Source organism: Mesorhizobium sp. B2-7-1, from assembly GCF_006440735.1.
GTDB lineage: Bacteria > Pseudomonadota > Alphaproteobacteria > Rhizobiales > Rhizobiaceae > Mesorhizobium.
The window spans coordinates 1-53,629 of record NZ_VFUA01000030.1 but is presented as its reverse complement, the minus strand read 5'-3'; the positions used below and the strand labels follow the sequence as shown (position 1 = coordinate 53,629).

Genomic DNA, 53,629 nt, shown 5'->3' with positions numbered 1-53,629 from the left:
TGGCATTTGCCCACTGAGGGGCGATACCGTGCGCCTTGGCAGCTTTCACCCTCTGATAATCCGTGACGGCTTTTTGATATTGAGGGGAGTTTGTCAGCGTGGCCATATAGGTGATTTTCTTCCGGTGCTTCGGCGAGAATTTCTCGTAGCCGTAACACCTCTAGCACCGCAACTCATTGCCCGGCACTGGCCTGTCGGGTCGTTCAAAGTCACGCTCGTCGGCGTCGGGACGACATGCAGCACGCACCCGTTTCCATAGGTCGTATCATAGTAGGTAAACTGTCCCTGATCCCGTTCAGCTATTCCGGAAATCGAGCAGGAATGACCGTTGGAAAATTGCAGCGACGCCCGAAAATACATTGAGTCCTTGTCGTATGGAACCAATTCCAGGACGTCAGTAGCGTCGTGCTTTTCCGTCTTCCCGTTGTCAAAAAAGTCGGTCTGGAAATTATACCAGTACATCCCCTCCAGCTTGCTCAAATCCTTTGGAAGGACGGATGAGGCTGTGTGCGTTTCCGCAGCCGTAGAAGCGTTGTCAAATCCACACAACGCCAGACATACGAGCAAAGTCAGTCTCTTCATATCTGGCTCCGCCAACGCGATGAGTTGCTGACTAAGCTGACTTGAAAATCGTCGCGGCAAGATAGAGGAGCAGAACCAGGAAAATGAACAGGTCCGAGACCATGGCGATGTTTCGTTGGTGTTGCGATCGGCTTTGCGCAGGTGCAGCGCTCCCGCCAGACCATAGAACAGCCCCCGGCGATGGCCGCCGGCACCACCCATTCGCGGTTCAGCAGCGACAGGGCGCCGAGCGTGCCGATGGCGAAGTTGCCGAAGCCGAGTTCGCGCACGACGGTCTCCGCCGCCTTGTCCTTGATGCCGAAGGTGCTGTCGGCGGTGAAGGCGGGATTGGCCATCTGCCTTATGCCGGCGAGAAGCATCGAATGCCAACGCCCCAGAAGACGAACCATTTTCCGATGAGAAACCAGAGGCCGGCATCGCTGTGAAGCCCAAAGGCTTCGATCAGGATGGAGGCGACGGGAAAGACGCCCATCAAGAGCACAACAACCGCCAGATACATCAGCTACCCCCCGAGCTTCGATCCAAAGATATCTGACGGGAACTGAGATTTTGAATCAAGCGGCTGAGAGGTTGATTCGAGGATTTGCGCTAAGCGGCTGAGAAAGCTGGCTAAATATTTGCCGGTTATAGTTCGAGCCTGGCCGGAAAACCCGGCGCGCGAAGCTCAGTGCCGGCCGTATCCTCGAGCAATTTGACGATTTGCGTCGACCAGGCATCGCCGCCATAGGCGCGCTTGCCCTCCTCGAAGATTGCGTTGACGCGCGATGCCAGATCGAGCGGCGCGCCGAAATCCCTGCCCATTGCGAGCGCGAAGCCGAGGTCCTTCAGCGCCAGGTCCATGGTGAAGCCGATGTTGTAGGAGCCGTTGAGCACGAGCTGGCTTTCGGTCTCATGGACGAAGCTGTTGCCGGAAGAGGCGACGATGGCGTGATAGGCCTGGGCGAGGTCGAGGCCGCCCTGCTTGGCCAGCATCAGCGCCTCGCCGGCGGCGACAAGATGGATGAAGGCCAGCATGTTGGTGATGACCTTGATCACCGCCGCCGAGCCGACCGGCCCCATCAGGAAGGATTTTGCGCACATCGCCTCGATCGCCGGCCGATGGTGTTCGTAGAGGGCGGCGTCGCCGCCGACGAGCGCGGTGATCCTGCCCACCGCCGCCAGATGCACGCCGCCGGTGACCGGGCATTCGAGCGTCTCGATGCCCTGGGCCGAGGCGAGGGCCGCCAGCCGCAGGATCTCGTCGCGGCCATTGGTCGACATCTCGATCCAGGTGCCGCCCTTGGGCAGACCCTGAAGCAGTCCGTCGGGGCCGACGAGCACCGCTTCGCTGACCTTCGGCGAAGGCAGGCAGGTGATGGCGTTGCCGGCGCGAGAAGCGGCTTCGGCCGGGCTCGCCGCCGCAATGGCGCCGAGCGCGACGAGGCGCTCGACCGCCGCCGGGTCGCGGTCGAAGACGGTGACAGCGAAGCCGTTGCGCAGCAGGCTGGCGGCAAGGTTGCCGCCAAGATGGCCAAGGCCGATGAAGGCGTAAGCGAGGGTCACGGCATCAACGGCGTCTGCATCATCTGCAGATGCAGGTCCTTGCCGCTATAGGGATGCGCATCGCAGACCGCCTCGTCGAGCTCGACGCCGAGGCCCGGCTCCTTCGACGGGATGACGTTGCCGTCCTGCCACTCGATCTTCTTCTTGAGCAGTTTTTCGTGGAAACCGTCCCACTGCTTGAGCGATTCCAGGATGAGGAAGTTGGGCAATGTGGCGGCGAGCTGGATGTTGGCCGCACCCACGATCGGGCCGCAATAGCAGTGCGGCGCGACCTGGATATGGTAGGCCTCGGCCATGGCTGCGATCTTCTTGGTTTCAAGAATGCCGCCGGAACGGCCGAGATCCGGCTGCAGGATGGTCGCGGCGCGGTTCTCGATGACGCGGGCGAACTCGAACTTCGTCGTCAGCCGCTCGCCGGTGGCGATCGGGATCGAGGTGCCGCGAGCGACCTGTGCCATCACCTCGGGCATATCCGGCGGCACCGGCTCCTCGAACCACAGCGGATCGTAAGGCTCGATGGCGCGCGCCATGCGCAGCGCGCCCGACGCGGTGAACTGGCCGTGGGTGCCGAACAGAATGTCGGCGCGCGTTCCCACCGCCTCGCGGATCGCCTTGATCATGCGCGCCGACAGATCGATGTCGATGAGGCGCGGCTGGTGGCCGTCATAGGCGGTGTAGGGTCCGGCCGGGTCGAGTTTCACGGCGTTGAAGCCCTGTTCGACATATTCCAGCGCGCAGGCGGCGGCCATGTCGGGGTCGTTGTAGACGTTCTTGCCGCGCGCATCTTCCGAATGGACGCTGCCGGTGTGCGGATAGAGATAGGTGTAGGAGCGCAGCGTCTCATGCACCTGGCCGCCGAGCAGCTTGTAGACCGGCTTACCGGCCTCCTTGCCGACGATGTCCCAGCAGGCCATTTCCAGCGCCGAGAAGCAGCCCATGCCGGAGACGTCGGGGCGCTGGGTGAAGCCGGAGGAATAGGCGCGGCGGAAGAAATTCTCGATGTCGTGCGGATCGCGGCCGACGAGATAGCGTTCGGCCATGTCCTCGATCATCCTCGCGGTGACATGCGCCGAGAAGGTGGCGTTATAGGCCTCGCCATAGCCGACCACGCCGCCATCGGTGGTGAGCTTGACGAAGATGAAATACTTGCCCCCGATACCGGGCGGCGGGTTGCCGACAACCCAGGTCTTCACGTCGGTGATTTTCATTTGTGATCCTCCAGAACCAGCTCGGCGCCCTTCCATCCGGTCAGGATCGAGGCGGCATTGGTGTTGCCCGTGATGTTGTCGGGGAAAATCGAAGCGTCGATGACGCGCAAGCCGTCCAGCCCGTGCACCTTGAGCCGCGGATCGACGACGGCGCGCGACGCATCAGGCCCCATGCGGCAGGTCGAGACCGGGTGGTAGACGGTGCCCGAGCGCTTCCTGAAATCCTGGATCAGGTCGGCGTCCGATTGGATCGAGGGGCCGGGCAGCACCTCTTCCTCGATGATCTCGGCCATCGCCGGCATCGCGGCGATCCTGCGCACGAACTTCACCGCCGCCAGCATCTCGTCGACATCGGCATTGGTCGAATAGGCGTTGGGCGTGATCCTCGGATAGTCGCGCGGATTGTTCGAGCGGATCATGATCTCGCCGCGGCTCGAGGGCCGGCAGTTGGACAGGCCGATCGAGAAGCCCGGCCAGGGGTCGGGCGTCAGGATCGGACGCTCGCCGCTCTTCGGGATGACGGTCGAGAAGGCCTGGAAATAGAGCTGCATGTTCGGCCGCGTCATCGAGGAGTCGGTGCGGAAGAAGCCGCCGGCATTGTTCATCGACAGCGACAGCGGACCGGAGCGCAAGAGGATGTATTGCATGCCGACGAGCAGCTTGCCCCACCAAGGCCTAAGGATCTGGTTCAGCGTCGGCAGCTTGCCCTTGAAGGTGTAGTTGATGCCGACATGGTCCTGCAGATTGGCGCCGACATTGTCGTTTACGTGGACGACCAGGATGCCGAGATCGCCGAGCAAGGTCGAGGGACCGACGCCGGACAGCTGCAGCAGTTGTGGCGAGTTGATCGAGCCGCCCGACAGGATCACCTCGCGGCCGGCGCGCGCCGTCTTCCTCTCGCCACTCTGCTCATATTCGACGCCGACGGCACGCTTGCCCTCGAACAGGATTTTTGTCGCCAGGGCGTTGGTTTCGACGCGGACGTTGGCGCGTTTCATCGCCGGCCGCAGGAAGGCACGGGCGGCCGACATGCGGCGGCCGTTCTTGGTCGTGATCTGGTAGACGCCGACGCCTTCCTGGGAGGCGCCGTTGAAATCCGGATTGAACGGCAGACCGGCCTGCTGCCCGGCTGCCAGATAGCGCTTGGTCAGCGGGTGAACCGCGTTGGTGCAGTCGGTGACGTGCAGCGGTCCGCCGACGCCGCGCCACCGGTCGGCGCCGGCTGCATTGTCTTCCATCGCCTTGAAGGAGGGCAGGAGATCGTCATAGCTCCAGCCGGGATTGCCGGCGGCGGCCCAGGCGTCGAAATCCTCGGGCGCGCCGCGGATGAAGACCATGGCGTTGATCGAGCTCGATCCGCCGAGCAACTTGCCGCGCGGCCAGTGGTCGGTGTTACCGGCGAGGCCGGGATCCGGTTCCGTCTTGTAGTTCCAGTTGACGGCCGGGTCGAAGAAGGTCTTACCGTAGCCGAGCGGCATCTGGACGTAGAACCGCTGGTCGGTTCCGCCGGCCTCTAGCACCAGCACGGAGAAACGGCCGGAAGCCGACAGCCTGTCGGCAACGACCGAGCCGGCCGAGCCGGAGCCGACGATAATGAAATCATAAGTCTGCATGGTGGGCGGGCGCGCTCCGAAATTCGCGGCCTAGCCTAGACATTGCCGGCTCGCGGCGTCGCCGTGGCTTCCGGCATGGCTTGTGAAAAAAGCGACCGGCGTCTTTGCGCTCAACCGACGGTACTGTCGTTTTTGCGAAAGGCGCGGCTCGAGATCGATATCGGGTTGTCGCTTGGATCGCGGGCGTTGGCGAAGACATAGCCGTCGGCCCGGTGCAGGGCGCCGAATTCCAGCCCTTCCTTTGCGCTGCCAGCGGCAAAGGTTTCGATGTCCTCGACATCGAAGACCAATTTGACGGTCGATTGTCCTCTTTTCTGCCCCTTCGCCGCGAGATGAAGCATGAGACTTGCACAGCCGGCTGGATTGACCAGTTCGACGATCCTGTCACCTTCCTCACGATGCGCTTTGAAGCCGAAGTGCCTTTCGTAAAAAGTCACCGCCGTTTCGATGTTTCTGACGTAAAGGATGATGCGATTGAGCGGCAAAGCCAATTCCTTCCCCCAGGCCGTTCTGCGGACATAGCCTAGGATCGAAAGCTCCAGCTGTCAGCAGTGCGCGCGTTGACGGGTGAAGGGAGCGACGCTACGGGGATGAGGTGATCGCTTCAGGAGAGGATTTCGCCATGGTGCACTACGCGGACGGAAGACCTCTCGGCGATCTCACTTTGAGGACGCTCGCCATGCCCTCCGACGCCAATGCTGCCGGCGACATCTTCGGCGGCTGGGTGATGGCGCAGATGGACCTTGCCTGCGGCATCCGCGCCGCCGAGCGCGCCAAGGGCCGCGTCGTGACGGCGGCCGTGAAGGAGATGTCCTTCGCCAAGGCGATGAAGATCGGCGACACGCTCTGCATCTACACCCATGTCGAGCGCGTCGGCCGCACCTCGATGGTGCTCAAGGTCGAGGCCTGGGCGCAGCGCTACCTTTCCGACCTGATGGAAAAGGTCACTCATGCCGATTTCGTCATGGTGGCGCTCGACGGCGAAGGCAAGCCGAAGCCGGTTCCGGCCGAGAGCTGACGGGTCCCTGATTCTCCCAGGCTTGCGGTTTTGTAACAACAGCCGCGCGGGAGATGCGCTTCGCGACATCCAATGGTTGCCTTCGCGCCCCAGTTTGAGGGCGCGGGGGGAAAACAATGCGTCAACACATGCTGAACGGCTGGCTCGTGGCAGCCCTAATCGCGCTGGTCTGCCTGCTCGGTATAACGGCCTATATGGAGGTCAGGAAAGACCTTCCGCGCGTCGCCTGCATGCGGGATCAGGCAGTGGCCGGCAAGAGAGCCGCGCAATCGGAAAGCTGCTCGACGGCGTGCTGCGCCAGCACCGCTCCAAGCGCCTGATCGGCAGTCGGCTAAAGACAGTCGTCCTTGTCGAGACGGTTGCGCGGTGACGCCGGCGAGGCTGGCGGCGAGGCCGCAGCGGAGCTGATCAAAACCGGAAGGTGCGACAGGGCCGGCGCTGTGATGCACGGTTCATCCAATGGTTCATAAACCTTTGAACTACAAGGGTTTCAGGCCTGCTGGCCGTCGAATTTCGCGCGCGCTTCGCGGACCCGATTGGTGTTCTTGCGCGCCCATTCGCCGAGCGCGCCGACCGGCACGAGCAGCTCGTGGCCGAGCTCGGTCAGCTCGTAATCGACACGTGGCGGAATGGTCGGAAACACTTTGCGCGTGACGAAGCCGTCGCGCTCCAGGCCGCGCAAGGTGGTGGTCAGCATCTTCTGCGAAATGCCGCCGACGGCGGCGCGCAATTCGTTGAAGCGCATCGCCCCGTCGCCCAGCTTGCCGACGACGAGCACGGTCCATTTGTCGCCGACCCGTTGCAGGATTTCCGACACTGCACGGCAGTCCTCGGTGATGTGCGGGTGCCTCAGTAACAAAAACGTGCCTCCTTGCGCGCTGGTTTGTCAGTATCACATATAGCGCCGGTATCCAAACGATACCAGAAATTCCCGCAAGGAGAGCCCCTTATGTCCAAACCCAAAATCGCCATTGTCGTCGGTTCGACGCGCGCCGCCCGCTTCGCCGACGTGCCGACCCAGTGGATCGCCAAGATCGCCAAGTCGCACGCCGATATCGACGTCGAGATCGTCGATCTGCGCGACTGGCCGCTGCCCTTCTTCGACGAGGTCGCTTCCTCCGCCTGGGCGCCGTCGCAGAACGAAGTGGCGCAGCGCTGGCAAAAGAAGGTCGCCGAGTTCGACGGCTTCATCTTCACCGCCGCCGAATACAATCACGCTCCGACCGGTGTCCTGAAGAACGCCATCGATTACGCCGCCAATGAATGGAACAAGAAGCCGGCCGGCTTTGTCGGCTATGGCTCGGTCGGCGGCGCGCGCGCGGTCGAACAGCTCCGCCTGATCGCCGTCGAGTTGCAGATGGCGCCGGTCAAGTCGGCCGTCCATATCGCCTGGGGTGATTTCCTTGCGGTGCGCCAGGGCGAGAAGAAGCTCGATGATCTCGAACATCTGAACCAGGCCGCCGCGGCGCTGGTCAATGACGTCGCCTGGTGGGCCAAGGTGCTGAAGGCGGCGCGTGCCGCCGACGCGATCGCCGGCGAAGCCCAGGCCGCTTAAAGAGCCCGACTGTAGTCATCCTCCCGAAGGGCGGCGCTTGCGCCGCCCTTTTTAGTTTGCGGAAGCCTCGATGGCCTGCCTTGGCCTGATGATGCAATCGGCAAGATGTGCCTGCTCGTCCAGCGCGTCGGCGTGGTGCTGTCCCCACTGGCAAAGCGCCAGCAGGATGGGCTCGAGGCTGAGGCCGAGCGCCGTCGCGGAATATTCGACCCGCGCCGGGATCTCGGCGAAGATCTCGCGGTCGACCAGCCCGTGCTCCTCCATCTCGCGCAGCTGGTCGATCAGCACCTTCTGGGTGATGTCGGGCATCTGAGCCTTGAGCGCCGAAAGCCGGCGCGGACCGTCGAAGAGATAATAGAGGATCACCGCCTTCCAGCGGCCGGAGATCACCTTCAGCGCGCGTTCCGCCGGCAGCATCGGCAGGCGCTTGATCACGCGTCGTTTGGCGATGTGGGCCATGGTCACCTCCTGGTGTGCAGCGGACAAATCCGTGTGTAGCGGCGACAGCGCAGATAGTGGCAAAGGGCGGCCGACGCCATAGCGATCGGAGCCTGCCATGAAAGCCATCCAGTTCAGCCGTTTCGGCGGTCCCGACGTGCTGGAGGTCGTCGACGCGCCAACGCCCGTCGCGGGACCCGGCGAGGTCCTAGTCAAGGTTGGGGCCGCCGGCGTCAACTTCTTCGAAGTGCTGATGCGTGCGGATCGCTACGCCGTCACGCCGAGCCTGCCGGTGTTCCCCGGCGTCGAAGTCGCCGGCACGGTCGAGGCGGTCGGCGAGGGCGTTAACCGGCGACTTTTAGGAAGCCGCGTGGCGGCACCGCTGTTCGTCTCGGCCAGGCCATTCGGCGGCTATGCCCAATATGTGACGATCGACGCCGGCCTCGTCGTGCCGCTGCCGGGCGCGCTTTCCTTCGAAGATGCGACCGCCTTGATGGTGCAGGGGCTGACCGCCTTGCATCTTTTGCGGCAAAGCCCGCCGGCCGGCAGGACGGTGCTGGTTCCCGCTGCCGCCGGTGGCGTCGGTTCGCTGCTTGTCCAACTGGCCAAGGGGCAGGGCGCTCGTCGCGTCATCGCGCTGGCCGGCGGTACTTCCAGGCGCGATTTTGCCCTCGCGCTCGGTGCCGATCTGGCGATCGATACCAGCGAAGCGGATTGGCCGGCGCGGGGCCGCGAGGCGAGCGACGGCCTGGGCGTCGGAACCGTCTACGACACCGTCGGCGGCGCATTGACCAAGCAATTTCTCGACCTCCTGGCGCCCGGTGGCGAGCTGCTGTTCGCGGCGCTCGGCCGCTTTCGACTGTCGGCCTCGGACCTCGAAGCGATGATCGGCCGCAATCAGTCGCTCAAGGGCTTTGCCCTGTTGCCGCTCTTGTTTCCCGATAGCCTCAGGACGGACCTGTTGCAGCTGTTCGACCTCGCAGCGAGCGGCCGACTGAAGGTGACGATCGGCGGCCGCTTTCCGCTGCATCAGGCAGGCGAGGCGCATCGATTGCTGGAAGAGCGCCGCGCTACCGGCAAGGTCGTGCTGCTGCCCTGATCGATGACTTCGTCCGCGGCTTTCCCGACTCGCCTGCCGTGCGCCCTCACGACTTTGTGTCGGCCTGTCCCAGAACCTTGCCGCTTAGTGACTTGCATTATGCAATTGACTCGGCTATTTGTAACTTTCATCTTGATAGTGAGTCACGAAGATGGTTGCGAAGACGAGCTTCGAAACGCGTCCATGCCCTATCGCCCGCAGCCTCGACGAGGTCGGCGAGTGGTGGAGCATCCTTTTGCTGCGCGACGCATTCCAGGGCCTCACACGCTTCGACCAGTTCCAGAAGAGCCTGGATATCGCCCCGAACATCCTGACGCGGCGGCTGAACAGCCTGGTCGAGCGTGGGCTGTTCGAGAAGCGCGCCTACTGCGAGCGGCCGCTTCGGCATGAATATGTGCTGACCGCTAAGGGCCGCGATTTCCGGCCGGTGCTTCTTTCGCTGCTCGCCTGGGGCAACAAGCATCTGGCGCCCGAGGGGCCGAGCCTGGTCGTGGTGGACAAGGCGGACGGGCGCTGGGCCGAGCCGGTCCTGGTCGACCGGGAGACCGGCAGGGATCTGGACGGCGGCGGCTTCGCCATGGCGACCGCCCCGATGGCCACCGACCGAATGCGGCAGCGCTATCGTTTCAGCACCGAAGGTTCGGGCTTTCCGCTGGTCGAGAACGCTGATGGCGGCCAGGAGGAGGCGAAAAGCAGATGAACAAGGCCCTTTCCCCGGCCGAATTGCAGACCACGGTCGTTGATATCCCGAAGCCGGCCAGGAAGCGGCGCAAGCCGTTGCTGCTCGGTGCTGCGCTGATCGCGATCGCTGCCGCCGGATGGTATGGCGTCGGGTGGTGGCAGGCCAACCGCTTCCTGGTGACGACGGACGACGCCTATGTCGGCGGCAACGTCACGCCGCTGGCGCCGCGTGTCGCCGGCCATATCGATCAGGTCCTGGTCGAAGATAACCAGCATGTCACCGCCGGCCAGCCTGTCATCCGCATCGACGACAGGCCTTTCAAGGCCGCGCTGGAACGCGCGCAGGCATCGGTGCAGCAGAAGCAGTCGGCGCTCGACAATCTGCGCGCCCAGGTCTCGCTGCAGAACTCACTGATCGAACAGGCCAGCGCCGATCTCGATGCCAAGAGCGCCGCCGCCGCTTTCACCGCGCAGGACGCCAAGCGCTACGCGGTGCTTGCCAGCGCCAGGACCGGCTCGCAACAGGACGCCCAAAAGAGCGCCGCGGCCGATGGCCAGGCACAGGCATCCGTCGCCGCCGCGCGGGCGGCGCTTGCCGCGTCGAGGCAGCAGCTCGACGTCCTCAACACCCAGATTTCGGAAGCGACTGCGGAAGTCGCGGCCGCCAAGGCGGATCTCGATACGGCGCAGCTCGACCTCGGCTTCACCGAAATCCGCTCGCCGATCGACGGCATCGTCGGCAACAGGCTGGCGCAGGTGGGCACCTATGTCTCGCCGGGCAGCTACCTTTTGACCATCGTTCCTGCTTCGGGCCTGTGGGTCGACGCCAATTTCAAGGAGGACCAGCTGCGCGCCATGGCCGACGGACAGGCCGCGACCGTCTATGCCGATGTCGCTCCCGACCAGCCGCTCAAGGGCCATGTCACCAGCCTGGGGCCGGCCACCGGAGCGATCTTCAGCGTGATCCCACCGCAGAACGCGACCGGCAATTTCACCAAGATCGTGCAGCGGGTGCCGGTCAGGATCACCATCGACGCCGACCAGGCCGGCAAGGTCGCGCTCAGGCCAGGCTTGTCGACGGTGGTCACGGTCGACACAGGATCGCACTGAGAGCGCCATGTCAGCGCCGGCAGCACCTCAATCCTTCATCGCCAGCATCCTGCCGTTCATGGTGATGTGCGTGGGGATGTTCATCGCGCTGCTCGACATCCAGATCGTCGCCTCCTCGCTGCAGGATATCGGCGGCGGCCTGTCGGCGGCGCAGGACCAGATCGGCTGGGTCCAGACCTCCTATCTGGTGGCGGAGATCATCGTCATACCGCTATCGGGCTGGCTCACCCGCGTCTTCTCGACCCGGTGGCTTTTCACCATCTCGGCAGCTGGTTTCACTTTGGCCAGCATGTTGTGCGGCTTTGCCTGGAACATCGAAAGCATGATCGTGTTCCGGGCGCTGCAGGGACTGCTCGGCGCCTCGATGATCCCGACGGTTTTCACCTCGTCCTTCCATTATTTCCAGGGCCCAAGGCGGGTCTATGCGGCCGCGGTCGTCGGCAGCATCGCCTCGATCGCGCCGACGCTCGGGCCGGTCATCGGCGGCTGGATCACCGACACCTTGAACTGGCACTGGCTGTTCTACGTCAATGTCATCCCCGGCGTCGTCATCACCGTCCTCGTTGCGCTGCTGGTCAAAATCGACAAAGCCGATCCGTCTTTGCTCAAGGGCGCGGACTATATCGGCATGGCGCTGATGGCGGTCAGTCTCGGCACGGCGGAATATGTGCTCGAGGAAGGCTCGCGCTGGAACTGGTTCGACGACGCGACGATCCGCAACGGCGCCGTCGTCGCCGTGGTCACGCTCATCCTGTTCGTCGTCCGCAGCCTGACCTATGCGCAGCCAGTGGTCGACTTCCGCGCCTTCGGCAACCGCAACTTCGCCATTGGCTGCTTCCTGTCCTTCATCACCGGCATCGGCATCTTCGCGACGATCTACCTGACGCCGCTGTTTCTGGGTTACGTGCGCGGCTACAACGCGCTCGAAACCGGACTGGCGGTGTTTTCCACCGGCGTCGCATCGATGGTGGGCGTTCCCGTCTACATCTTCCTCGCCAAGCGCTTCGATACGCGCTGGCTGATGATGTTCGGCCTGGCGTCCTTCGGCGCATCGATGTGGAGTTTTTCCGCCATCACCAGCCAGTGGGGCCCGGCCGAACTCCTCATCCCGCAACTGTTCCGCGGCTTCCCGCAGGTCTTCGCCGTTGCGCCCAGCGTCAATCTCGGGCTCGGCAGCCTGCCGCCGGACCGGCTGAAATATGCCAGCGGCCTGTTCAACACCATGCGCAACCTCGGCGGCGCGGTGGGCATCGCCATCTGCGGCGCGATCCTCAACAACCGCACCAACTTCCATTTTCTGACGATCGCCTCGCACCTGACGCCGCAGAACGAGACGGCGATGCGCCTGGTCGACAATGTGGCGCAACGCTATGGTCAGCTGCCTGGCGCCATCGACGACGGTCACGCCGCCGCGCTGAAGCAACTCTGGCAGCTCGCCTATCGCGAGGCTTCCACCATGGCCTACGCAGATGCGTTCCTGGTCATCATGGCGGCTTTCGTCATCGCCACGGCGCTGGTCCCGTTCCTGCGCAACGTGACGCCGAAGGCACCGCCGCCGGATGCGCATTGAGCGCCGCCGAGTTGAAGCGGTCTATCAGCGCGCCACTGGGCGATGGCCGTCGGGCAGGCGGGTGGCGATCAGCTTGTCGATACGGCGGCCGTCGAGGTCGACCACCTCGAAACGCCAGCCTTGCGCGTCGACGCATTCGCCGGTAGTCGGCAGATGATGCAGATGCGACAGCACATAGCCTGCGACGGTCTCGTAGTCGCGGTTTTCGGGCAAGTCTATGCCAAGCACCTCGGCCATCTCGTCGGCCTGCATGTAACCGGCAAGCAGCCATGAGCCGTCATCGCGCTTGACGGCGTTCTCTTCCTCGCCGGCCTCGAGGTCGGAGCGGAACACGCCGGTGATCGCTTCGAGGATGTCGGCCGGCGTGACGATGCCTTCGAAATGGCCGTATTCGTCATGGACCAGCGCCATCGGCACGTCCGATTCCCTCAGCTTCTGCAAGACGTCGAGCGCGTCGGCCTGGTCATGCACGATGGGGGCGGCGCGCACGTGCTGGCGCGGATCCAGTACCCTGCCGGCCAGCAGGGCGGCCAGCACGTCGCGCGTCTGGATGACACCGACCATGGCGTCGACATTGCCGTCGCCGGCAGGCAGGCGCGAATGCTGGGTATCCATCAAAAGCTTTCGAACCACCGGTTCGTCGGATTGCAGGTTGAGCCAGTCGACCTCGGTGCGCGGCGTCATCACGGCGCGCACGGCGCGGTCGCCGAGGCGCATGACGCCGGCAATCATGCGGCGCTCGTCGGATTCGATGGTGCCGTGATGCTCGGCCTCGGCGACCAGCATCTTGATCTCCTCGTCGGTGACCTTCTCTTCCGCCTCGCCGCTCTGGCCCAGCAGCCAGAGAATGGCGCGGCCGGAAATATCGAGCAGGAAGACAAGCGGCGCCGAGATCGTGGCAACGACGGTCATTGCGGGCGCCGCGCGGGCGGCGACGCGCTCGGGATCGCGCAAGGCGATCTGCTTCGGCACCAGCTCGCCGACGATAAGCGAGGCATAGGTGATCAAAGCGACGACTATGCCGACGCCGACGGGGTCGGCGATGTTTTCGTGGATACCGGTCGAGGCCAGATATTGCGCCAGCCGTTCGCCGAGCGTGGCGCCCGAGAACGCGCCCGAGAGAACGCCGACCAGGGTGATGCCGATCTGCACCGATGACAGGAACTTGCCGGGATTGGAGCCGAGCGCCAGCGCGCGGCCGGCGCCCTTGACGTTGCGGTCGATCATCGCCTTGAGGCGGGCCGGCCGCGACGAGACGATGGCGAGCTCCGACATCGACAAGAGGCCGTTCACCAGAATGAGGACGGCCACGACGGCGATTTCAACATAAAGCATGGGCGGTCAATAGCATTGCTGCAGTGCATTCGAAAATAGCCTGCCGGTATTTTTGGAAGATGACAATCTGGAGCATAACGGAGCGGCCTGGAGCACGGCGTGGAGCGCCATCACATGTTGCAGGCATTTGGAGAAAGAGAAGGGTCGTTCGGCGATGTGGTCATTTTCGACGATTGCACTCGCGGCCAGATCAGCCGGCTCTTTGCGAAGGAGTGTCGTTGCCGGCGCTCTCCTCGACCATCGCCTTGACGATTGCAATCGTCGCGTCGTCGGCCGGGAAAAGCATCTCCATCGTCAACTCCGACAGGGTGATGTCGGTCGGTGTGCCGAAGATCACGTTGGTGTTGAGGAACGAGACCGTTCCCAGGCGCGTCGCGATGCGAAGCGGCGTCGCGTAATGCCGCGACGCATCCGCGGGCACCGGCTCGGCGCCTGCCAGAGGCACCGGATAGGCCATAATTTCGGCGAGCAGGGCATGAATGGCCGGGTCATGCGTGGCATCGATCTGTTGCCGCAACACCGCGACCGAATGCGCGCGCCATTCGGCGAAGTTGACGATCCGCAGCCCCATGCCGAGCGGATGCAGGATCAGGCGGATGGCGTTGATCGGCGGGCGAAGCAGCTCGGGCGAGCATCCCTCATAGAGCTGCGGCAGGGCGCCGTTCGAAAGCACGACATTCCAATGCCGGTCGATCGCGAAGGCAGGATAGGGCTTGTGCGCCTGGAGAACCTGGTCGATCGCCTGGCGCGCCGACGCAAGCTCGGCCAGCGATCGCTCCTCGAACGATGGCGCGAAGCCGCCGCGAGCAGCAACGCGTTTTGCTCCCGCAACGGGACATCGAGATGCTGCGCGAGCAGAAGCACCATCTCCCGGCTCGGCTGCGATCGCCCGGTCTCCAGGCAGGAGAGGTGGCGCGTCGAACTGCCGGCGCTGAGCGCGAGGTCCGCCTGGGTCATGCGGCGCCTCTCGCGCCAACGGCGAAGGAGCACCCCAAATGGCGGCTGTCGAACGGTCATGCCGGCCATCCTAGGGCAGCCGGAAAGCATGGGCCATGACCTCGTAGGTCAAATGACGCTTTGCGCGGCGGTCGCTTTTTGACCCGAGGGGTCATCGATCCCGGCTGTGGCCCGGCCGCATAGTCGGCGGGCAATCAAATCGAAGAAGGCCTCAAGCCGAAGGAGAATGTCATGGACGATGCACAGCAACTTGCCGATCGTCATGTGGCCGTTTGGAACGAAACCGATGACGAGCGCCGCCGCCAGGCAATCGCCGAGCTCTGGGTGCCCGAAGGCGAGCACTATGTCGAGTTGCGGGAGGTGCGCGGCTACGCGGGGCTCGAGAAGCGCATTATCGAATCGCATGTGAAATGGGTGCGGGACGGAGGTTTTCGCTTCCGGGCGGCGAAGGACGCTCGGGGGCTGCACGATGTCGTCACCTTCCACTGGGAAATGGTGCCGAAAGACGGCGGCGAGGTTGCCGCCAGCGGGCTCGAATTTCTGGCTGTCGACAAGCAGGACCGTATCCTCGTCGACTACCAGTTCCCGCTCTAGAACCAGGACAGGCGTGAAGCATGGCCGTCACCTATACAATTCAGTTCCAGGTCGTGCCCGGGCGGCGCGCCGATTTTCTTGCCCTCCTCGGCGATGTGCTCGATGCCATGCGCGGCGAGCCGATGTTCCACGAGGCGGTGCTTCATCGGGATCCGGCGTCGGACCACCGTTTCATGCTCTACGAGACCTGGGAGAGCCATGAGGACGTGCTGAACGTCCAGTTGCACAGGCCCTATCGCCGCGACTGGCATGAAGCTTTGGCCAGCGTGCTGGAGAAAGACAGGGAAATAGCCATCTGGGAACCCATGCGTGCGGACCGCAGCGCTGGTCCGACGAATGGTCAAGGGCAAGACTAGCCGTCACTGCTGCGTCTTCAGCACGCCGATCACGGCCATGCCGTCGGTGAAATAGGGATCGCCGCCGCCGTTGTGTCCGGCCTTGGTGGCGCCGATGCCCGGTATCTGGCTGGTCGACGCCAGCAGGCCGGCGGCTTTCAGGTCGCCGATCAGGAAGTCGCGCTCGGCGTCGATGTCGGGGCCGATATGGTGGGTGACGGCGCCGGTGTCGTGGCTGAGGCCTACGCCGCGATCGAAGCTCGCGGCGCCCAGCCAGAGCGGGCGGCCGTCGTCGCCGACCGTATCCGTCTGCCAGAAGCGGACGTGATGGCGCCGGTCGGCGCTGTCGCCGACCGGTTTCTCGAAGGCGAGATCCTGGGCGCGGCCCTCGAACAAGAGGCGGCTCATCGGCGCATCGGGGTAGGGGCGGGAAAACAACACGCTTTCGCCGATGTCGATCGCGGTCCTGAGCGTGACGGCATCGGCCGTGTCCCAGCCGGCGACGGCGAAGGCGTGGACGACTTCCTTTTCGGTGCCGACCAGGCCAACATTGATCGGATCGCCGGGAATGCCCTGCGGCGTATGCGTCACCATCTCGAAGGGCCGGGTACGAAAACCGCGCTCCCGCCATGTCCAGAATTCCGGCGCGGCGACATAGGCGAGCGCCAGATAGAAGGCGCAAACCGTCGCGAGCCACATCCCCGCACGTCGTCTCAAGCTGCGTTGGCTCATGAATGCCGCCCGATACCGTATGGCATCTGTTGCGCTACGATCATGGGAAATCAATGGCCAGCGATAAGGACAACATTTATCATCCGGTTGTCGTTCGAGCGGGGTGCGGCGAATGAAGCGGACCAAGGCTGGCCACGGGGCAATGGCGCTGACTGGCAGCCTTGTTGCCAGAGTTGAGCGCACCGAGCCAGACCCTGGGACTACCGAGCACAGCGATGCGGAATATGACGGCGTGGTCGAAAGGCTGCTGTCGCAATATCGACCCGAAACGCTTTGGGTCTTTGCCTATGGCTCGCTGATCTGGAATCCGGAATTCGACCACATCGAGCAGCGCGCAGCAACGGCGGTCGGATGGCACCGCTCGTTTTGCCTGAAGTTGACCCGCTGGCGTGGAACGCGCGAATTGCCGGCGCTTATGCTTGCCCTCGATAGGGGAGGCAGCTGCAACGGCATCGTCTACCGCCTACCAGGACATGACCATTTCGGACAGCTCGGCCAGCTGATGCGCCGGGAAATCGACGCTAACCCGCCTACCAACATGCCCCGCTGGATAAAGGTCCGCACCAGCCAAGGGCCACTTCGTGCCCTGGCCTTTGTCGCTGCCACTGAAGGCCGGGCATACGCCGGACGGCTGCCTCCGGAGCAGGTCGCGGATACGCTGGCGCGCGCCGCGGGGCATTGGGGTTCATCGGCGCAGTATCTGTTCCGAACCGTCAGCAAGCTCGAGGAAAGCGGTATACGGGACAGGAATCTGTGGCGCATCCAGGAACTGGTCGCACGGCAGATTCTGGCGGCCACCAGTTCCGAGCCCGGCGCCTGATTTTAAGTCAGCGGCAGGCGCGGTAACCGCTTTTGCGGTTCTTGATGTCGAAATGGAAATGGTTGCGGTGGTCGTAATTGTAGCCCGGGCCGAGCACCGTGGTGAAATATTCGCAGCCGTCGGCGCGCACATTGTTGAGGAAGCCGCGGGTGCGGAAGGCGAACAAGCCGGGCTTGCGGACGTCGATGTCGTCGCCGTTGTTGAGCTCGATGCTCATGACGTCGAGAGCGTTGCCCTTGCCGTGCTCGGACAACACACCTTCCCCGGCGATGTTGCGGCAGGAATAGCTGGAGCCCTGGTGGATCGCCTTGACGCCGGAGAAATAGCGCCAGCGGGCGGCCGGCTGCAGCTCGTTCTTGGTCCAGGCGGCGAAGGTGGCGGCCATGCCGCAGGTCAGCGTCGCCGCCGGCTTCATGGCGACGCTGCCGATGGCCGAGACTTTTACCGGGAAATCGATGCCGCACTGTCCCTCGTGGATCGGCTGGACGTCCTGGTAGACGACGCCCATCCGCTTCAGCTCGCTGCGGCAGTCGATCTCGCTGGCAGGCATTTGCTCGGCCGGCGACATCGGCTCGTCCATGCGCGGATAGGCGGCCTGGGTCATATAGGGGTTGGAGGGAACGAGGCGCTGCATGCCGGAATATTGCGGCGCGTCGGGCTGCGGCACCGCTGCCGTCTGGCTGCCGACATCGACGGCCGGCTGCAGCGCAAAGACGTCACCGGTCGTGCAGGCCGATATCGTCGCGATGGCAACGCCTGCGGCCAGCCCGACGAGCGTGATGCGCGCATGCTTGTTCCGTCGCGCCGCTGCCAGCACAGCGCCAAGTCTTCGAGCCATTGAAAGGCATCCTTGTCTCCGAATGGCACAAGGTTAACCCTCAACAGTAAAGGAAAGATCAGCACCGGCATTCATGCATAGGGCGGAATTGCGGCGCTGTTCTTGCCGTGACGTGGCCCGAAACTTTCGAGATCGTGCCTACTGGCAAAAAGTGCCGCCATGGCGGCGCGGTTCCAGGTCGAGGTGGAAATGCAAGGCGTGGTCGGGGTCGGCGCCTGGACCGAGCACCGTCTTGAACGGCCCGCAAGCAGCCTTGCGCACCGCGTTGAGGAACTTCGCGTCCTTCTCCGGCGGCGCCGGCCCGATTTCTATCTTCCTCCCATCCGACAAGGTGAAGCTGGCGATGTCGAGCGCATTGCCGAAAGCGTGTTCCGACAGTTTGCGCGTGCCGTGGCGCGGCCGGCAGACAAAGGCAGAGGTCTGGTTGATCGACTTCAGATCGGCGCCGAGTTCGGCCTTCGCCGTGGGCTGCACGACATCGGCCATGAAGCGCGCCGCCGCCTCGGCCATTGGGCAATTGAGCTCGGTGCCAGAGCTGATGCCGATGGATTTGCCGAGTGTCCTTATGACGACGGGGTAGGGGATCGAGCAGCCGATTTGCGCGTCGTGCTCGGCCTTGTGCTCCTCGAATTCGACGCCGAGCGCCTTCAGCCGCTCGCGGCATGCGGTTTCTTCCGGCGGCATCTTGTCGGCCGGCATGTCGGCGGAACGTGGATCGGAGAGCATCTTTTCCTCCGCCGGCTGAGCGGGTTTTTCCGGCGGTTGTGGCGCGGTTTCCGGCGGCTCCGGCTCCAGCTCGGTGGGCTTCTGCGGCGGGGTGGGCACGACATCCGGCGTCTCAGCCTCGGATTCCGTCCGCGGCTCGGATCGAGCGCCCTTCGAACGCGGCGGGTGGGCGTCCCATTTCGGATGCGACTTCTCCTGGTTGAGGAAGTCGTCATTGCTGTCGAGGCGGCTTTTGTCCTGCCCGGACTTGTCGGCGCCGTTCTCCATATCCTGCGGACGGGACCCTGGAACCGGTGTCGCCACCGGCATTTCCGGCGCCGGAGCGGCGCTCTGGCTGGCCGGCGGCAGGTGTCTTTTCTGCCGATGATGATGCTTGGCCACGGCCGGCGTAACCAGCAGCATCGCAGCCGCCACAGGCAGTGCCAGTCTGCAAAGTCGTGAAAGGCTGAGCGTTGCCATCGCCCGGAAACGGCGGTCGCGTTGCGAAGTTGCCTGCGCAGGCCCGCCTTGCCGATCACAATCGGTTACCGGCGCGTTACGCGCCGATGGCTTCAAGGCCTTCCTCCAGCCAGTCGGCGAGCATCGGCAGGCCGAGCAGGTATTTGGCCGTGCGCTTCCTGGGACGCTCCCTGGCGGCGGCCACCGCGTCCGCCCATTCGGATGCGTCGTAGTCGCCGCGCCCAACCCAGGCGAGCGCGATCAGCTCGGCCGCCTCGTCGATGTTGAGATCGTTGATCAACTCGCGGAATTCTTCTTCGGTGAGGTCTTCCGAGGCTTCCTCGACAAGGCCGTCATGGTGATGGCTGGCATGCGTGTCGCCGTCGAACTCGACCTCATGCTCGGCGCCGTCGTCATAGTCCTCGTTGACGGCGGCGCTCAATGCCTTCGCCTTGAGGATGAACAGGCGCACGGTGTCCGGATCGATCGAAAGTTCCCACTCCTTCTCGAGGCGCTGCTGCACGGTCCTTCTCCACGTGATGCGCTTGGTCCCGATGATAGCGGAATTAAAGCGCGCGTCACGTCCGCAGGTAACGGCTTCTTTCCGGCCGTTCAAAATAGTTCGGCAGCCGCCCGCATTTCGGGATGAAACCGCGCCAGAGCGGCGTTAATCTGCCATTGTCACGCTCATGGAGGCTTCGATGCGCAGACGTTTGCTTGTTCAGGTCATGGCTATCGCGGCGCTGCCGCTGTTCGTAGCGCCGGCTTATACGGCCGGTGAAGGTGGAAGTAGCGGTGGCCAGACGACCACCACCTGCAAGAAGGGTGAGGTCTGGGACAAGAAGAAGAACAAATGCGTAAAGCCGCAATATGGCATGCTGGACGACGACAGTATCTATGAGGCCGGCCATGACCTGGCGATGGCCGGGCGCTATGACGAGGCGATCTCGGTGCTGACGCTCGCCGCCAACAAGCAGGATCCGCGCATCCTCAACTATCTCGGCTACTCGCACCGCCATTCCGGCCGCGTCACGGTCGGCCTCGGCTATTACGAGGAAGCGCTTCGCATCGACCCGAACTACACGCTGGTGCGCGAATATCTCGGCGAGGCGCATCTGCAGATCGGCGATCTTGCCGGCGCCCAGCAGCAGCTCCAGGAAATCGAGAAGCGGACCGGCAAGGGCTCGCGCGAATACGGCATGCTGTCCGAGCAGATCGACCATTTCCTGAGGAGCTGAACAGGGCTTCGACGCTCCTCAAACCGGCTGTGAGCGATCACGGCCGGTTTTTTTGCTGTCCGCCGCTGGTCAACGGCCCGCGAAAGCGGTGATCATTTTGCCGAATTTCATTTTTGGGCGTGAAAATCGCGCCAAGATCGCTATATTCAGGGAAATTGTGGTGAGACGGTTCCGTTAGCCCGAGGCTGCCGGACCGTTTTCTTTTTGTACCCATTTGACAAGGCCGCTCCCGAAACCGGGGGTGGCGGCAGGAAAGGTCAGGCATATGATCAAGGTCCCGATGACAGGCGAGGGGTTCGCGTCATTGAAGGAAGAACTGCGTTGGCGCCAGCAAGAGGAGCGTCCGCGGATCATCGAGGCGATTTCCGAAGCGCGCTCGCATGGCGACCTGTCCGAAAATGCCGAATATCACGCGGCGAAAGAGTCGCAGAGCCACAATGAAGGCCGCATCAACGAACTCGAGGACCTGATCGCGCGGGCCGAAGTCATCGACGTCTCCAAGCTTTCCGGCGACAAGGTGAAGTTCGGCGCGACCGTGGTGCTCGTCGACGAGGACACCGAGGAAAAGAAGACCTATCAGATTGTCGGCGACCAGGAAGCGGACGTGAAGTCCGGCCGCATCTCGATCTCATCGCCGATCGCGCGTGCACTGATCGGCAAGGAAGTCGGCGACGCGATCGAGGTCAACGCACCGGGCGGCGCCCGCGGGTACGAGATCGTCCAGGTGCAGTTTATTTAGCTCCCAATCTCCCCCTTGTGGGGGAGAAAGCGGTTTCAAGATCTTAGCCGAAGGCTAAGTGTTAGAAATCGCAAGTGAGGGGATAGCGCCGCCTTATGAGGACGTGACGCCTGCGCCCTACGAAATCCCCTCTCTTGGATTTTCTACGACTTAGCCTCCGCGAAGTGCTCCGGCTAAGGCCGTGAAAATCCATTCTCCCCCACAAGGGGGGAGATAGCGCGCTGCGCCAGCAGGCGCTCAGCCTCCGCCATCACCTCAGCAGGCGTTACCTTGCTGTCGGCCGGCGCAAGCAGCGTCGACGCAAACGGCCCGCGCGGGCCCGTGAGGCCCGGCTCCGTCGCCAAGAAGATGGCGACCGTAGGCAGGCCGAAGGCGCTGGCGAGGTGAGTGAGGCCGGTGTCGGCGCCGATGACCAGCGTCGAGCGGCCAAGGATCGCGGCGATGTCCGCCAGCGGCGATTTCGCAACCAGCACCGTCTCGGGCACGGCCGCGGCAACGGCTTGCGCCACCTTCCTTTCCGTCTCGTTCGACCAGGTGACCACCGGCGTGAATTGCCGGTCGGCCAGTCGGCGCGCGGTTTCGATCCAGTTCTCGACCGACCATTTCTTGTCTTCGCGGCTGGTGCCGTGCAGCAGGAAGGCGGTTCTGCCTTCAACGCCAGGCAGGCCGCCCGCCGGTGGCACGATGCCTGACTCGAGCGCCGACAGGTCGGGCTGATAGCCAAGCGCCAGGCCGAACAGCCGTCTGGTTCGCTCGATGGCGTGCAGGTCGCGCGGCACGGCGTATTTGTGTTGGTAAAACAGCGTTGCCGAAGGCTCGCGGGCGCCGGCCCGATCGAAGCCGGCTATCGGCGCGCCGGCCTGGATGGCGACCAGGGCCGACTTCAACAAGCCTTGGGCGTCGATGACAAGATCGTAGCGGGAGGCGCGGAGCGCTTTGCGCAACCCGGCCATCTCGCGCCACGTGCCGCCGTCAAGCGGTCGCTTGCGCCAGCGCCGGACCGCCACCCTGTGGATGGTGCCGATCGCCGGATGCAGCGCCACGATGCCGGCAAACGGCTCCTCCACGCACCAGTCGAAATCTATGTCGGGGCGGTTGCGCACCGCGTCCTCGACGGCGGGAAAAGTGTGGATGACATCGCCCATCGACGATGTCTTGACGATCAGCACTTTCATGCGGCCGCCGGAACCTCGAGCAAGCGGTCGGCCGCGGCCGTGACGCGGGCGACATCGAGCGTCTTCAGGCAGTTGAGATGGCCGAGCGGGCAGACCTTCTTGTGGCAGGGCGAGCAGGACAGATGCAGCCAGATCAGTTCGGAGCGCTCGCTGAGCGGCGGCGTGTTTTCCGGCGAGGTCGAACCGTAGACGGCGACGATCGGCGTGCCGACGGCGGCCGCGACATGCATCAGCCCGCTGTCGTTCGAGACCGCCAGCTTCGCCGCGGCGATCAGGTCGATGGCGTCCTCGAGCCGCGTCTTGCCGGCGAGGTCGACCGCGCCCGGCGCAAGTGCGGCGATCTCAGCCGTCACGTCGGCATCGTTCTTCGAGCCGAGCAGCGCGACTCCCAGGCCCTTTGCCATCATGTCCCGGGCAAGCCCGGCATAGTGGTCGCTCGGCCAGCGTTTTGCGGGACCGAATTCGGCGCCGGGCATGAGCGCGACGAATTTCTTCCCGGTCAGCCCGAAGCGCGCCAGCAGATCGGCCTGGTTAGCCAAGTCGACGGTTAGCTTCGGCGCGCGAAAGGTGCCGCCGCGCGCGAGGCCGAAATAGGCGCGCGCCGTGCGCCGCTTCAGCGCTTCGGGCAGCGGCACGACATCCGTCAGCAGGCCGTAGCGCATCTCGCGCAGATTGCCAACGCGGTGCGGGATGCGGGCAAAGAACGGGATCAAGGCCGACTTCCAGCTTCCCGGTAGCACATAGGCCATGTCGTAGCGGCCGCGCAGCAGGCGGCCGAAGCGCCTGCGGCTGCGGAATTCCAGCGCCCCCGGCATCAGCGGAAAGTCGATCTGGCTGCGTATCTCGGGCATGCGCCTGACCAAAGGTGCTGCCCAGGCCGGCGCCAGCACGTCGATCGCCGCATTCGGATGTTTTTCCTTCAGTGCCGCAAACAGGCACTGCGCCATGACCATATCGCCCACCCAGCGTGGGCCGATCACGAGGATCGTTGGGCCTTCAGCCATTCGACATAGTCCCTGACGCCGGTTTCGACTGTGCGGAATTGGCCATTGTAGCCGGCCGCGCGCAAGCGGGACATATCAGCCTGCGTGAAACTCTGGTAGCTGCCCTTGAGATGGTCGGGGAAGGGGATGAACTCGATCTCGCCCTTGCCCAGCGTGTCGATCACCGTCTCGGCGATGGCGCGGAACGGCTGGGCGCGGCCGGTTCCGCAGTTGAAGATGCCGCTCAAGCCGCGTTTCCACAGCCACAGATTGACCTCCGCGACGTCGCCGACATGGATGAAGTCGCGGCTCTGCTCGCCGGGTCCGAAGTCGCCATAGGCGCCGAACAGCTTCGGGTTTTCGCCGCGCTCGACCTGGTTGAACAGATGGAAGGCGACGGAAGCCATGGCGCCCTTATGCGCCTCGCGCGGCCCGTAGACGTTGAAATAGCGCAGGCCGGCGACCTGCGAATGATCGGTATCGAAGACGGTGCGGCGGACGTAATCGTCGAACAGCTTTTTCGAATAGGCATAGACGTTGAGCGGGCGCTCGAAGTCGGGCTCCTCGCGAAATTCGCTGCCGCCGCCATAGACCGAAGCCGACGAGGCATAGAGGAAGGGCACCCGCAGCTTCAGGCAGGCATGCAGGAGCCGCTTCGAATAGGCGTAGTTCACCTCCATCATGAACTTGCCGTTCCATTCGGTGGTGGTCGAGCAGGCGCCCTGATGGAAGACGGCTTCGATGCGGCCGAGCCCGCCGTCCTCGAGCCGGGCGAGAAATTCGTCCTTGTCGAGATAGTCGGCGATGCGAAGGTCAGCCAGGTTGGCGATCTTGTGACCGTCGGTGAGGTCGTCGACGACGACGATGTCGTCATGGCCCCCGGCGTTGAGCGCGGCGACGATGTTGGAGCCGATCATGCCGGCGCCGCCCGTGACGATGATCATGAAGGCCTCTGCTGCTTACGATTCCGGCTCTTATAGGGGAGGTGGGCTGGGCTGTCGATAAAGCAGGCGCTGCCCGTCTCATGGTCCCTCGTTCTTGTCTATTTTGTCTTTTTTGTCTATTATGTACAAAACGGAGCGCCCATGAAACACTATCCGTCGACCGATCTGAAACAAAATCTCGGAGATGTGCTTGCGGCGGCGAGCCAGCAGCCTGTCTCCATCACTCGTCACAACAAGCCGAGATACGTCCTGATGAGCATCGAAACTTACGAGGCTCGCTTCGCCAACGATGGCCGCCGCGTCTACGCGGCGAAGGACGCTCCGGCCGAACATGTCGAGATGCTCGAGCAATACACTGCCGAGCTGGACCGTGATTAGGCCATAGCCGCCGACGTCTGGCGATATCCGGATCATGAGGGTCCAAGATGCCGTCGACCGAATTGCTGATCGCGTTTTTCGCCACCACCGCGATCTTCGCCTACATTCCCGGTCCCGCCATGCTCTACGCCGCTGCGCAGACGATAGCGCGCGGCCGTTGGTCGGGGCTGACGGCGGCACTCGGCATTCACCTTGGCGGTTATTTCCATGTCTTCGCGGCCGCCGCCGGCCTGTCGGTGCTGTTTCACGCCGTGCCGCCGCTCTATCTGGCGGTCAAGCTCGGCGGCGCGCTCTACCTGATTTGGCTCGGCGTCTCCATGTTCCGCAAACGGACGGATGGCGATACAGCTCTGCCCGCGATCGAGCGTAAATCGGCCCGTCGCGCATTTTTCGAGAGCATCACGGTCGAAGTGCTCAATCCCAAGACGGCGATCTTCTTCATGGCGTTCCTGCCGCAATTCATCGACGCCTCGGCCGCGTTTCCGGTCTGGCTGCAGTTCGTCGTGCTTGGAACCATCGTCAACCTGATGTTCTCCTCCGCCGACATCGTTTGCGTCTTCCTTGCCGGCGCGATGATTGCGCGGCTGCGGCGTTCGGGACGCGCGCAGCGGCTGATGCAGCGCGCGGGCGGCGCCGTGCTGGTCGGCCTCGGTGTCCATGTCGCCCTGCAGAGGAGCTGATCGCCCGGCTGCCTCCGGCTGGGTTCCGCGCCGGGCCTGCCGTTGCGCTCGCCCGAATTGCGGTATATCGGCATCGCCTTGAGTAGCCCACGCCACAATTCCGGCGCTGAATTCTAATCAAGTCCGGCCGTCTTCAGGCATAGCTCGAGTGAGATGATCCAGCACAATCCGCCTTCTCCGGAACCTTTGCATCGCACCATCGCCCGGTTCGGCGACGTCACCGTGCTGGTGGTGGGCGATTTCATCCTCGACCGCTTCGTCAGCGGGGTGATCGAGCGCATCTCGCCGGAAGCCCCGATCCCCGTTCTGCATGGCAAGGGCGAGACGCTGAACATGGGCGGCGCCGGCAATGTCGTCTCCAACATCGTTGCGCTCGGCGCGGCCGCGATCCCCGTGTCGGTGATCGGCACCGACCAGGCGGGCAACAATCTGATGCGCATGCTGGGCGAGATCGGCGTCGACACCGACGGGCTCCTGCAGCGCCGGGACCGCATGACATCGTCGAAAAGCCGCTTCAGCGCGCTCAACCAGCAGGTGCTGCGTTTCGACGAGGAAGAGATCAAGTCGCTCACTTCCACCGAGCGGGCGAAGCTCATCGACCATTTCCAGGCGGCGCTTGGCCGCGCCGACATCGTCATCCTCTCCGACTACGGCAAGGGCATTCTGCTCGAGGGCGTCGCGGGCGAGCTGATCGCGATCTGCCGCGATGCCGGCAAGCCGGTGCTGGTCGACCCGAAGGGGCGCGACTACGCGCGCTATGCCGGTGCCACCGCGGTGACGCCGAACCGCAAGGAGCTCGGCGAGGCGGTCGGGTGCAAGGTGTTCGGCGACGACGAGATCGTCGCCGCGGCGCGCGACCTGATCGCCGCGCATGATTTCGAGTTCATCGTCGCCACGCGCAGCGAGAAGGGCATGAGCGTGGTCTCGGCCGAGGATGCCCGCCACATCTCCACCCAGGCGCGCGAAGTGTTCGACGTTTCCGGCGCCGGCGACACGGTCATCGCCAGTTTCGCCCTGTCGCTCGCCGCCGGCGCCGATCGGGTGCATGCGGCTGTCATCGCCAATGCGGCCGGCGGCGTCGTGGTCGGAAAACGCGGCACGGCGCGGCTCAATGTCGAGGAACTGTCGGGCGCGCTGTTCCGCTCGCACGGGCCGACGGCTCATACGGATGCCATTCTCGACGCCAACGCCGCGGCCAGGATGGTCGCGGCCTGGAAGCAAGAGGGGCTGACCGTCGGTTTCACCAATGGCTGTTTCGACATCCTGCACGCCGGGCATGTCAGCCTGCTGCATGCCGCGCGCAGCCAGTGCGACCGGCTGGTGCTCGGCCTCAACAGCGATGCCTCGGTGCGCCGGCTGAAGGGGGCGGGGCGCCCGGTCAACAACCAGCACGACCGCGCCTGCGTGCTGGCCGCGCTTGCCTCGGTCGATGCTGTCGTCGTCTTCGAGGAAGACACGCCGCTGAAGCTCATCGAGGCGCTGCTGCCCGACATCCTGGTCAAGGGCGCGGACTACACGGTCGAGACCGTTGTCGGCGCCGATGTGGTGCAGAAGGCGGGCGGGCGCGTGGTGCTGGTCGATCTCGTCGCCGGCAAGAGCACGACCAACACGATCGGTAAGATGCGCGCCGCAAACTGAGGGATTTCATGTCCGAACTGAACGACTATCTGGTCCGCTCCGCGGCCGCGATCACAGCAACGGTCGAGCGCGATCTGACCAGCGAGATGGGGCGCGCCGTGGACAAGACGGTGACGGCGCTGTCGTCCGGCAAGGCCTTGCTGATCTGCGGCAATGGCGGCTCGGCCAGCGATGCCATCCACATCGCCGGCGAGCTGGTCGGCCGCTTTCTGAAGGAGCGCAAGGCCTACAACGTCATCGCGCTGCCGGCCAACGCCGCGGTGCTGACGGCCTGGGGTAACGATTACGGCTTCGATACCGTTTTCTCGCGCCAGGTCGAGGCGCATGGGTCGGAAGGGGCGGTGCTGCTTGCCATCTCGACCAGCGGCAATTCGCCGAGCATCCTTGCCGCGGCCGAGCAGGCGAGGGCGATGGGCATGACGGTGATCAGCCTGACCGGCGAGACCGGCGGCAAGCTCAAGCCGCTGACCGACATCCTGCTCAACGTGCCGTCGACCTCGACGCCGATCATCCAGCAGGGGCATCTGTGCCTCTACCATTATCTCTGCGAAGCGGTCGAAGCGCGTCTCAGCAATGGCTGAGAGCAAGCGCTTTCCGCTTGTCGAGCCCGGCCTGTGGATCGAGCGAACCAGCGCCGCGAACTTGTCTGCCGGCCGGCCGGCGCTGTTCCTCGACCGTGACGGCACGATCAATGTCGATACCGGCTATCCCGACGATCCGGCGGCCATGGTGCTGCGCGACGGCATCGCGCCGGTGATCGAGGCCGCGAACCAGCGCGGCATTCCGGTCGTTGTCGTCACCAACCAGTCCGGCATCGCGCGCGGCTATTTCGGCTGGGATGCGTTCGCCAGGGTCAACGGGCGCGTGCTCGACCTCTTGGCTGAACAAAACGCGTTTGTCGACATGGTGCTTGCCTGCGCCTACCACGAGGCCGGCAAGGGTCCGCTAGCGGCTGCCGACCATCCGATGCGCAAGCCCAATCCGGGCATGCTGCTGGAGGCGGATCGCCGCCTCGGCCTTGATCTCGAGCGATCGCTGATCGTCGGCGACAAGCCGGCCGATATCGAAGCCGGCCAGCGCGCCGGGCTCAAGCGCGGCTGGCTGGTCGATGGCGAAGGCTCGACGATGGGCGGGCTTTCGGTGTCGCCTCTGCGCGACGCGGCGGACCTCAAGGGGCTGCTTGCCGCGATAGGGTCGCTCTGATCGCGGATTGATTCAAAAGCTGGCGCTAAGCCCTTTGTTTGTGCGGGGGAATTTCCGGAAGCCGGCACATTAAGTTGGAAAGGCCACCAGCCCTTCGTCCTTGATGCGGCGGATGGTCAGGGCGGTGCGCACGGTGTCGACATTCGGGGCCGAGGCCAGTTCCTCGATGACGAAGGTCTGGAAGGTGCCGAGGTCGCTCGCCACGCAATGCAAGAGGAAATCGGATTCGCCTGAAACCATCCAGGCGTCGCGGACGATCGGCCAGCCGCGCGTGCGCTCGGCGAAGGTTTTCAGTTCGGCGTCGGCCTGATGATGCAGGCCGATCAGGCAGAAGGCGACGACATCCATGCCGAGCGCCGGCGCATTCAGGAGCGCGCGGTAGCCACGGATGATGCCGGCCTCTTCCAGCCGCCTGACACGGCGCAGGCAAGGCGGCGCCGAGATGCCGACCCGGTTGGATAGCTCGACATTGGTCATGCGGCCGTCACCCTGCAACTCGCGCAGGATCTTCCAGTCGATGGCGTCGAGATCGGCTTTCAGCGGCATGAACGGCTTTCGCGCAAGAATCTTTCGCAATTTTGTAATTTGGTTTCGCGCCGGAGGCCATAGCTTTGCGATGATTTTCTCCTTGTTTCGATGCATGCAGTGATCCCGGGGTCGGGCGCACCTCTGCGCGACATGCATTGATGACGGTCGGCCATATGGCCCGATATGCAGCGGACGAAGCTTTCCGGGGACGAAGGCCAACTTGCCTTGCTGGTCCCACGGGCAACACTTACATTATGCGCAACAAACCACGGCCGTGCGCCGCAGGGGACTTTTCAATGAACACCAAACATGCGCCCGTTCTTATCATCGGTTCCGGCCCGGCCGGCTACACGGCGGCGATCTACGCCGCCCGCGCCATGCTGAAGCCGATGCTGGTCGCCGGCCTGCAGCAGGGCGGCCAATTGATGATCACCACCGATGTCGAAAACTATCCGGGCTTCGCCGATCCGATCCAGGGCCCGTGGCTGATGAGCCAGATGCTGGCACAGGCCGAGCATGTCGGCACCGACATCGTCAACGACATCATCACCGAGGTCGATCTCAATGTGCGGCCGTTCCGCGCCACCGGCGATTCCGGCACCGTCTACACGGCGGATGCGCTGATCATCGCCACCGGCGCGCAGGCCAAGTGGCTGGGCATCCCGTCGGAACAGACTTTCATGGGCTTCGGCGTTTCGGCCTGCGCCACCTGCGACGGCTTCTTCTATCGCGGCAAGGATGTCGCGGTGGTGGGCGGCGGCAATTCCGCGGTCGAGGAAGCGCTCTATCTGTCGAACCTCGCCAAGAGCGTCACCGTCATCCACCGGCGCAGCGATTTCCGCGCCGAGCGCATCCTGCGCGAGCGGCTGCTCAAGAAGGACAATGTCCGCGTGATCTGGGACACGGTCGTGGACGAGATCACCGGACGCCCAGGCAAGGCGCCGCTGCCGCCTTCCGTCGAAGGCCTGACGCTGCGCAACGTCGTGACCGGCCAGGAATCGAAGCTGCCGGTCGACGGCGTGTTCGTCGCGATCGGTCATGCGCCGGCGGTCGAGCTTTTCGCCGGCAAGCTGAAGCAGAAGCCGAACGGCTATCTGTGGACGGCGCCCGATTCCACCCGCACCGACGTGCCCGGCGTGTTCGCCGCCGGCGATGTCACCGACGACGTCTACCGCCAGGCGGTGACGGCGGCGGGGCTTGGCTGCATGGCGGCGCTCGAGGCGGAAAAATATCTGGCGGGCATCGAGGTTCACCGCGAAGCGGCGGAATGACAGATCGGCTGAGAAAAGCCGTTTAAAAGCCTGATTTTTCATTCAGACGCCAAAGGCAATGCGAGGGGAATCATGGCGCTGGACTGGGACAAATTACGCGTATTTCACGCAGCGGCGGAGGCTGGGTCGTTCACCCATGCCGCCGAGACTCTGCACCTGTCGCAATCGGCTATTTCGCGGCAGGTCAGCGCGCTGGAGCATGACGTCGGCGTCGCGCTGTTCCACCGCCATGCGCGCGGCCTGGTGTTGACCGAGCAGGGCGAGATGCTGTTCCGCACGGCGCATGACGTGCTGATGAAGCTGGAAACCATCAAGACGCGGCTGACCGAAACCAAGGACCGGCCGTCAGGCGTGCTCAGGGTAACGACGACAGTGGGCCTCGGCGCCGGCTGGCTGACCGAACGGGTGCAGGAGTTCATCGAGCTCTATCCCGAGATCAGCCTGCAGCTGATCCTCGCCAATGAGGAGCTCGACCTCACCATGCGCCAGGCCGACTGCGCCATCCGGCTGCGCCAGCCGCAACAGCCGGATTTGATCCAGCGCCGGCTGTTCACGGTGCATTTCCACCTCTACGCGGCGCCGTCCTATATCGCCAAGTTCGGCAAGCCGGCCTCGATCGCCGAGCTCAGGAACCACCGCATCGTCACCTTCGGCGTGCCGGTGCCTTCGCATCTGTCGGAGCTGAACTGGCTGGAGACGGTCGGCGATTTCGAGGGCGCGCAACGGGTGCCGACGCTGCAGATCAACGACATCCTTTCGATCAAGCGGGCGGTGCAGGGCGGCGCCGGCATCGCCATGCTGCCCGACTACGTCATCAGCAAGGACACGAACCTGGTCCAGTTGCTGCCTGAGACCGAGGTGCCGTCCTTCGACACCTATTTCGCCTATCCCGACGCGATGAAGAACCAGGCGAAGCTGCATGTGTTTCGCGATTTCATCATCGCCAAGGCGCGCAGCTGGTCTTATTGAAACGCCCGGCCGGGAAACTACTGCCCACGCCACGGCGTCAGCCGCGGCAGCCATCCGGGGACGGCGCGGCGGTAGGTTTCGTATTCCGCGCCGTAGCGGCTGGCGAGCGTCGGCTCCTCGTAGACTTTGACGAAGGAGATCATCACGGTCGCGGCGATGAGGCCGTAGACCAGCACCGCCCAGCTCGAAAAGATCAGCACCTGGCCAAGGATGATCGCCAGCACCGCGACATACATAGGGTTGCGCACATGGCGGTAGATGCCGCCTACGACCAGTTTCTCGGTCGGCGCCACGGGAGCGGGCGTGCCCAGGCCCTCAAGGGCAAAGCGGGCGAAGGCATGAAGCAGGATGGCAGCCGCCCCGACCACAAGGATCGCGCCCGCAGGCACGAAGCCCGGCAGAGCCGACAGGGGCTTGCGATAGTGGTCGGTCAACAGCCACGGCGCCAGGCCGGCGACAATGCCGGGCGCCGCGACAAGGAACAGCGCGCTGCCGGTGATTGCTGAAAAAGTTCGCATCATCGGTCTCCTGCCGTAAAAATAAACTCGGCTTGCCGAAATCGGCATCATTTCTCCGGCTCGCATATTTCCGAGCAAAATCGGCTCGATTTCGCATTTAAGCAGTCGCTTTAGGGTCGAAAACGCACCGGAATTGGCGATTTTTCTGGTCCTATGGGTTCCAGGAATAGGTTGGACCACAGCCTGCGTCTTTTTGCATGCGTGTGTTGCAAAATAGATGCTTGTTTCTTGGGCATGATGAGCACATATATAGTCACATCTCCAGGGCGCGTTCTCCTCCCATTAGCGCCCTCGAGTGTTCCCCTCTGGAGGTTAGCCTTAATCGGCACTTCCAATCAAACTCAGCCGGATCTTTATTGATCCGGCTTTTTTGTTGCCCGCGTGCCTACAGGCCGGGAAAAAACGACTGGATCCACCACGTAACAGTGACATGTAACATCGGGTAACATGTCGCAGACGCAGTCTATGGTTTAAGTAGACCATAGGACGCGGTTGGTCGGTTCGGGAGATGGGGGCATCACTCGGAAGACCGGGCTCAGGCAAGCACCGCGTCCGAACCATTTTTCCGGATGCGGCGGACCAGCCGTTGCCTCCCAGGAAAACGGTCCGCAATAGGAACGGCGTCCGGATCATCCGGACGCCGTTTTCATTTCGCCCGCAAGTCTCAAAGCGCGATGCGCCTTAGTCCCTGCTTCGATGTATGCCGCCGAAAACCGCTGCGCGCTTTTCGGCGACATGCATCAGGCAGCGGTGCGTGTCGTTTTCCCAAAACCGCATACACTTTTGGGCGACATGCATCAGGCAGCCTTGCCGTTGGCGTTCATCGCCTCGTCGGCGAGCCGGCCGGTGAGTTCGGCCATGTGGTCGAAAGCGGCCTTGTAGCTGGCGACGCCGGCGGTGGCCGAGCGCAGCTCGATGATCAGGTCGCCGATTTCCGCCAGCGGCATGGTCGCCTCGACCACGTCCCAGCCCGGCCAGTCGGGCCGCGCGTCATAGCCGAGGATCTGGCCGCGGCGCTGCGGGATCAGGGCGATGATCTTCGAGGTCGCGTCGGAGGGCGTGACGATCTCGACTTTCATGACAGGCTCCAGCAGGACCGGCGAACAGGCCGCCATGCCTTCCTTCATGGCGAGCTTGGCCGCCATCTGGAAGGCCATGTCGGAGGAATCGACCGCATGGTAGGAGCCGTCCGACAGGTTGACGGCGACATCGACGACCGGGAAGCCGAGCGGGCCGGTCTTGAGATAGTCGCGGATGCCCGTCTCGACCGACTGGATATAGGTCTTCGGCACCACGCCGCCGGTGATGGTGTCGGAGAACTGGAAGCCGGAGCCGCGCGGCAACGGCTTGATCTCGATCACCACGTCGCCGAACTGGCCGTGGCCGCCCGACTGCTTCTTATGGCGGCCGCGTTGTTGCGCCGATTTGCGGATCGTCTCGCGGTAAGGCACCGCCGGGGCATGGCCTTCGATCGGAATCTGGTTCTTGCCCTCGAGGCGCTCGCGCACGACGCGCAGATGCATCTCGCCGTGGCCCGACAGGACGGTTTCGGCGGAGTCCTGGTTGTGACGCAGGCTGAGCGACGGATCTTCCTCGGCCAGCCGTTGGATCGCCGCCGACATCTTGACCTCGTCCTTGCGCTCCTTGGGGCGAAGCGCGAAGGCAAAGACGGGCTGGGGCGGCTCAAGCGTGGCCAATGGCCGGATGCCGCCCTTGGCCGAGCTTAGCGTCTGGCCGGTCTGGACGTTGTCGAGCTTGCCGAGCGCAACCGTGTCGCCCGCCTTGGCGGATGTCAGCTTCGACTGGTCCTTGCCGAGCATCCTGTAGATGCCGGAGACCTTCGCGGTATCGCCGTTGGAAAGGTAGAGCTCGGCCGCGTCGGCCAACTGGCCGGACAGCACGCGCGATACCGAGAGCTTGCCGCCATGCGCGGTGTGGACGGTTTTCATCACCTGCACCACCGTCTGGCCGTCCGGCGCGCCGAGACGCTTCCTCGTTGCCTCGACATCGGGCGCGTCGTGGCGAATGGCCTTCAGCAGGCGCAGCACGCCATTGCCCTTCTCGGCCGTGCCGATCAGCACCGGCGTCACCGCGCCGGCGCGCAGGTCGGCCGAGAGATCGTCGAAGATCGCATCCTTCGGCGGCTCGATCTCCTCCAGCAACTGCTCCATCAGGTGATCATCATGGTCGGCGAGCGTCTCCAGCATGGAGAACCGTGCCTCCAGCTCGCGCGCCTTGTCGTCGTTTGCGATCTCGGCGACCTGGCTTTCGGCATATTCGCGGTAGATGTAGGCGCGCTCCAGCGCCAGATCGATCGAGCCGACGACCACGCCATCCTTGCGGACCGGAATCTGGCGCAGCAGCAGTGGCACCGAACTTGCGGGCTGCAGCATCTTCAGCGTCTCGCGCACGCCCGCGATCGCCTTGTCTACCTTGTTGAGGAACAGGATGCGCGGAATGGCGAGATCGTCGAGCTTGCGCATGATCAGCTGAAGCGCCGGGATCTTCTTCTCGTCGGCCTCGGCCACGACGACCGCGAGGTCGCAGGCGGCAAGCACGGGTTCGGCCTCGAAGGCGAATTCGATGGAACCGGGGCAGTCGACGAAGGTGATCTGCTCGCCCATGAAATCGGTGGTGGCGAAGGTCGCCTCGACGCTCATGGCGTGGGCGCGGGCCTCTGGCGAATGGTCGGAAACGGTGTTGCCCGATGAAACGGGTGACTGGCGGGGAATGGCGCCCGTGCGGGCGAGGATTGCTTCGAGAAGTGTCGTCTTACCGCTTGCGAAGGGACCGATTATGGCGATGCATTTCGGTCCCGTGCGTCGTCCTCCGGCGCGAGTACCCATGGCTGACCTCCACTCAGGCGTTTCCCAAGAGAGCGATCAGCAAAAGTGAAAACCGGTTTTGCGTCCGATCGCACCCTATGCAGAGCGGCGGCCGGCCTGTTCGGCCGTCGCGGGCGGGGTTTATCCACCCCTACCCAAAGCCATCGTCACACGGGTTCGCTGGAAGGGCAAGAAAAATAGGACGTTCGCCGGCTTGGGTTCGTCAGGCCGGCATTTCCTGTTTGTCAGGCTGTGAGGGCAAGCGGTTCGCGAGCGGCGACGCACAACGCGCTTGCCTTGTCGCGCGGTGCCGGCTTGCCGAAGAAATAGCCCTGGAAGCGACTGCAGCCGGCGGTCCTGGCGAGGGCGAATTCCTCCGCCGTTTCGACGCCTTCCGCGACGATGGCGATGTCCTGGATGCGGGCGATCTGGGCAAGCGCCGAAACGAAGATCTGCGCCACCTGGTCATGGGCGAGGCTGCGGATGTAGGAGCGGTCGATCTTGACGCTGTCGATGGGCAGCGACTTCAGATAGTTGAAGCCGCAATGGCCGGTGCCGAAGTCGTCGAGGGCGATGTGGAAGCCGAGACCGCGCAGCGCCTCCAGGCGCCTCAGCACCTCGGGCGTCGCGGCCGTCGCCACTGTCTCGGTGATCTCGATGATGAATTGCGATGCGGACCGGCCGGCTTCGCGCAGGACCCGGTCGCACATCGTCACGATCTCGTCGCGCTTCAGCTGCTCGCCGGAGACGTTGATCGAGATGCGCCGCCCGGGAAAATGCCCGACATCGGCGCAGGCGCGCTTGAAGACCCATTCGCCGATCATGTCGATCAGCGTCGAGCGCTCGGCGATCGGGATGAATTCCGCCGGCGAGATCAAACCGCGCACGGGATGGCGCCAGCGGATCAATCCTTCCAGCGCGTCGACCGAGCCGTCGGGATCGACGATCGGCTGGTAGTGCAATTCCGGCTCGCCGAGATAGACCGCGGCGCGCAGCTCGCGTTCCACCAGCCGGCGATAGCGTTTGTCCGACAGCATCTCCTCGTCGAAAACGGTGATGCGGCCGCGGCCGCCCGCCTTGCTCTCGTAGAGCGCGAGATCGGCCAGCAGCATCAATTCATTCGCATTCGAAGCATGCAGCGGCGCGAGCGCGACGCCCACCGAGATCGACAGCGGAATGATCTTGCCTTCGTGCCTTTTGCCGGCCCGCATGGCATCCAGCAGCCGGCGCGCGTCCTTGTTGATGACAGCCATGTCGCCATGCGGAACCATGACGCCGAACTCGTCGCCGCCGAGCCGTCCGACGATGCCATCCTCGAAAATGCGCTGCGCTTCCGCAACCAGATGGGCCAGCGCCAGATCGCCGAACTGGTGGCCGAACGTGTCGTTGAGCTGCTTGAAATGATCGAGGTCGATCAGAAGCAGGCTTGCCTGGCGACGGTTGCGCAAGCCGCCCAGCCAGTCGCCCAGCGCTTCGATGAAATAGCGCCGGGTCATGGCGCCGGTCATGGCATCGACAGTGAGAAAGCGATGCTTCTCGGCCTCGGCATCCGCCGCCGATTGCAGCCGCTGGACGATGGTCGAGCGCATGTACATCAAGACCAGAAGCGCCATCGAGGTCGATGTCGCCGACATCGCCAGCGCGCCGGCGCGGGAGGCGTTCTCCGTCAACGCGAAAGCGGCAAGCCCGGTGGCGGCGATGCTCGCCACGAGCAAGGCCTGGATGCCGCGATAGATACGGCCGCTGTGATCCTTGATTGTCGCCAAGATACTCATGTCCGCGCCCCCACAGCACGCGACATGGCTAGGACCTCAGCCGTTAACAAACGCTGAGCTTGGCTGCTGTCCCGCTCCATTCTTTCGCGGCCGGGTGGTGGTTGCGATTTTATGGTTAAAAAGCAACGATTTATGACAGTTCTTAGACACTCTAATGCTGCAATTCGCTCGATGCCCGAACGCGGAATCGAGGCTGTCGCCCAGCAACAGTTCGAAGGCGGTTGCAACGACCTCCTTGCGGGGCGAAACTGTGGCCCGAGACGCCGTGCGCGGCGCTTTGTTCGACAATGCTTTCGAGGATCTGAACCATGAAGATCATTGCGTGCGGCAGTGTGCCGACGATCGTCGCGCCGGAGACCTATTTCACCGGGCGGGTGCTGCAGACGCCGATCATCGAGAAGGAAACGCCGGCGCGTCTGAGAGCCACGCTGGTCAGCTTCGAGCCCGGCGCACGCACCCATTGGCACACGCATCCGCTCGGGCAGACGCTCTATGTCACCGCCGGCGCCGGTCTGGCGCAGAGCTGGGGCGGCGCTGTGCAGGAGATCAGGGCAGGGGATGTCATTTCCTTCGCACCCGGCGAAAAACACTGGCATGGCGCCGGAGGGAAAACCGCCATGACCCATATCGCCATGCAGGAGGCGCTGGACGGCGTCCACGCCGACTGGCTGGAGCAGGTTTCCGACGAGCAATATGGCGGCTGAACGGGACGCTGTAAGCCAACTTCCAGCATCTCGACAGTCCGGTCTGTTGCGTCTGCCGCACTCAATCGTATCGCCCCTCCATGCAGCCCTCCGGGCGGTTACGCATCTGGAATTCATAATGCCTAAAAGCCGATTGCCGCTTGTCGCCGCCATTTATCTCGGCTCGTTCGTGGCGCTTCTCGATGTCAGCATCGTCAATGTCGCCCTGCCGACCATCCAGCAGGCCTTGCAGACCGATTTTGGCGGGCTGCAATGGGTGGTCGATGCTTACACGCTCTGCCTTTCAGCCTTCATGCTGTCGTCCGGGCTGATCGGCGACCGTTATGGCCGCAAGCGTTCCTGGCTCTGGGGCGTCGGCATCTTCGTGGCCGGCTCGCTGATCTGCGCGGTGACGCCGAATCTGACGGCATTGCTTGCCGGTCGGGTGGTGCAAGGGATCGCGGGCTCGCTGCTCATCCCGGGCGCGTTGTCGATCCTGACGCAGGCTTTTCCGGATCCCCGCGAGCGCGCCGGCGTCATCGGCGGCTGGGCCTCGTTCGCCGCCGTCTCACTGCTGGTCGGCCCGGTGCTGGGCGGCATCCTGGTGCAGACTGTCGGCTGGCAGAGCATCTTCCTGATCAACCTGCCGCTCGGCCTGGTTACGGTCGTGCTCGGCGCCGTCTCCATCAGCGAGACAGCGCATCCGGAACATGCGCATCTCGATCTCGTCGGCCTTGCGCTCAGCATCCTGTGGCTCGGCGCCTTGACCTTCGGCCTGATTTCCGCGGGCGAGAACGGCTGGAGCGATCCCTGGACCGTCGCTGCGCTCGTCGTCGGCATCGCCGGGCTGGCGATCTTCCTTGGCTTTGAGGCGCGCACGCCGCGGCCGATGCTCCCGCTCGGCCTGTTCCGCGACGTGCGCTTTGCCGTCGCCAATGTCGCCTCGTTCGCGCTCGGCTTCACCTCCTACACCAGCGTCTTCTTCTTCTCGATGTTCCTGCAGCAGGTGCAAGGCTGGTCGCCGACTCAGACCGGCCTGCGCATGGCCCCGGCCTTCATCGTCCAGATCGTCGTGTCGCCGTGGATCGGCAGGCTCAGCGCGCGCTACGGCCATTCGCTTTTGATGACGGCGGGCTACGCGCTGATCGGCCTTTCCATGCTCGGCATGTGCTGGGCCGAGCGGTCGACGCCCTACGCGATGCTCTGCCTGCTGTTCGCGATCAATGGCCTCGGCAACTCGCTGGCGATCCCGACGGGAAGTGCGGCGGCCATGTCCTACGCGCCGCGCGAGCGTTCGGGCATGGTGTCGGCGGTGATCAACGCCACCCGCCAGAGCGGCCTTGCCATCGGCATCGCGCTGCTCGGCGCGCTGATGAGCATGCGGGCGACCAATCTGCTCGCCGGCTATCTCGGCGACGCCGGCGTCGCCAATGCCGAAGCGGTGGCCCGTGCCGCCATCTCGCGGCATGATTTCACCACCGACGCGGCGATGGGCGCGAGCGGCGTGCACGCGCTTTTCACGGTTGCTTATGCAGGTGGCTTCCACGCCGCGATGCTGACCGCGGCGATCGGCGCGTTCCTCACCGCCGCCCTGCTGATTGCCGTGCTCACGCCGGCCGAGGCGCGATCGGCCAGGCAAGCCAAGCAGCAGGCATGACATCGAACGCCGCTCAATAAAAAACCCGGCCGCAGCCGGGTTTTCTCGTTCGGCTGCTTTGCGCCGATCAGGTCAGCGACGCGGTGAAGCGCTGGATGCGCGTGCAGGCTTCCTCCAGCAGCGCGTCCGACGTGGCGTAGGAGATGCGGAAGTTCGGTCCGAGGCCGAAGGCCGAGCCAAACACCACCGCAACACCCTGCGCCTCGAGCAGTTCGGAGCAGAAGGCTTCGTCATTGTCGATCACCTTGCCCGCCTTCGTCTTCTTGCCGATCAGCTGGGCGCAGGACGGATAGACGTAGAAGGCGCCTTCGGGCGAGGGGCAGGAGATGCCGCGCGCCTGGTTGAGCATCGAGACCACGAGGTCGCGCCGGCCCTGGAAGATCGCCTTGTTCTTCGCGATGAAATCCTGCGGCCCGTTGAGCGCTTCGACGGAAGCCCATTGCGCGATGGTGCAGGCGCCGGAAGTCTGCTGGCCCTGGATCATGTCCATCGCCTTGATCAGCGGCACCGGGCCGGCGGCATAGCCGATGCGCCAGCCGGTCATGGCATAGGCTTTCGACACGCCGTTCATGGTCAGCGTGCGCTCGTAGAGGTTCGGCTCGACCTCGGCGATGGTCTTGAAGACGAAGTCGCCATAGGTCAGGTGCTCATACATGTCGTCGGTCAGCGTCCAGACATGCGGATGCTTGAGCAGCACATCGGCCAGCGCCCGCAGCTCGGCCTCCGTGTAGGCGGCGCCCGACGGGTTCGACGGCGAGTTCATCAGCAGCCATTTGGTTTTCGGCGTGATCGCCTTTTCCAGCACTTGCGGCGTCAGCTTGAAGCCGTTGTCGATCGAGGTGTCGGCGAAGACCGACGTGCCGCCGCAGATCGCCACCATCTCGGGATAGCTCACCCAGTAGGGGCGCGGGATGACGACCTCGTCGCCGGGGTTCAGCGTCGCCATGAAGGCGTTGAACAGGATCTGCTTGCCGCCGGTGCCGACGATGGTCTGCTCCGGCCGGTAGTCGAGATTGTTCTCGCGCTTGAATTTCTTCGCGATCGCCTCGCGCAGCGGCACGATGCCCGAAACCGGCGGATATTTGGTCTCGCCGCGGCGGATCGCCTCGATCGCCGCGTTCTTGATGTTGTCGGGCGTATCGAAGTCCGGCTCGCCGGCGCCGAGGCCGATCACGTCACGGCCGGCATTTTTCAGCTCGCGCGCTTTCTGCGTCACCGCGATGGTCGCGGAAGGCTTAACGCGGGAAAGGGCGTCGGCGAGAAAGGCCATGACAAAATGTCTCCTAGGAAAGGCGGCCAGGAGCGGCCGCGGCGCCTCTCATGTCGCATCATCGCGCGGAGCGCAAGCATTGTGCGATGAGCCAGAGGTCAAGGAGGCGTGACCAAAGTCAGCCTGCGTGAGCGGCAACGCTAAATTCATCAACGGCCGGTAAACCCTTGGCTGGCAGGATCGCAGATCGGATTGCGCCTATTCGCGGAGCGAGAGACCTTGTCGCGCAGCATCGGGCTTGCCCACATCGTCCGTCATGACGACGGCACCTCGACGGGTGTCTGGGGCATCTATACGCTGCAGAGCGCGTTCCAGCCGATCTTCGCCTTCAAGGAGGGCAAGCTCTCGGTCGCCGCTTTCGAGGGGCTGATCCGGCCGTTTCGCGACGGCGAGCCGCAGTCGCCGGGGGCATTTTTCGGTACCTGCCCGGCGGCCGACCGGCTGCATATCGAGGCGCTGACGCGCACGCTGCATCTCCTGAACGCCGGCGCCTGCCTGCCGGAAGAGGCATCCATCTTCGTCAATTTCGATCCGTCGGTCTTCACCGATCGCAGCATCGTCGACAAGGCGTTGCGCGACATGCGGCTGGTGCTGCACGAAGTCGGCATCGATCCGCGCCGCATCGTCTGCGAGGTCACCGAGCAGAAATCCGCTTCGCAGGAAACGCTCTACGGCTTCGTCGAGGCGCTGAGGGCCAATGGCTTCCGCATCGCGGTGGACGACTATGGCGCCGATGATTCCGACATCAACCGGATCAAGGAACTCAAGCCCGACATCGTCAAATTCGATGCGCATTGGATCACCCACCTGATGGAGTCCGGCGCCGGCTTCGCGTTGCTGACGGCGATGGTGCAGAGTTTCGAGAACCAAGGCATCCGCACCGTCTTCGAAGGTATCGAGGAAGGCTGGCAGCTGGAGCTTGCCGAGAGGTCCGGCGCCTCGATGGTGCAGGGCTATGTGCTTGCCCGGCCGGAACTTGCCCCCACCAGCTTTCGCGTTTTCAGCAAGATCGCGCCACAGGCCGCGACCGAAGCGAGCAAGCCACAGGCCGCCGCAAGCCCGGCGGCACCGATCCGGCAGCCGCGGCCGGCAAGAGTGTTCGGGCGCAAGGTCGCGCCATGAGCCAACAACCGGACAGGCGGCGCAACGTCGCCGAGGCGATCTTCGTCGACGAGATCGGCCTTCAGTTCGGCGTCTATGGCGAGTTCCGGCTGTGGAGCGGCTATCAGCCGATCTTCGCGCCGGAGGGCAAAGCACTCAGGGCGGTTGCCGTCGAGGGGCTGATCGAGCCGCGGCGCATCGCGGAGCCTATGGCCCCGTCGATGTTCTTCGACGGCGTTCCCGCGTCCGACCGGCTATTTGTCGAAACGATGTGCCGGATGCTGCATCTGGGCAACTACCGCAACATCGGCGTCGAGGGACTGACGCTGTTCTTCAACTATAATCCGAACGTCAACGACCATCTCGGACGGGCGCTTGCCGAGATCCGGCTGATGACCAGGCATCTCGGCGATTTCGAACTCGAGCCCGGCCTGCTGGTTTGCGAGATCACCGAACAGGCTGCCGACGACCGCGTTCTTGCCAGCCTGGTGCGCGAAATGCGGCGCGACGGGATCCGCATCGCCATCGACGATTTCGGCACGGGGCATTCGACCTAGGCGCGCATCAATCTGCTTGCGCCCGACATCGTCAAGATCGATGGCGCCTGGTTTGGCGAGCTCTGCCGCCATGCCGCCGCCGAGCGTTTCTTCCGGCCATTGGTGGCTACGCTGCACGAACGCGGCGCCAAAGTGCTGGTCGAGGGCATCGAGAACGCACAGCACCTGCGCGTCGCGCTCGAGGGCGGCGTCGACCTGCTGCAAGGTTTCCATCTCGCCCGCCCCGCGACCGCCGGCACGATCTTCAGGGAAGGCCCGCTTTCCGTCGACGCTCTGCTCGACGCCGGCAACAAGGTCGTGCCCCTGCATCAGCGTCGCTGATGCCCGACCTCCAGGAACGCATCAGCGCCGCTGATGGTTCTTCGCAAAAACAAATCACTGGATGGGACCTAGCCGTGCGCGTTAGAGCGTTCCCAGGAGACCGTGAGAGGGCAAGAGCATGATCCTTTACGACATGGCCGACAGCGGCAATTGCTACAAGCCGCGGCTGTTGATGGCCAAGCTCGGCATCCCCTTCGACCGCATAGAGGTGAGCTCGCACACCGGCGAGACGCGCAGGCCCGACTACGTCGCCAAGAATCCGAACGCGATGGTGCCGATGCTGGAGCTCGACGACGGCAGGTGCATCGCCGAGAGCAACGCCATCCTGCTCTACCTCGCCGAAGGCACGCGCTTCCTGCCGGCCGAGAAATACGAACGCGCCTTGGCGTACCAATGGCTGTTCTTCGAGCAATACAGCCATGAGCCCTATATCGCGGTGCGCAAGGCGCTGCTGACCTTCCCGGAACGGGCGAAGGACGCGACGCCGGAACGCTTGGCGCAGACCTTGGAGCGCGGCAACAAGGCGCTTGGCGTGATGAACAGACACCTGGAACAGAACGCATTCTTCGCGGGCAATTCCTACAGCGTCGCCGACATCGCTCTATACGCTTACACCCACACCGCTGGGATGGGCGGCTTTCAGCTCGACGCTTATCCGGCCGTCGCCGCCTGGCTGAAGCGGGTCGAGGCCGACAAGGGGCATGTGCCGATCGGGCGGAAAGAATGATCTAGCCGTCTGCTAGCCGCTTTCGCTGGAGCATCAGCGCGAGGGGCTATTTGATAAGTCGATCGTATTCGGCATGGGTGCCGATCCAGATCCAGTCAAAGCCATCACCGCTTTCGAGGGCCAAGGCCCGATAATTGTCGTCTATCCTCGCCGACCAAAGCTCTCCCACTTTTTTGAAATGCAGGGACGGGTGCCGGGGATTGGTCTTCATTAACGTGAAGCTCTTGTCGGTCGCGCGACGAACAGCCTTCGGCAAGGAGTTATATTTTTCCAAAGCTCGCTGTAGCGCGATGCCTCACAGGTCGCGCAACTTGCCGGCAGCTATTTCGGCGCGGGCTTCGGCCACCAATTTGTCCAGCCGGCCCGCCTTCGCATCGGCTTCGATTTGTCTATCCCATAAATCAGCCTGCAGGGCCTCGAACCAAGCGGCAAAGGCCTTCAGCTCTTCGGGGCTCAGTTCGGCGACGGATTTCTCGATCTGTTCAAGCTTGGTCATAGGTTAATAGTAGCACACGCAGGGCCAAAAGTATCGCCAAGTGATACTGTTGGACCCTGGCGGCAAATTACCGGAAATCAGGCAACAAAAAAGGCGGGCAATGCCCGCCTTCCTCTGTCGGTAGCCTGATCGGGAGCGTCCGGTCCGGGCTGGCAGCTATCTGCTGTTCCAGCTTGTCGGGTCTTTCCGCTCCGGCGCGCTTCTCGCGCGACCGTCAGTACATCCGTGACTTGCCGCGTGCCCCGAACCTTCGTCCGGCGCGCGCCTTTACTTAGTTGCACTCTGCTACGCCAAGCGGTTACGCTTGGCTGCAAAATGCTTAAGCCAAATCAGGCTGCCTTGCTCAGAGACCCAGCGGCGGACTTGCCGGTGCGGCGGTCCTGCTCGATCTCGAAGTTGATTTTCTGGCCTTCAGCCAGGCTCGTCATGCCAGCGCGCTCGACAGCGGAGATGTGGACGAAAACGTCCGCGCCGCCATTGTCAGGCTGGATGAAGCCGTAGCCCTTGGTGGCGTTGAACCACTTGACCGTACCAGTTGCCATTTAGAATGCCCTTCACATTTGCTTTTGTTTGACCTGACCAATGTCCGGCCGGCGGTATCGAAATTTTGGAGATAGACGTCAGCAAACGCGAAGATCGCGGCCCGATCGATCGGCCAAATTCAATGGAGCGGATATAGGATAGTTTGAGCGAGAAAACAAGACGGGTCGCTTGAGGCGCCGACGGCATGTCGTCCCCGTCGAAGGCGATGGAAGTTTTGACAGCAGCCGCGCGTTGTGGAGGGATGAGATGCTTGCCGTACGAGAGCGCCTGGGTTGCTTTGGGAGAGGAACCATGAAGACCATTGTGCTTGCCGCTTCTTTCTTGCTGCTGGCCGCAGAAGCCCATGCGGTGTCGCGTTACGATCCGACACGCATGAGCTGCGACCGGGTGCAGGCAACGATCGCCAGACAGGGCGCCGTCATCCTGCGCTACCAGTCGACGCGCGTGCCAGGTCTGCCGCTCTACGACCGCTATGTGCGCGATGAGCGCTTCTGCAATGCGGGTGAGGTGCGATCACGGGCCTATGTGCCGAGCGCCGACACCAGGTCCTGCATGGTCTATGTCTGCAAGCGTCCGGATTTCGACCGGCGCTTCCGCCGCCGGTTCTTGCACGACTGATACGCAGCGTCCCTCAGAACCCGAACGAGGCCTGCGCGGCTGGCGGCGGGCCGACGCGAACGCCTTCCATGGCCAGCATCTTTTCCTTGGTGGCCGAACCGCCCGGCGCGGAGAAGCCGCCGATCTTGCCGCCGGCCGCCAGGATACGGTGGCACGGAATGACCAGCGGCACCGGATTGGCGCCAAGCGCCGCGCCCGTTTCGCGTGGAAGACCCGCATGACCGGCGCGCTTGGCCAGCTCGCCATAGGTGGCGGTCTCACCGAAGCCGAGCTTGCGCGCCGCATCGTAGATGGCGAGGCGGAAATCGTCGACGCCGTCGAGATCGACCGGCACGTCGGAGAAGTCGACATCCTCGCCGGCGGCGTATGCCTTGATCGAGGCGATCAGCTCGACCACCCATCGCGGCTGGTCGGTCGAGGTCGAGACGCCGGGGTGGCGGAGCAGCCGGCGCTCGACCGCTTCGGGGCTGCGCTCGGGCAGGCAAAGCCGGATCAGGCCCTTCTCGCTCCAGGCGATGCCCATGAAGCCGATCACTGTTTCTAACACTGCGTGGCCGGCCGTGATCTCAGATGTGGGTTTCATGACGTATTCCTTCCGCAAAACGGCGAAAAACGAGTACATATCCAGAACAATATGGCACTTCCGCCCTGTTGTCGCCACCCGAAAACCGCCGGGTGGCCCCGATTGCCGGGGGGGAATCGCTGGTGTAAGGACTTCTTAACAACCGACAAACCGGACCCGCACGGCTTGCCAGCTAAAATCATCATCACCGCGGTCGGCGTGCTCATCGCGGCAGCCGGTCTCAGCGGGTGCACATCGACCTCGCAGATGAAGGCCGCGCCCGCGCTTGCGGCGGCTTCGACGCCTGTTGTCGCGGACGATACGCCGACGCTTGCGCTGCCCCAAACGGTGGCCGTATTGCCGGAGCCTTCCGGCCTCGCGCAGGTGCAGACCGCGGCGCTGACCGGCGATGCGGTTGCCATGGCGACCACGCCCGGCGCCCCCGCGACGCAAAGCGCGCTTTTGCCGCCACCTGTCCAGCCCGGCGCACCCCAGTCCGACGCAGCGCTGGCGCAGCCGGCAGCTTTCGCCGGCTCGACGCCGGTCGCCGGTCAGTTTCCGCCGCCCCCGGTGCTGACCGCCGGTGGCTCGCCGACCGGTCCTGGATCCATCAGCCGTGCGGCGGCGTATACGACCGCGGGCGTCGCCATGCCGGTCACCGGCAAGTCGGCGAAAATTGCCCCGATGCCCGGCGTCCAGCAGGTCGCCTATGTGGTGCCGGGGAATCCGGCACTGTTGGCAGCACCCGGCCAGCCCGAGCAGCACGCCAGCGGACCGCGTGGCGAGATCGAAAGGCTGATCGAGAAATATTCGGCGATCTATGAAGTGCCGATCGACCTTGTGCGCCATGTCGTCAACCGCGAGAGCACCTTCAACCCGAAAGCTTATAATCACGGCCATTGGGGCCTGATGCAGATCAAGCACGCGACGGCGCGGGGCATGGGCTATGACGGGCCGGCGACCGGCCTGTTCGACGCCGAGACCAATCTCAAATACGCGGTGAAATATCTGCGCGGCGCCTGGCTGGTTTCGGGCGGCAACGCCAAGCGTGCCGACATGCTCTACCAGACCGGCTATTACTACGACGCCAAGCGCAAAGGCCTGCTCGAGGCGACGGGCCTTGGCATCGACCGCAAGCGGCGCCGCTTGCAACCCGACGCCTGAGCGGACGGTCCCGCGCGGCGTTTCGAGACAGCGCCATGCATGAAAACACGACGCCCCGCCCGCCAGCTCCCAACGATATCCGCCTGCGTAAGGTCCTCGACGATACGCTGACCGCGCCGCATTGGCCGGAGGGCTTCGTCATGCGCGCGTTCGAACATCGGGACGCGCAAGCCCTGCACGCGCTGCTGCAAGAGGTGTTCGACGACGGCGCCGACGGGCCGTTCGACGAATGGTGGCCGCGTATTGCCGGCGATGCGGAGTTCGATCCCGCTCTCTGTTTCCTGGCGATCGACGGCAAGGGCCTGCTGGCGGGGGCGGCGCTCTGCTGGACGTCGGGTTTCGTCAAGGACCTCGCCGTCCATCCGGAGTCGAGACGGCAAGGCATCGGCGAGGCGCTGATGCGGCACGCGTTCCTGACGTTTCGCGAGCGCGGAGCGGCCCATATCGATCTCAAGACCAACACGGTCAAGAACACCGCGGCCTTCAGGCTCTACGAGCGGCTCGGCATGACCCCGGTCGACTGGGAAGGCTGATGCGTAAAGGGCCGCGTCGTCATGCGTTGGAGGGCTTCCGGTACGGCGCTGCAACCACCTGCGCGCATTCATTGTGAACTCCTTCACATAGGCTGACGTTAGGGCATGCTAATGCGTCGTCGTGCCGGGCGGCCGATCGGCGGATCGACGCGGGCAAGGCGTCGGAGGAGGCTGTGCCGGCATGCGTCAGCCACTCCCAGGCGGGCTCCGGGGCGGGGGTTTCGGAGCCCGTCCGCTTTGCGTGAAGCAAGGCGGACGGAACGAGACACCGACGCGGTCGATCCGACCGAGATCGGCTTCATCGCCCCGCCGGGCCGGTCAGCGCGCACAAGCGCGGGGAACCCTAAGCGACGTCGCGCATTCAACGCAGGGGCCTTGATGAGCCGCGACCTATGCGTCGCCGGTCGCGCAGGAGGTCCGCAGCCCCGTGAAACTTGCTTCCGCAGTCCTGGCCGCCGGCATTCTGCTGGGCGCCACGCAAGCGCGGGCCGTGGAGCTGTCGATCGTGTCGGGTGACACCGGCAACGGCATCAAGGTGCTGCGCGAGATACTCGATCGTTACCAGAAGAAGAGCGGCAACAAGGTCGACATCGTCGTCATTCCGCCTTCGACCACCGACCAGTTCGGCCAATACCGGCTGTGGCTCGCCGCCGGCAGCAGCGATATCGACGTCTACCAGACCGACGTCATCTGGGCGCCACAGCTAGCCAGTCAACTGGTCGACCTCACGCAGGCGACGAAGGACGTCGTCGGCGCGCATTTCCCGTCGATCATCAAGTCGCAGACGGTCAACGGCAGGCTGGTCGCCCTGCCGATCTTCACCGACGCGCCGGCGCTCTACTACCGCAAGGATCTGCTGGCCACATATGGCGCCAAGGTGCCGACCACCTGGAAGGAACTGCAGGACACCGCCAGGCTGGTCATGGACAAGGAGCGGGCGGGCGGCAACCAGGACATCTGGGGCTATGTCTTCCAGGGCAACGCCTATGAGGGGCTGACCTGCAACGCGCTCGAATGGGTGATGTCGAGTGGCGGCGGCGGGATCATCGAGCCGGACGGCCGCATCTCCATCGACAATCCAAAGGCGGCTGCGGCGCTCGATAGGGTCAAGGGTTGGATCGGCACCATCGCGCCGCCGGGCGTGCTTGCCTATCAGGAGGAAGAAGCGCGTGGCGTCTGGCAAACCGGCAATGCCGTCTTCATGCGCAACTGGCCCTATGCCTATGCGCTCGGCAACAGCGAGAGCTCGCCGATCAAGGGCAAGTTCGACGTGGCGCCGCTGCCGGCCGGCGACGGCGGGCGGCCGGTCGCCACGCTTGGCGGCTGGAACCTTGCCGTCTCCAAATATTCGAAGCACCCGAATGCTGCGATCGATCTGGTCAAGTTCATCGCGTCGCCGGAAATGCAGAAATACCGGACGCTGAAGACGGCTAACCTGCCGACCATCGCGGCGCTCTATGACGACCCCGACATCGCCAGGCAGCAGCCGATCGTGCCGCGCTGGAAAGAGATATTCCTTAACGCGCAGCCGCGTCCCTCGGCAACCGCCCGGATCAAATACAACGAGGCATCGAGCCAGTTCTGGACGGCCGTGCACGACACGATCTCCGGCCAGGGCGGCGCCGCCGACAATTTGGCCGATCTCGCGGCGAGGCTGACCAGGCTGAAAGGCAAGGGCTGGTGACCGCGGCAAGGCGATCGCCGCTGGCGCGCCGGCGCGTGCGCACGGCCTGGCTGTTTCTGGCGCCGATGCTTTTCGTGCTCGCCGCCGTCGCCGGCTGGCCGTTCCTGCGCACGGTCTATTACAGCTTCACCGACGCTTCGCTTGCCGATCTCGACGCCCGGCAATGGGTGGGCTTCGATAATTACCTGTCGGTGCTGCGCCTGCCGAGCGGCCGGGTGCTTTATGATGGGCTGCTCGTCGATCCGGTCTGGTGGCGGGCGGTGTGGAACACGGTGCGCTTCGCCGTGGTCTCTGTGGCCTGCGAGACGGTGCTCGGCATGGTCGTGGCGCTTGCGCTCAATGCCGAATTCCCGGGGCGCGGCATCGTGCGGGCCGCGATCCTCATTCCCTGGGCGATCCCGACCATCGTCTCGGCCAAGATGTGGCAGTGGATGCTCAACGACCAGTTCGGCATCATCAATGTCGTGCTTCTCAATCTCGGCCTGATCCACGAGAAGATCGCCTGGACCGCCAGCGCCGACACCGCGATGATCGCCGTGCTGATCGTCGATATCTGGAAGACGACGCCGTTCATGGCGCTGCTGATCCTGGCGGCGCTGCAGATGCTGCCACGCGAGATCCTCGAAGTGGCGAAGCTGGACGGCGCCAACCCGTGGCAGATCTTCTGGCGGGTGACCTTGCCGCTCATCCGCCCGGCGGTGATGGTGGCGGTAATTTTTCGCGCGCTCGACGCGCTGCGCATCTTCGACCTGATCTATGTGCTGACGCCCAACAATGTGCAAACCAAGTCGATGTCGATCTTCGCGCGCGAGAACCTGTTCGAGTTCGACAAGTTCGCCTATGGCTCGGCCGCCTCGACGCTGCTGTTCCTGATCATCGGCCTGCTCACCATCGCCTATATCCGGCTCGGCCGGCTGAGCCTGGACGGAGGCCGCTGACATGAGATTGCTGAAGCGCGCCGCCTTCTACCTGCTGCTTCTGGCGATCGTCTTCGTCGCGGTGTTTCCGTTCTACTACGCCATCGTCACCAGCCTGAAATCGGGAACCGAATTGTTCCAGGCAGGGCTCTGGCCGCGATCGTTCAGCCTTGCCAATTACCGCAACGTGCTGACCGAAGGTCCCTTCCTGCGCAATCTGATGAATTCGCTCGTCGTCTCCGGCGCGGTGGTCGCGGTCTCGCTGCTGCTCGGCGTCACCGCAGCCTACGCGCTGGCGCGCATCCGTTTTCGCGGGCGCTCGGCGCTGATGCTCGCGATCCTGTCGGTGTCGATGTTTCCACAGGTCGCCGCGTTGGCCGGGCTGTTCGAGATCGTCAGGGCGCTGCACCTCTACAATTCGCTGCTCGCGCTCATCCTGTCCTACATGATCTTCACCTTGCCGTTCACGGTCTGGGTGCTCACCACCTTCGTGCGCGACCTGCCGGTCGAGATCGAGGAAGCGGCGATCCTCGACGGCGCCGGGCCATGGACCATCCTCACGCGCATCTTCCTGCCGCTGATGTGGCCGGCGCTGGCCACCACCGGGCTGCTCGCCTTCATCAGCGCCTGGAACGAGTTCCTGTTCGCGCTCACCTTCACCTCGACCAACGCGCAACGCACCGTGCCGGTGGCGATCGCGCTGCTGTCGGGCAATTCGCAGTTCGAGATCCCCTGGGGCAATATCATGGCCGCCTCGGTGATCGTCACCGTGCCGCTGGTGGTGCTGGTGCTGATCTTCCAGCGCCGCATCGTCTCCGGGCTGACCGCGGGCGGGGTGAAGGGCTGAGGAAGAAAGCTCGTGCCGGAATGTCGGAACCGGTTCGAGAGGCACGTCCTTAGGCCGTAGAGCAACCCGCGCCGGGACGCCGGCGCGAAGGCCAAGGAGAAGATCATGATCACCTTTCCCAATGAATCCGCCAAATACCGCACCGCGCGCGAAAAGCTGCTGCGCAAGGAAATCGAGCTGCGCCGCGCCATGGAAGCGGTGGCTGAAGCAAGACGCGCCTTGCCGCCGGGCGGGCTGGTGCCGCAGCACTATGTCTTCGACGCGCTGGACGCCGAGGGCCGGCCGGCGAAAGTCAAGTTGTCGGACCTCTTCGCGCCAGGCAAGGATTCGCTGATCCTCTACCAGATGATGTTCCCGCGCCACCCGCAGGAGACGCGCGAGGTGGCCGCAGGCGGCGCGACGGCGAAACTGGCCCGGCAGGACCAGCCATGCCCGTCCTGCACCGCGCTGCTCGACCAGTTCGACGGCGTGATCGGTCATCTCGAGGGCGCCGGCTTCAACTTCGCCGTGGTGGCGAAGACCGCGCTCGACAATCTGACCGCGCTTGGCCGTGACCGCGGCTGGAAAAACATGCGGCTCGTCTCGTCGGCCGGCAACGCTTTCAAGCGCGACTACAACTCTGAAACCGCCGAGGGCGCGCAGCTTCCTCTGCTGTCGGTCTTCCATCGTGACGCCGACGGCATCCGGCATTTTTGGTCGTCGGAGCTCGGCTTCGCGCCGACCGAGCCAGGACAGGACCCGCGTGCGATCGGCACCTGCGAGATCCTCTGGAACCTGATGGACTTCACGCCGGAAGGCCGCCCGGACTGGTACGAGCAATTGCAATATGCCGGCCACGATGCCGGCGCGCGCTGCCACTGACGGCGATGCGGGCGCTCAGTCCGCGCGCCTTTTTGAGGCAACCCCGACGCCAATGCCGCGTTGGGGATGGCAGAGGGGCTGTTTCGGATCGGAGATTGAGATGAAAACGCTGCTGCCCCTGGTCGCCGTCGCGCTCCTTGCCGGCGCGCCGGCCGCTGTCGCCCAATCGGACGACAGCAATACAGACGCGGTCGGGCCGATGGTGACCGACAACAAGGTCGACACACAGACCTTCGTCGCGACAGTGCCCAACGCCAACGAATTCGAGATCCAGTCGAGCAAGCTGGCCGAGGAGAAGTCGGCGTCGGCCGACGTCAAGGCTTTCGCCGGGCAGATGATCAAGGATCACGCCAAGGTTGCTGAGGACTTCAAGGCCGCAATGAGCCAGGGCCAGACCACCGCGTCGATCAAGCCCGCCGGCCCGGCGCTGCAGCCCAAGGAGCAGCAGATGCTCGACGAATTGAAGGGTGCGAGCGGTAAGGAGTTCGACGCCAAATACATCAAGATGCAGACCGACGCGCACAGGCAAGCGGTGGCGTTGTTTTCCACCTATGCCAATTCCGGCGACGACCCGACGATGAAGGAATTCGCCAAGAAGACGCTGCCGGTGCTGAAGACGCACGAGAAGCATGTGAAGGAACTAGCGGTGGCGCATCAGTGAAGGGGTTGGGAGGCTAACCGGTTGGGGACAGCGCTCTACGGCCCCCCTCTCTGTCCTGCCGGACATCTCCCCCTCAAGGGGGGAGATCAGCCGTCACGCCGGCTTTCGCCAATCGCCAACGGTGCAGAACAGGCGAGGCGCCGAAGCTGCCAATCTCCCCCCTTGAGGGGGAGATGTCCGGCAGGACAGAGAGGGGGGCGAAGGATGGCTGCGTTGCGCATTTCCCCAACCTTGGCAAATTCCAAACCGTCCGCCTGGCTCTTCGCCTTCCGCCACCCCGCGTTAAACTCCCCGCATCAACCTGCGAGGCCTCCATGCCCAAAATCGACCTCTCCGCCGTCCCCGTCCGCAAGGGCTGCCCTTATCCATCTCCCTTCGATATCCCTTGCGCGTCCCGCACCCGCCAGCGCCTCGGCGATGCCGGCGGCCTTACCGATTTCGGCGTCAACCTCATGACCCTCCCGCCCGGCGGCTGGTCGAGCCAGCGCCACTGGCACAGCCATGAGGACGAACTCGTCTATGTGCTGGAGGGCGAGCTGACGCTGGTCGAGGACGGCGTCGAAACGCCGCTCAAGGCCGGCGACGTCGCGACCTTCGCCAAGAACAGCGGCAATGGCCACCACATGATCAACCGCTCATCGGTGACGGCGCGTTACCTGGAAGTGGGCTCGCGCAACATGGAGGATGTCATCACCTGCTCCGACATCGACATGATGAGCCCGAATTCGGATGGACGGTTTTTGCACAAGGATGGGACGCCGTATCCGGGGCAGGGGTGAAGGTAATCGCTTGGGGCAGTGCCAGCCCCCGCTCCGTCTCGGCGCTGCGCGCCGAGCCACCTCTTCCCCATTTTATCGGGGCGAGGAAACGCCAACCGCCGATGTCGCGACCTTCGCAAGCCTGGTTCCTCGCCCCCGCCAGAGGTGGGGAGAGGTGGCTCGGCGAAGCCGAGACGGAGAGGGGGAACGCCCTAAGCGATTATCTGCGTCGGCGCTGGACCATGCGTCGCCGCTGGCGTTCCCTTGCCGCCGCGATAAGCTCCCCGCCAATCAGGGAGGACCACCATGGACAAGGAAGTCATCGAACTACCGTGATGTCGGTGAAGTGCGCTCGCTCGGCCTGCCGTGCTCGACGGCGGTGAGGGCCAACGGCTTCGTGTTCATCTCTGCGACGCCGCCCGTGGACATGGTGACCGGCGAGATGGTGCGCGGCGACATCGAGGTCCAGACCGAGGCGTCGCTGAAGGCGCTGAAACACTGCCTGGAAGCTGCCGGCACCCCCCTGGACAAGGTGGTGATGGTGCGCATCTACGCCGTCAACTCCGGCTTCTACACCGCCATCAACCGAGTCTATGCGAAGTATTTTGCCACCAACCCGCCGGCGCGGAGTTCGTGCCGGTGGCGTCTTGGCCGATGGAGTTCGATATCGAGATTGAGTGTGGCGGTGGCGTGAGGTTCATTCCCCTCTCGAACTGACGCTTGTCGAGGACGGCGACGAAGGCTCCTAAAGTCTGGAGATTGCGTTACCGACTGACACATTTTTCAAGCCGGCGTAATTTCTACTTGTCTTTAAAGTAAAGTCGTTCTCAAATCCCGCCAGGGATAGGGAGGGCAAGCCGTGAATAAGCTACCCAAGAAATTCGTCGACCGTATTGCGTCGAACATAAAGAAATACCAGCGCATTGCTGTGACGCAGCAAAAGTCAGATGTGGCCGAGGCCGACACCGTTACGCTGGTAAAAGACATCCTCGCCGAGGTGTTTGGTTACGAAAAATATGAGGAACTTACCTCCGAGCATCAGATCAAGGCCACTTATGTCGATCTCGCGATTAAAATAGGTGGTAAGCTTCGGTTGCTCGTCGAGGTAAAATCAGCGGGTGCCGAGCTTGCCGACAATCATTTGCGCCAGGTCATAGATTATGGAGCCCATCAGGGCATTCACTGGGTAATTCTGACGAACGCCGTCGAATGGCGACTGGTTCGGATTTACGTCGCCAACCAGATAAGCCACGAAGAAGTCTGCCGCATCGTTCTGGCGGACGTGAATCCCAAAAACGACGATCATCTGCAGTGCCTTTTCCTATTCGCAAAGGAAGGGCTGACAATCGACGCAATGGACGCATTTCACCAGCAGGCGCAGCTTTTCAACAAATTCACCGTCTCCGCAATCATGCGCTCCGAACCGGTAATCTCACTTGTGCGACGAGAAATTCGAAGGCTCTTTCCTGATATCAGGGTTGGCAACGAAAACCTCTCGCAGCTTATCGAGAACGAGGTAATTAAGCGTGATACAATTGAGGGTGATACGGCAAAGGAAGCGGCTGCAAGAATAAAGATGGCCGCAGGTAAGTTGTAGCGGGCTAAAAATAAGGT

The 53,629-nt window shown here is 63.8% G+C and carries 60 protein-coding genes and 2 pseudogenes (1 of these 62 cut by a window edge); 35 read left to right on the top strand and 27 right to left on the bottom strand.

What is annotated here, in order from left to right:
* The 6 genes from FJ471_RS14155 to FJ471_RS14130 all read right to left on the bottom strand — a co-directional run.
* On the bottom strand, positions 1-106 hold the beginning of the coding sequence (locus tag FJ471_RS14155; RefSeq protein ID WP_140803977.1) for an ankyrin repeat domain-containing protein. It extends 398 nt beyond the left edge of the window; 106 of the gene's 504 nt are visible here — the first part of the coding sequence; it begins with the start codon at positions 104-106; its stop codon lies off the left edge, out of view.
* 472 nt (positions 107-578) lie between these two features.
* Positions 579-971 (bottom strand): hypothetical protein, encoded by a 393-nt coding sequence (locus tag FJ471_RS14150; RefSeq protein WP_246684716.1) that lies wholly within the window; start codon positions 969-971, stop codon positions 579-581.
* Between the two features lie 235 nt (positions 972-1,206).
* On the bottom strand, positions 1,207-2,124 hold the full coding sequence (locus FJ471_RS14145; RefSeq protein WP_140803976.1) for an NAD(P)-dependent oxidoreductase: 918 nt from the start codon (positions 2,122-2,124) through the stop codon (positions 1,207-1,209).
* Complete coding sequence (locus tag FJ471_RS14140; protein ID WP_140803974.1) at positions 2,121-3,332, bottom strand: mandelate racemase/muconate lactonizing enzyme family protein; 1,212 nt, start codon at positions 3,330-3,332, stop codon at positions 2,121-2,123. The genes FJ471_RS14145 and FJ471_RS14140 overlap by 4 nt, the downstream gene beginning before the upstream one ends.
* Entirely contained in the window at positions 3,329-4,945 is a 1,617-nt protein-coding gene (locus FJ471_RS14135) for a GMC family oxidoreductase N-terminal domain-containing protein (RefSeq protein WP_140803972.1), read from the bottom strand. Before FJ471_RS14135 ends, FJ471_RS14140 begins: the two co-directional genes overlap by 4 nt.
* Positions 4,946-5,055: 110 nt before the next feature.
* Positions 5,056-5,430, bottom strand: coding sequence for a VOC family protein (locus FJ471_RS14130; protein WP_140803987.1), 375 nt, complete (start codon positions 5,428-5,430; stop codon positions 5,056-5,058).
* 137 nt (positions 5,431-5,567) lie between these two features.
* On the opposite strand from FJ471_RS14130, the gene FJ471_RS14125 reads away from it, so the two are divergent.
* The gene (locus tag FJ471_RS14125) at positions 5,568-5,963 is read left to right on the top strand and encodes an acyl-CoA thioesterase (RefSeq protein ID WP_140803985.1); all 396 of its coding nucleotides are present in this window, start codon (positions 5,568-5,570) and stop codon (positions 5,961-5,963) included.
* A gap of 116 nt (positions 5,964-6,079) precedes the next feature.
* Positions 6,080-6,283 carry a hypothetical protein gene (locus FJ471_RS14120; protein WP_140803971.1) on the top strand — a complete coding sequence of 68 codons (204 nt, stop codon included), beginning with the start codon at positions 6,080-6,082 and terminating at the stop codon, positions 6,281-6,283.
* A 170-nt stretch (positions 6,284-6,453) separates the two neighbouring features.
* On the opposite strand, the gene FJ471_RS14115 is transcribed toward FJ471_RS14120, so the two are convergent.
* On the bottom strand, positions 6,454-6,822 hold the full coding sequence (locus FJ471_RS14115) for a helix-turn-helix domain-containing protein (RefSeq protein WP_140803969.1): 369 nt from the start codon (positions 6,820-6,822) through the stop codon (positions 6,454-6,456).
* 90 nt (positions 6,823-6,912) lie between these two features.
* On the opposite strand from FJ471_RS14115, the gene FJ471_RS14110 reads away from it, so the two are divergent.
* Entirely contained in the window at positions 6,913-7,518 is a 606-nt protein-coding gene (locus FJ471_RS14110) for an NADPH-dependent FMN reductase (protein WP_140803968.1), read from the top strand.
* A gap of 51 nt (positions 7,519-7,569) precedes the next feature.
* Here the strand turns inward: FJ471_RS14110 and FJ471_RS14105 are convergent, their stop codons facing one another.
* On the bottom strand, positions 7,570-7,977 hold the full coding sequence (locus tag FJ471_RS14105) for a helix-turn-helix domain-containing protein (protein ID WP_140803966.1): 408 nt from the start codon (positions 7,975-7,977) through the stop codon (positions 7,570-7,572).
* A 97-nt stretch (positions 7,978-8,074) separates the two neighbouring features.
* Between FJ471_RS14105 and FJ471_RS14100 the strand changes: the two genes are divergently transcribed.
* The 4 genes from FJ471_RS14100 (at position 8,075) to FJ471_RS14085 (ending at position 12,416) form a co-directional block, all read left to right on the top strand.
* The gene (locus FJ471_RS14100; RefSeq protein ID WP_140803965.1) at positions 8,075-9,055 is read left to right on the top strand and encodes a zinc-binding dehydrogenase; all 981 of its coding nucleotides are present in this window, start codon (positions 8,075-8,077) and stop codon (positions 9,053-9,055) included.
* A gap of 151 nt (positions 9,056-9,206) precedes the next feature.
* The gene (locus FJ471_RS14095; protein WP_140803963.1) at positions 9,207-9,755 is read left to right on the top strand and encodes a helix-turn-helix domain-containing protein; all 549 of its coding nucleotides are present in this window, start codon (positions 9,207-9,209) and stop codon (positions 9,753-9,755) included.
* Positions 9,752-10,846 (top strand): HlyD family secretion protein, encoded by a 1,095-nt coding sequence (locus FJ471_RS14090; RefSeq protein WP_140803962.1) that lies wholly within the window; start codon positions 9,752-9,754, stop codon positions 10,844-10,846. The genes FJ471_RS14095 and FJ471_RS14090 overlap by 4 nt, the downstream gene beginning before the upstream one ends.
* Before the next feature lie 7 nt (positions 10,847-10,853).
* A complete protein-coding gene (locus FJ471_RS14085; RefSeq protein ID WP_140803960.1) occupies positions 10,854-12,416 on the top strand; it encodes a DHA2 family efflux MFS transporter permease subunit in 1,563 nt (520 codons plus the stop codon).
* Positions 12,417-12,440: 24 nt separating this feature from the next.
* Here the strand turns inward: FJ471_RS14085 and FJ471_RS14080 are convergent, their stop codons facing one another.
* The 3 genes from FJ471_RS14080 to FJ471_RS35650 all read right to left on the bottom strand — a co-directional run bounded on the left by FJ471_RS14080 (position 12,441) and on the right by FJ471_RS35650 (position 14,708).
* Positions 12,441-13,751, bottom strand: coding sequence for a hemolysin family protein (locus FJ471_RS14080; RefSeq protein WP_140803958.1), 1,311 nt, complete (start codon positions 13,749-13,751; stop codon positions 12,441-12,443).
* Between the two features lie 190 nt (positions 13,752-13,941).
* Positions 13,942-14,445 (bottom strand): hypothetical protein, encoded by a 504-nt coding sequence (locus FJ471_RS35655; protein WP_348643339.1) that lies wholly within the window; start codon positions 14,443-14,445, stop codon positions 13,942-13,944.
* Complete coding sequence (locus FJ471_RS35650) at positions 14,340-14,708, bottom strand: helix-turn-helix transcriptional regulator (protein WP_348643338.1); 369 nt, start codon at positions 14,706-14,708, stop codon at positions 14,340-14,342. The genes FJ471_RS35655 and FJ471_RS35650 overlap by 106 nt, the downstream gene beginning before the upstream one ends.
* A 231-nt stretch (positions 14,709-14,939) precedes the next feature.
* On the opposite strand from FJ471_RS35650, the gene FJ471_RS14070 reads away from it, so the two are divergent.
* Both FJ471_RS14070 and FJ471_RS14065 read left to right on the top strand, forming a co-directional pair.
* Positions 14,940-15,302: a hypothetical protein gene (locus tag FJ471_RS14070; protein ID WP_140803956.1), complete on the top strand. Its 363-nt coding sequence runs from the start codon at positions 14,940-14,942 to the stop codon at positions 15,300-15,302.
* Positions 15,303-15,322: 20 nt separating this feature from the next.
* Positions 15,323-15,658 (top strand): putative quinol monooxygenase, encoded by a 336-nt coding sequence (locus FJ471_RS14065; RefSeq protein ID WP_140803954.1) that lies wholly within the window; start codon positions 15,323-15,325, stop codon positions 15,656-15,658.
* Between the two features lie 3 nt (positions 15,659-15,661).
* Here the strand turns inward: FJ471_RS14065 and FJ471_RS14060 are convergent, their stop codons facing one another.
* Positions 15,662-16,369 carry an LssY C-terminal domain-containing protein gene (locus FJ471_RS14060; RefSeq protein WP_140803952.1) on the bottom strand — a complete coding sequence of 236 codons (708 nt, stop codon included), beginning with the start codon at positions 16,367-16,369 and terminating at the stop codon, positions 15,662-15,664.
* A 112-nt stretch (positions 16,370-16,481) separates the two neighbouring features.
* Here FJ471_RS14060 and FJ471_RS14055 point away from each other — a divergent pair, with 112 nt between their 5' ends.
* On the top strand, positions 16,482-17,189 hold the full coding sequence (locus FJ471_RS14055) for a gamma-glutamylcyclotransferase (RefSeq protein ID WP_140803950.1): 708 nt from the start codon (positions 16,482-16,484) through the stop codon (positions 17,187-17,189).
* Positions 17,190-17,196: 7 nt separating this feature from the next.
* On the opposite strand, the gene FJ471_RS14050 is transcribed toward FJ471_RS14055, so the two are convergent.
* From FJ471_RS14050 to FJ471_RS14040, 3 genes are all read right to left on the bottom strand, one after another.
* The gene (locus FJ471_RS14050) at positions 17,197-18,027 is read right to left on the bottom strand and encodes an extensin family protein (RefSeq protein ID WP_140803948.1); all 831 of its coding nucleotides are present in this window, start codon (positions 18,025-18,027) and stop codon (positions 17,197-17,199) included.
* 138 nt (positions 18,028-18,165) lie between these two features.
* Positions 18,166-19,155: an extensin family protein gene (locus FJ471_RS14045; protein WP_246684715.1), complete on the bottom strand. Its 990-nt coding sequence runs from the start codon at positions 19,153-19,155 to the stop codon at positions 18,166-18,168.
* Positions 19,156-19,288: 133 nt separating this feature from the next.
* Positions 19,289-19,714, bottom strand: a complete 426-nt coding sequence (locus tag FJ471_RS14040; RefSeq protein ID WP_140803944.1) for a DUF3775 domain-containing protein — start codon at positions 19,712-19,714, stop codon at positions 19,289-19,291.
* 178 nt (positions 19,715-19,892) lie between these two features.
* Here FJ471_RS14040 and FJ471_RS14035 point away from each other — a divergent pair, with 178 nt between their 5' ends.
* Together FJ471_RS14035 and greA are read left to right on the top strand one after the other, a co-directional pair.
* Positions 19,893-20,429 (top strand): tetratricopeptide repeat protein, encoded by a 537-nt coding sequence (locus FJ471_RS14035; protein ID WP_140803942.1) that lies wholly within the window; start codon positions 19,893-19,895, stop codon positions 20,427-20,429.
* Positions 20,430-20,694: 265 nt separating this feature from the next.
* Positions 20,695-21,168 (top strand): transcription elongation factor GreA, encoded by a 474-nt coding sequence (gene greA, locus FJ471_RS14030; protein ID WP_027168132.1) that lies wholly within the window; start codon positions 20,695-20,697, stop codon positions 21,166-21,168.
* Between the two features lie 173 nt (positions 21,169-21,341).
* On the opposite strand, the gene waaC is transcribed toward greA, so the two are convergent.
* From waaC to rfaD, 3 genes are read right to left on the bottom strand one after another with little or no spacing between them, the layout of a single operon-like run.
* Entirely contained in the window at positions 21,342-22,343 is a 1,002-nt protein-coding gene (gene waaC / locus FJ471_RS14025; RefSeq protein ID WP_140803940.1) for a lipopolysaccharide heptosyltransferase I, read from the bottom strand.
* Entirely contained in the window at positions 22,340-23,347 is a 1,008-nt protein-coding gene (gene waaF / locus FJ471_RS14020; protein ID WP_140803938.1) for a lipopolysaccharide heptosyltransferase II, read from the bottom strand. The genes waaC and waaF overlap by 4 nt, the downstream gene beginning before the upstream one ends.
* The gene (gene rfaD, locus FJ471_RS14015) at positions 23,320-24,270 is read right to left on the bottom strand and encodes an ADP-glyceromanno-heptose 6-epimerase (RefSeq protein WP_140803936.1); all 951 of its coding nucleotides are present in this window, start codon (positions 24,268-24,270) and stop codon (positions 23,320-23,322) included. Before rfaD ends, waaF begins: the two co-directional genes overlap by 28 nt.
* Positions 24,271-24,411: 141 nt before the next feature.
* Between rfaD and FJ471_RS14010 the strand changes: the two genes are divergently transcribed.
* The 5 genes from FJ471_RS14010 (at position 24,412) to FJ471_RS13990 (ending at position 28,169) form a co-directional block, all read left to right on the top strand.
* Entirely contained in the window at positions 24,412-24,648 is a 237-nt protein-coding gene (locus FJ471_RS14010) for a type II toxin-antitoxin system Phd/YefM family antitoxin (protein ID WP_140803934.1), read from the top strand.
* A 47-nt stretch (positions 24,649-24,695) separates the two neighbouring features.
* On the top strand, positions 24,696-25,328 hold the full coding sequence (locus FJ471_RS14005) for a LysE family translocator (protein WP_140803932.1): 633 nt from the start codon (positions 24,696-24,698) through the stop codon (positions 25,326-25,328).
* A gap of 153 nt (positions 25,329-25,481) precedes the next feature.
* On the top strand, positions 25,482-26,966 hold the full coding sequence (gene rfaE1 / locus FJ471_RS14000; protein ID WP_140803930.1) for a D-glycero-beta-D-manno-heptose-7-phosphate kinase: 1,485 nt from the start codon (positions 25,482-25,484) through the stop codon (positions 26,964-26,966).
* A gap of 8 nt (positions 26,967-26,974) precedes the next feature.
* Positions 26,975-27,547: an SIS domain-containing protein gene (locus FJ471_RS13995; RefSeq protein ID WP_140803928.1), complete on the top strand. Its 573-nt coding sequence runs from the start codon at positions 26,975-26,977 to the stop codon at positions 27,545-27,547.
* The gene (locus FJ471_RS13990) at positions 27,540-28,169 is read left to right on the top strand and encodes an HAD family hydrolase (RefSeq protein WP_140803926.1); all 630 of its coding nucleotides are present in this window, start codon (positions 27,540-27,542) and stop codon (positions 28,167-28,169) included. Before FJ471_RS13995 ends, FJ471_RS13990 begins: the two co-directional genes overlap by 8 nt.
* Before the next feature lie 69 nt (positions 28,170-28,238).
* Here FJ471_RS13990 and FJ471_RS13985 read toward each other — a convergent pair whose 3' ends face one another.
* Positions 28,239-28,715 (bottom strand): Lrp/AsnC family transcriptional regulator, encoded by a 477-nt coding sequence (locus FJ471_RS13985; RefSeq protein ID WP_140803924.1) that lies wholly within the window; start codon positions 28,713-28,715, stop codon positions 28,239-28,241.
* 278 nt (positions 28,716-28,993) lie between these two features.
* Between FJ471_RS13985 and trxB the strand changes: the two genes are divergently transcribed.
* A complete protein-coding gene (trxB, locus tag FJ471_RS13980; RefSeq protein ID WP_140803922.1) occupies positions 28,994-29,968 on the top strand; it encodes a thioredoxin-disulfide reductase in 975 nt (324 codons plus the stop codon).
* 72 nt (positions 29,969-30,040) lie between these two features.
* Positions 30,041-30,937, top strand: a complete 897-nt coding sequence (locus tag FJ471_RS13975) for a LysR family transcriptional regulator (RefSeq protein WP_040989587.1) — start codon at positions 30,041-30,043, stop codon at positions 30,935-30,937.
* 17 nt (positions 30,938-30,954) lie between these two features.
* On the opposite strand, the gene FJ471_RS13970 is transcribed toward FJ471_RS13975, so the two are convergent.
* The 3 genes from FJ471_RS13970 to FJ471_RS13960 form a co-directional block, all read right to left on the bottom strand.
* Positions 30,955-31,455 carry an isoprenylcysteine carboxylmethyltransferase family protein gene (locus FJ471_RS13970; RefSeq protein WP_140803920.1) on the bottom strand — a complete coding sequence of 167 codons (501 nt, stop codon included), beginning with the start codon at positions 31,453-31,455 and terminating at the stop codon, positions 30,955-30,957.
* Between the two features lie 797 nt (positions 31,456-32,252).
* Entirely contained in the window at positions 32,253-34,301 is a 2,049-nt protein-coding gene (locus FJ471_RS13965) for an elongation factor G (RefSeq protein ID WP_140803918.1), read from the bottom strand.
* A gap of 224 nt (positions 34,302-34,525) precedes the next feature.
* Positions 34,526-36,055, bottom strand: coding sequence for a GGDEF domain-containing phosphodiesterase (locus FJ471_RS13960; RefSeq protein ID WP_140803916.1), 1,530 nt, complete (start codon positions 36,053-36,055; stop codon positions 34,526-34,528).
* A 308-nt stretch (positions 36,056-36,363) separates the two neighbouring features.
* Between FJ471_RS13960 and FJ471_RS13955 the strand changes: the two genes are divergently transcribed.
* On the top strand, positions 36,364-36,759 hold the full coding sequence (locus tag FJ471_RS13955) for a cupin domain-containing protein (protein ID WP_140803914.1): 396 nt from the start codon (positions 36,364-36,366) through the stop codon (positions 36,757-36,759).
* Positions 36,760-36,877: 118 nt separating this feature from the next.
* Entirely contained in the window at positions 36,878-38,395 is a 1,518-nt protein-coding gene (locus tag FJ471_RS13950) for an MFS transporter (protein WP_140803912.1), read from the top strand.
* A gap of 67 nt (positions 38,396-38,462) precedes the next feature.
* On the opposite strand, the gene FJ471_RS13945 is transcribed toward FJ471_RS13950, so the two are convergent.
* A complete protein-coding gene (locus FJ471_RS13945; RefSeq protein WP_140803910.1) occupies positions 38,463-39,665 on the bottom strand; it encodes a pyridoxal phosphate-dependent aminotransferase in 1,203 nt (400 codons plus the stop codon).
* A 219-nt stretch (positions 39,666-39,884) separates the two neighbouring features.
* On the opposite strand from FJ471_RS13945, the gene FJ471_RS13940 reads away from it, so the two are divergent.
* From FJ471_RS13940 to FJ471_RS13930, 3 genes and pseudogenes are all read left to right on the top strand, one after another.
* Positions 39,885-40,787 (top strand): EAL domain-containing protein, encoded by a 903-nt coding sequence (locus FJ471_RS13940; protein WP_140803908.1) that lies wholly within the window; start codon positions 39,885-39,887, stop codon positions 40,785-40,787.
* Positions 40,784-41,644: pseudogene (locus FJ471_RS13935) on the top strand (EAL domain-containing protein). Before FJ471_RS13940 ends, FJ471_RS13935 begins: the two are co-directional and overlap by 4 nt.
* 118 nt (positions 41,645-41,762) lie before the next feature.
* Positions 41,763-42,371: a glutathione S-transferase family protein gene (locus FJ471_RS13930; RefSeq protein ID WP_140803907.1), complete on the top strand. Its 609-nt coding sequence runs from the start codon at positions 41,763-41,765 to the stop codon at positions 42,369-42,371.
* A gap of 46 nt (positions 42,372-42,417) precedes the next feature.
* Here the strand turns inward: FJ471_RS13930 and FJ471_RS13925 are convergent, their stop codons facing one another.
* From FJ471_RS13925 to FJ471_RS13915, 3 genes are all read right to left on the bottom strand, one after another.
* Entirely contained in the window at positions 42,418-42,627 is a 210-nt protein-coding gene (locus FJ471_RS13925; RefSeq protein WP_140803905.1) for a hypothetical protein, read from the bottom strand.
* A 39-nt stretch (positions 42,628-42,666) separates the two neighbouring features.
* Entirely contained in the window at positions 42,667-42,867 is a 201-nt protein-coding gene (locus tag FJ471_RS13920; RefSeq protein ID WP_140803903.1) for a hypothetical protein, read from the bottom strand.
* A gap of 329 nt (positions 42,868-43,196) precedes the next feature.
* Positions 43,197-43,409: a cold-shock protein gene (locus FJ471_RS13915; protein WP_027168154.1), complete on the bottom strand. Its 213-nt coding sequence runs from the start codon at positions 43,407-43,409 to the stop codon at positions 43,197-43,199.
* 292 nt (positions 43,410-43,701) lie between these two features.
* Here FJ471_RS13915 and FJ471_RS13910 point away from each other — a divergent pair, with 292 nt between their 5' ends.
* On the top strand, positions 43,702-44,028 hold the full coding sequence (locus FJ471_RS13910; protein WP_140803901.1) for a hypothetical protein: 327 nt from the start codon (positions 43,702-43,704) through the stop codon (positions 44,026-44,028).
* A 13-nt stretch (positions 44,029-44,041) separates the two neighbouring features.
* On the opposite strand, the gene FJ471_RS13905 is transcribed toward FJ471_RS13910, so the two are convergent.
* The gene (locus tag FJ471_RS13905; RefSeq protein ID WP_140803899.1) at positions 44,042-44,611 is read right to left on the bottom strand and encodes a methylated-DNA--[protein]-cysteine S-methyltransferase; all 570 of its coding nucleotides are present in this window, start codon (positions 44,609-44,611) and stop codon (positions 44,042-44,044) included.
* Between the two features lie 165 nt (positions 44,612-44,776).
* Here FJ471_RS13905 and FJ471_RS13900 point away from each other — a divergent pair, with 165 nt between their 5' ends.
* From FJ471_RS13900 to FJ471_RS13850, 10 genes and pseudogenes are all read left to right on the top strand, one after another.
* Entirely contained in the window at positions 44,777-45,754 is a 978-nt protein-coding gene (locus FJ471_RS13900) for a lytic transglycosylase domain-containing protein (protein WP_140803897.1), read from the top strand.
* 35 nt (positions 45,755-45,789) lie between these two features.
* A complete protein-coding gene (locus tag FJ471_RS13895; protein WP_140803895.1) occupies positions 45,790-46,287 on the top strand; it encodes an N-acetyltransferase in 498 nt (165 codons plus the stop codon).
* A 427-nt stretch (positions 46,288-46,714) separates the two neighbouring features.
* The gene (locus tag FJ471_RS13890) at positions 46,715-47,971 is read left to right on the top strand and encodes an ABC transporter substrate-binding protein (RefSeq protein ID WP_140803893.1); all 1,257 of its coding nucleotides are present in this window, start codon (positions 46,715-46,717) and stop codon (positions 47,969-47,971) included.
* A gap of 65 nt (positions 47,972-48,036) precedes the next feature.
* Positions 48,037-48,909 (top strand): sugar ABC transporter permease, encoded by an 873-nt coding sequence (locus FJ471_RS13885; RefSeq protein WP_140803983.1) that lies wholly within the window; start codon positions 48,037-48,039, stop codon positions 48,907-48,909.
* A 1-nt stretch (position 48,910) separates the two neighbouring features.
* On the top strand, positions 48,911-49,735 hold the full coding sequence (locus FJ471_RS13880) for a carbohydrate ABC transporter permease (RefSeq protein ID WP_140803891.1): 825 nt from the start codon (positions 48,911-48,913) through the stop codon (positions 49,733-49,735).
* A 105-nt stretch (positions 49,736-49,840) separates the two neighbouring features.
* Positions 49,841-50,596: a DUF899 family protein gene (locus FJ471_RS13875; protein ID WP_140803889.1), complete on the top strand. Its 756-nt coding sequence runs from the start codon at positions 49,841-49,843 to the stop codon at positions 50,594-50,596.
* A gap of 100 nt (positions 50,597-50,696) precedes the next feature.
* Positions 50,697-51,257 carry a DUF4142 domain-containing protein gene (locus tag FJ471_RS13870; protein WP_140803887.1) on the top strand — a complete coding sequence of 187 codons (561 nt, stop codon included), beginning with the start codon at positions 50,697-50,699 and terminating at the stop codon, positions 51,255-51,257.
* A 314-nt stretch (positions 51,258-51,571) separates the two neighbouring features.
* Positions 51,572-52,036, top strand: a complete 465-nt coding sequence (locus FJ471_RS13860) for a cupin domain-containing protein (RefSeq protein ID WP_140803885.1) — start codon at positions 51,572-51,574, stop codon at positions 52,034-52,036.
* A gap of 285 nt (positions 52,037-52,321) precedes the next feature.
* Positions 52,322-52,732 (top strand): annotated as a pseudogene (locus tag FJ471_RS13855) (Rid family hydrolase).
* 142 nt (positions 52,733-52,874) lie between these two features.
* On the top strand, positions 52,875-53,612 hold the full coding sequence (locus FJ471_RS13850; RefSeq protein WP_140803883.1) for a type I restriction enzyme HsdR N-terminal domain-containing protein: 738 nt from the start codon (positions 52,875-52,877) through the stop codon (positions 53,610-53,612).
* Positions 53,613-53,629: the final 17 nt, after the last annotated feature.

Bases quoted from the DNA above. Each gene is read 5' to 3' on its own strand.
- FJ471_RS14140 (WP_140803974.1), bottom strand. From the start codon at position 3,332: ATGAAAATCACCGACGTGAAGACCTGGGTTGTCGGCAACCCGCCGCCC.
- FJ471_RS14085 (WP_140803960.1), top strand. From the start codon at position 10,854: ATGTCAGCGCCGGCAGCACCTCAATCCTTCATCGCCAGCATCCTGCCG.
- FJ471_RS14095 (WP_140803963.1), top strand. From the start codon at position 9,207: ATGGTTGCGAAGACGAGCTTCGAAACGCGTCCATGCCCTATCGCCCGC.
- rfaE1 (WP_140803930.1), top strand. From the start codon at position 25,482: ATGATCCAGCACAATCCGCCTTCTCCGGAACCTTTGCATCGCACCATC.
- FJ471_RS14135 (WP_140803972.1), bottom strand. From the start codon at position 4,945: ATGCAGACTTATGATTTCATTATCGTCGGCTCCGGCTCGGCCGGCTCG.
- FJ471_RS13950 (WP_140803912.1), top strand. From the start codon at position 36,878: ATGCCTAAAAGCCGATTGCCGCTTGTCGCCGCCATTTATCTCGGCTCG.
- FJ471_RS14105 (WP_140803966.1), bottom strand. From the start codon at position 7,977: ATGGCCCACATCGCCAAACGACGCGTGATCAAGCGCCTGCCGATGCTG.
- FJ471_RS13875 (WP_140803889.1), top strand. From the start codon at position 49,841: ATGATCACCTTTCCCAATGAATCCGCCAAATACCGCACCGCGCGCGAA.
- trxB (WP_140803922.1), top strand. From the start codon at position 28,994: ATGAACACCAAACATGCGCCCGTTCTTATCATCGGTTCCGGCCCGGCC.
- FJ471_RS14065 (WP_140803954.1), top strand. From the start codon at position 15,323: ATGGCCGTCACCTATACAATTCAGTTCCAGGTCGTGCCCGGGCGGCGC.
- FJ471_RS13895 (WP_140803895.1), top strand. From the start codon at position 45,790: ATGCATGAAAACACGACGCCCCGCCCGCCAGCTCCCAACGATATCCGC.
- FJ471_RS14055 (WP_140803950.1), top strand. From the start codon at position 16,482: ATGAAGCGGACCAAGGCTGGCCACGGGGCAATGGCGCTGACTGGCAGC.
- FJ471_RS13860 (WP_140803885.1), top strand. From the start codon at position 51,572: ATGCCCAAAATCGACCTCTCCGCCGTCCCCGTCCGCAAGGGCTGCCCT.
- FJ471_RS13965 (WP_140803918.1), bottom strand. From the start codon at position 34,301: ATGGGTACTCGCGCCGGAGGACGACGCACGGGACCGAAATGCATCGCC.
- FJ471_RS14080 (WP_140803958.1), bottom strand. From the start codon at position 13,751: ATGCTTTATGTTGAAATCGCCGTCGTGGCCGTCCTCATTCTGGTGAAC.
- waaC (WP_140803940.1), bottom strand. From the start codon at position 22,343: ATGAAAGTGCTGATCGTCAAGACATCGTCGATGGGCGATGTCATCCAC.
- FJ471_RS14100 (WP_140803965.1), top strand. From the start codon at position 8,075: ATGAAAGCCATCCAGTTCAGCCGTTTCGGCGGTCCCGACGTGCTGGAG.
- FJ471_RS13880 (WP_140803891.1), top strand. From the start codon at position 48,911: ATGAGATTGCTGAAGCGCGCCGCCTTCTACCTGCTGCTTCTGGCGATC.
- rfaD (WP_140803936.1), bottom strand. From the start codon at position 24,270: ATGATCATCGTCACGGGCGGCGCCGGCATGATCGGCTCCAACATCGTC.
- greA (WP_027168132.1), top strand. From the start codon at position 20,695: ATGATCAAGGTCCCGATGACAGGCGAGGGGTTCGCGTCATTGAAGGAA.
- FJ471_RS13975 (WP_040989587.1), top strand. From the start codon at position 30,041: ATGGCGCTGGACTGGGACAAATTACGCGTATTTCACGCAGCGGCGGAG.
- FJ471_RS13955 (WP_140803914.1), top strand. From the start codon at position 36,364: ATGAAGATCATTGCGTGCGGCAGTGTGCCGACGATCGTCGCGCCGGAG.
- FJ471_RS13870 (WP_140803887.1), top strand. From the start codon at position 50,697: ATGAAAACGCTGCTGCCCCTGGTCGCCGTCGCGCTCCTTGCCGGCGCG.
- FJ471_RS14060 (WP_140803952.1), bottom strand. From the start codon at position 16,369: ATGAGCCAACGCAGCTTGAGACGACGTGCGGGGATGTGGCTCGCGACG.
- FJ471_RS13930 (WP_140803907.1), top strand. From the start codon at position 41,763: ATGATCCTTTACGACATGGCCGACAGCGGCAATTGCTACAAGCCGCGG.
- waaF (WP_140803938.1), bottom strand. From the start codon at position 23,347: ATGGCTGAAGGCCCAACGATCCTCGTGATCGGCCCACGCTGGGTGGGC.
- FJ471_RS13970 (WP_140803920.1), bottom strand. From the start codon at position 31,455: ATGCGAACTTTTTCAGCAATCACCGGCAGCGCGCTGTTCCTTGTCGCG.
- FJ471_RS13945 (WP_140803910.1), bottom strand. From the start codon at position 39,665: ATGGCCTTTCTCGCCGACGCCCTTTCCCGCGTTAAGCCTTCCGCGACC.
- FJ471_RS13920 (WP_140803903.1), bottom strand. From the start codon at position 42,867: ATGACCAAGCTTGAACAGATCGAGAAATCCGTCGCCGAACTGAGCCCC.
- FJ471_RS13960 (WP_140803916.1), bottom strand. From the start codon at position 36,055: ATGAGTATCTTGGCGACAATCAAGGATCACAGCGGCCGTATCTATCGC.
- FJ471_RS14120 (WP_140803971.1), top strand. From the start codon at position 6,080: ATGCGTCAACACATGCTGAACGGCTGGCTCGTGGCAGCCCTAATCGCG.
- FJ471_RS13905 (WP_140803899.1), bottom strand. From the start codon at position 44,611: ATGAAACCCACATCTGAGATCACGGCCGGCCACGCAGTGTTAGAAACA.
- FJ471_RS14070 (WP_140803956.1), top strand. From the start codon at position 14,940: ATGGACGATGCACAGCAACTTGCCGATCGTCATGTGGCCGTTTGGAAC.
- FJ471_RS14045 (WP_246684715.1), bottom strand. From the start codon at position 19,155: ATGCTGCTGGTTACGCCGGCCGTGGCCAAGCATCATCATCGGCAGAAA.
- FJ471_RS13990 (WP_140803926.1), top strand. From the start codon at position 27,540: ATGGCTGAGAGCAAGCGCTTTCCGCTTGTCGAGCCCGGCCTGTGGATC.
- FJ471_RS14050 (WP_140803948.1), bottom strand. From the start codon at position 18,027: ATGGCTCGAAGACTTGGCGCTGTGCTGGCAGCGGCGCGACGGAACAAG.
- FJ471_RS13910 (WP_140803901.1), top strand. From the start codon at position 43,702: ATGAAGACCATTGTGCTTGCCGCTTCTTTCTTGCTGCTGGCCGCAGAA.
- FJ471_RS14010 (WP_140803934.1), top strand. From the start codon at position 24,412: ATGAAACACTATCCGTCGACCGATCTGAAACAAAATCTCGGAGATGTG.
- FJ471_RS35650 (WP_348643338.1), bottom strand. From the start codon at position 14,708: ATGACCCAGGCGGACCTCGCGCTCAGCGCCGGCAGTTCGACGCGCCAC.
- FJ471_RS14110 (WP_140803968.1), top strand. From the start codon at position 6,913: ATGTCCAAACCCAAAATCGCCATTGTCGTCGGTTCGACGCGCGCCGCC.
- FJ471_RS14035 (WP_140803942.1), top strand. From the start codon at position 19,893: ATGCGCAGACGTTTGCTTGTTCAGGTCATGGCTATCGCGGCGCTGCCG.
- FJ471_RS13995 (WP_140803928.1), top strand. From the start codon at position 26,975: ATGTCCGAACTGAACGACTATCTGGTCCGCTCCGCGGCCGCGATCACA.
- FJ471_RS13985 (WP_140803924.1), bottom strand. From the start codon at position 28,715: ATGCCGCTGAAAGCCGATCTCGACGCCATCGACTGGAAGATCCTGCGC.
- FJ471_RS14125 (WP_140803985.1), top strand. From the start codon at position 5,568: ATGGTGCACTACGCGGACGGAAGACCTCTCGGCGATCTCACTTTGAGG.
- FJ471_RS14150 (WP_246684716.1), bottom strand. From the start codon at position 971: ATGGTTCGTCTTCTGGGGCGTTGGCATTCGATGCTTCTCGCCGGCATA.
- FJ471_RS13885 (WP_140803983.1), top strand. From the start codon at position 48,037: ATGCTTTTCGTGCTCGCCGCCGTCGCCGGCTGGCCGTTCCTGCGCACG.
- FJ471_RS14090 (WP_140803962.1), top strand. From the start codon at position 9,752: ATGAACAAGGCCCTTTCCCCGGCCGAATTGCAGACCACGGTCGTTGAT.
- FJ471_RS14005 (WP_140803932.1), top strand. From the start codon at position 24,696: ATGCCGTCGACCGAATTGCTGATCGCGTTTTTCGCCACCACCGCGATC.
- FJ471_RS13915 (WP_027168154.1), bottom strand. From the start codon at position 43,409: ATGGCAACTGGTACGGTCAAGTGGTTCAACGCCACCAAGGGCTACGGC.